General features: G+C 40.7%; 42 protein-coding genes, 7 tRNA genes and 1 other RNA gene. 22 read left to right on the top strand and 28 right to left on the bottom strand.

Features of this window, described 5'->3' with window-relative positions; all coding sequences use genetic code 11:
- Positions 1-245: 245 nt before the first annotated feature.
- From ABJL82_RS11660 to ABJL82_RS11640, 5 genes are read right to left on the bottom strand one after another with little or no spacing between them, the layout of a single operon-like run.
- Positions 246-1247 (bottom strand): peptidylprolyl isomerase, encoded by a 1002-nt coding sequence (locus tag ABJL82_RS11660; RefSeq protein WP_347274860.1) that lies wholly within the window; start codon positions 1245-1247, stop codon positions 246-248.
- A 23-nt stretch (positions 1248-1270) separates the two neighbouring features.
- On the bottom strand, positions 1271-2275 hold the full coding sequence (gene ilvC, locus ABJL82_RS11655) for a ketol-acid reductoisomerase (RefSeq protein ID WP_347274859.1): 1005 nt from the start codon (positions 2273-2275) through the stop codon (positions 1271-1273).
- A 49-nt stretch (positions 2276-2324) separates the two neighbouring features.
- On the bottom strand, positions 2325-2804 hold the full coding sequence (gene ilvN, locus ABJL82_RS11650) for an acetolactate synthase small subunit (protein ID WP_347274858.1): 480 nt from the start codon (positions 2802-2804) through the stop codon (positions 2325-2327).
- Positions 2805-2806: 2 nt separating this feature from the next.
- Positions 2807-3445, bottom strand: a complete 639-nt coding sequence (locus ABJL82_RS11645) for an RnfABCDGE type electron transport complex subunit A (protein WP_164995581.1) — start codon at positions 3443-3445, stop codon at positions 2807-2809.
- Complete coding sequence (locus ABJL82_RS11640; RefSeq protein ID WP_164995784.1) at positions 3438-4073, bottom strand: electron transport complex subunit E; 636 nt, start codon at positions 4071-4073, stop codon at positions 3438-3440. The genes ABJL82_RS11645 and ABJL82_RS11640 overlap by 8 nt, the downstream gene beginning before the upstream one ends.
- A 458-nt stretch (positions 4074-4531) precedes the next feature.
- On the opposite strand from ABJL82_RS11640, the gene ABJL82_RS11635 reads away from it, so the two are divergent.
- Positions 4532-5581 carry a hypothetical protein gene (locus ABJL82_RS11635; RefSeq protein WP_347274857.1) on the top strand — a complete coding sequence of 350 codons (1050 nt, stop codon included), beginning with the start codon at positions 4532-4534 and terminating at the stop codon, positions 5579-5581.
- 62 nt (positions 5582-5643) lie between these two features.
- Here the strand turns inward: ABJL82_RS11635 and ABJL82_RS11630 are convergent, their stop codons facing one another.
- Together ABJL82_RS11630 and ABJL82_RS11625 are read right to left on the bottom strand one after the other, a co-directional pair.
- On the bottom strand, positions 5644-6429 hold the full coding sequence (locus ABJL82_RS11630) for a uracil-DNA glycosylase (protein WP_347274856.1): 786 nt from the start codon (positions 6427-6429) through the stop codon (positions 5644-5646).
- A 7-nt stretch (positions 6430-6436) separates the two neighbouring features.
- Complete coding sequence (locus ABJL82_RS11625; protein WP_347274855.1) at positions 6437-7435, bottom strand: bifunctional oligoribonuclease/PAP phosphatase NrnA; 999 nt, start codon at positions 7433-7435, stop codon at positions 6437-6439.
- A gap of 242 nt (positions 7436-7677) precedes the next feature.
- Between ABJL82_RS11625 and thiS the strand changes: the two genes are divergently transcribed.
- The 3 genes from thiS to hisF all read left to right on the top strand — a co-directional run bounded on the left by thiS (position 7678) and on the right by hisF (position 9527).
- Positions 7678-7878, top strand: a complete 201-nt coding sequence (gene thiS, locus ABJL82_RS11620; protein ID WP_347274854.1) for a sulfur carrier protein ThiS — start codon at positions 7678-7680, stop codon at positions 7876-7878.
- 18 nt (positions 7879-7896) lie between these two features.
- Entirely contained in the window at positions 7897-8658 is a 762-nt protein-coding gene (locus tag ABJL82_RS11615) for a thiazole synthase (RefSeq protein WP_347274853.1), read from the top strand.
- Between the two features lie 104 nt (positions 8659-8762).
- On the top strand, positions 8763-9527 hold the full coding sequence (hisF, locus tag ABJL82_RS11610; RefSeq protein WP_347274852.1) for an imidazole glycerol phosphate synthase subunit HisF: 765 nt from the start codon (positions 8763-8765) through the stop codon (positions 9525-9527).
- A 178-nt stretch (positions 9528-9705) separates the two neighbouring features.
- Here hisF and rnpB read toward each other — a convergent pair.
- The 4 genes from rnpB to dnaG form a co-directional block, all read right to left on the bottom strand.
- Positions 9706-10091: RNase P RNA component class A (gene rnpB / locus ABJL82_RS11605), an RNA gene on the bottom strand.
- 9 nt (positions 10092-10100) lie between these two features.
- Positions 10101-10829, bottom strand: coding sequence for a C4-type zinc ribbon domain-containing protein (locus tag ABJL82_RS11600; RefSeq protein ID WP_347274851.1), 729 nt, complete (start codon positions 10827-10829; stop codon positions 10101-10103).
- 53 nt (positions 10830-10882) lie between these two features.
- Complete coding sequence (rpoD, locus tag ABJL82_RS11595) at positions 10883-12538, bottom strand: RNA polymerase sigma factor RpoD (RefSeq protein ID WP_347274850.1); 1656 nt, start codon at positions 12536-12538, stop codon at positions 10883-10885.
- A 270-nt stretch (positions 12539-12808) separates the two neighbouring features.
- Positions 12809-14608, bottom strand: coding sequence for a DNA primase (gene dnaG / locus ABJL82_RS11590; protein ID WP_347274849.1), 1800 nt, complete (start codon positions 14606-14608; stop codon positions 12809-12811).
- A 211-nt stretch (positions 14609-14819) separates the two neighbouring features.
- On the opposite strand from dnaG, the gene nuoE reads away from it, so the two are divergent.
- The 3 genes from nuoE to ABJL82_RS11575 are packed head-to-tail and all read left to right on the top strand — an operon-like array spanning position 14820 to position 19133.
- Positions 14820-15278, top strand: coding sequence for an NADH-quinone oxidoreductase subunit NuoE (gene nuoE / locus ABJL82_RS11585; RefSeq protein WP_347274848.1), 459 nt, complete (start codon positions 14820-14822; stop codon positions 15276-15278).
- Positions 15265-17049: an NADH-quinone oxidoreductase subunit NuoF gene (gene nuoF, locus ABJL82_RS11580; protein ID WP_347274847.1), complete on the top strand. Its 1785-nt coding sequence runs from the start codon at positions 15265-15267 to the stop codon at positions 17047-17049. The genes nuoE and nuoF overlap by 14 nt, the downstream gene beginning before the upstream one ends.
- 2 nt (positions 17050-17051) lie before the next feature.
- Positions 17052-19133, top strand: a complete 2082-nt coding sequence (locus ABJL82_RS11575) for an FAD-dependent oxidoreductase (RefSeq protein WP_347274846.1) — start codon at positions 17052-17054, stop codon at positions 19131-19133.
- 551 nt (positions 19134-19684) lie between these two features.
- Here the strand turns inward: ABJL82_RS11575 and ABJL82_RS11570 are convergent.
- Both ABJL82_RS11570 and ABJL82_RS11565 read right to left on the bottom strand, forming a co-directional pair.
- The gene (locus ABJL82_RS11570) at positions 19685-20860 is read right to left on the bottom strand and encodes a pyridoxal phosphate-dependent aminotransferase (RefSeq protein WP_347274845.1); all 1176 of its coding nucleotides are present in this window, start codon (positions 20858-20860) and stop codon (positions 19685-19687) included.
- A gap of 257 nt (positions 20861-21117) precedes the next feature.
- On the bottom strand, positions 21118-22533 hold the full coding sequence (locus tag ABJL82_RS11565; RefSeq protein WP_347274844.1) for an FAD-linked oxidase C-terminal domain-containing protein: 1416 nt from the start codon (positions 22531-22533) through the stop codon (positions 21118-21120).
- Positions 22534-22747: 214 nt separating this feature from the next.
- On the opposite strand from ABJL82_RS11565, the gene ABJL82_RS11560 reads away from it, so the two are divergent.
- The 8 genes from ABJL82_RS11560 to ABJL82_RS11525 all read left to right on the top strand — a co-directional run bounded on the left by ABJL82_RS11560 (position 22748) and on the right by ABJL82_RS11525 (position 31035).
- Positions 22748-23221, top strand: coding sequence for a helix-turn-helix domain-containing protein (locus ABJL82_RS11560; protein ID WP_347274843.1), 474 nt, complete (start codon positions 22748-22750; stop codon positions 23219-23221).
- Between the two features lie 193 nt (positions 23222-23414).
- Positions 23415-24197, top strand: a complete 783-nt coding sequence (locus tag ABJL82_RS11555; RefSeq protein WP_347274842.1) for a J domain-containing protein — start codon at positions 23415-23417, stop codon at positions 24195-24197.
- Positions 24198-24275: 78 nt separating this feature from the next.
- Positions 24276-25511 (top strand): ABC transporter substrate-binding protein, encoded by a 1236-nt coding sequence (locus tag ABJL82_RS11550; RefSeq protein ID WP_347274841.1) that lies wholly within the window; start codon positions 24276-24278, stop codon positions 25509-25511.
- Complete coding sequence (locus tag ABJL82_RS11545) at positions 25492-26370, top strand: sugar ABC transporter permease (protein ID WP_347274840.1); 879 nt, start codon at positions 25492-25494, stop codon at positions 26368-26370. Before ABJL82_RS11550 ends, ABJL82_RS11545 begins: the two co-directional genes overlap by 20 nt.
- Positions 26367-27176, top strand: a complete 810-nt coding sequence (locus ABJL82_RS11540; RefSeq protein WP_347274839.1) for an HAD-IIB family hydrolase — start codon at positions 26367-26369, stop codon at positions 27174-27176. Before ABJL82_RS11545 ends, ABJL82_RS11540 begins: the two co-directional genes overlap by 4 nt.
- A gap of 13 nt (positions 27177-27189) precedes the next feature.
- A complete protein-coding gene (locus ABJL82_RS11535) occupies positions 27190-28407 on the top strand; it encodes a glycosyl transferase (protein WP_347274838.1) in 1218 nt (405 codons plus the stop codon).
- A 114-nt stretch (positions 28408-28521) separates the two neighbouring features.
- Positions 28522-29781 (top strand): glycosyltransferase, encoded by a 1260-nt coding sequence (locus ABJL82_RS11530; protein WP_347274837.1) that lies wholly within the window; start codon positions 28522-28524, stop codon positions 29779-29781.
- Between the two features lie 204 nt (positions 29782-29985).
- Positions 29986-31035 carry an adenosine deaminase gene (locus ABJL82_RS11525; RefSeq protein WP_347274836.1) on the top strand — a complete coding sequence of 350 codons (1050 nt, stop codon included), beginning with the start codon at positions 29986-29988 and terminating at the stop codon, positions 31033-31035.
- 14 nt (positions 31036-31049) lie between these two features.
- Here the strand turns inward: ABJL82_RS11525 and ABJL82_RS11520 are convergent, their stop codons facing one another.
- Entirely contained in the window at positions 31050-32261 is a 1212-nt protein-coding gene (locus tag ABJL82_RS11520; protein WP_347274835.1) for a tetratricopeptide repeat protein, read from the bottom strand.
- 177 nt (positions 32262-32438) lie between these two features.
- Positions 32439-34187, bottom strand: a complete 1749-nt coding sequence (locus tag ABJL82_RS11515; RefSeq protein ID WP_347274834.1) for a hydrazine dehydrogenase — start codon at positions 34185-34187, stop codon at positions 32439-32441.
- 1207 nt (positions 34188-35394) lie between these two features.
- Between ABJL82_RS11515 and ABJL82_RS11510 the strand changes: the two genes are divergently transcribed.
- Positions 35395-36165, top strand: coding sequence for a class I SAM-dependent methyltransferase (locus tag ABJL82_RS11510; RefSeq protein ID WP_347274833.1), 771 nt, complete (start codon positions 35395-35397; stop codon positions 36163-36165).
- A gap of 157 nt (positions 36166-36322) precedes the next feature.
- Here ABJL82_RS11510 and ABJL82_RS11505 read toward each other — a convergent pair whose 3' ends face one another.
- Positions 36323-36511 (bottom strand): hypothetical protein, encoded by a 189-nt coding sequence (locus tag ABJL82_RS11505; protein WP_347274832.1) that lies wholly within the window; start codon positions 36509-36511, stop codon positions 36323-36325.
- Between the two features lie 33 nt (positions 36512-36544).
- Positions 36545-36620 (bottom strand) — tRNA-Ala (locus ABJL82_RS11500).
- A 344-nt stretch (positions 36621-36964) separates the two neighbouring features.
- Between ABJL82_RS11500 and ABJL82_RS11495 the strand changes: the two genes are divergently transcribed.
- Positions 36965-37726 (top strand): hypothetical protein, encoded by a 762-nt coding sequence (locus ABJL82_RS11495; RefSeq protein WP_347274831.1) that lies wholly within the window; start codon positions 36965-36967, stop codon positions 37724-37726.
- A complete protein-coding gene (locus ABJL82_RS11490) occupies positions 37701-38264 on the top strand; it encodes a methylated-DNA--[protein]-cysteine S-methyltransferase (RefSeq protein ID WP_347274830.1) in 564 nt (187 codons plus the stop codon). The genes ABJL82_RS11495 and ABJL82_RS11490 overlap by 26 nt, the downstream gene beginning before the upstream one ends.
- Here ABJL82_RS11490 and speE read toward each other — a convergent pair.
- Together speE and speD are read right to left on the bottom strand one after the other, a co-directional pair.
- Positions 38227-39168, bottom strand: coding sequence for a polyamine aminopropyltransferase (gene speE / locus ABJL82_RS11485; RefSeq protein WP_347274829.1), 942 nt, complete (start codon positions 39166-39168; stop codon positions 38227-38229). The two genes, ABJL82_RS11490 and speE, sit on opposite strands and share 38 nt — an antisense overlap.
- A 2-nt stretch (positions 39169-39170) precedes the next feature.
- Complete coding sequence (gene speD, locus ABJL82_RS11480) at positions 39171-39587, bottom strand: adenosylmethionine decarboxylase (protein ID WP_347274828.1); 417 nt, start codon at positions 39585-39587, stop codon at positions 39171-39173.
- A 202-nt stretch (positions 39588-39789) separates the two neighbouring features.
- Here speD and murC point away from each other — a divergent pair, with 202 nt between their 5' ends.
- The 4 genes from murC (at position 39790) to ABJL82_RS11460 (ending at position 44492) form a co-directional block, all read left to right on the top strand.
- A complete protein-coding gene (gene murC / locus ABJL82_RS11475; protein WP_347274827.1) occupies positions 39790-41226 on the top strand; it encodes a UDP-N-acetylmuramate--L-alanine ligase in 1437 nt (478 codons plus the stop codon).
- Positions 41227-41719: 493 nt separating this feature from the next.
- On the top strand, positions 41720-42094 hold the full coding sequence (locus ABJL82_RS11470) for a hypothetical protein (RefSeq protein ID WP_347274826.1): 375 nt from the start codon (positions 41720-41722) through the stop codon (positions 42092-42094).
- A gap of 199 nt (positions 42095-42293) precedes the next feature.
- Positions 42294-42668, top strand: a complete 375-nt coding sequence (gene sdhC, locus ABJL82_RS11465; RefSeq protein ID WP_347274825.1) for a succinate dehydrogenase, cytochrome b556 subunit — start codon at positions 42294-42296, stop codon at positions 42666-42668.
- Positions 42669-42767: 99 nt separating this feature from the next.
- Positions 42768-44492 (top strand): FAD-binding protein, encoded by a 1725-nt coding sequence (locus tag ABJL82_RS11460; protein WP_347274824.1) that lies wholly within the window; start codon positions 42768-42770, stop codon positions 44490-44492.
- Between the two features lie 202 nt (positions 44493-44694).
- Here ABJL82_RS11460 and ABJL82_RS11455 read toward each other — a convergent pair whose 3' ends face one another.
- The 9 genes from ABJL82_RS11455 to ABJL82_RS11415 all read right to left on the bottom strand — a co-directional run bounded on the left by ABJL82_RS11455 (position 44695) and on the right by ABJL82_RS11415 (position 48245).
- Positions 44695-45027 carry a helix-hairpin-helix domain-containing protein gene (locus tag ABJL82_RS11455; protein WP_347274823.1) on the bottom strand — a complete coding sequence of 111 codons (333 nt, stop codon included), beginning with the start codon at positions 45025-45027 and terminating at the stop codon, positions 44695-44697.
- Between the two features lie 87 nt (positions 45028-45114).
- On the bottom strand, positions 45115-45729 hold the full coding sequence (locus ABJL82_RS11450) for an ATP-dependent Clp protease proteolytic subunit (RefSeq protein WP_347274861.1): 615 nt from the start codon (positions 45727-45729) through the stop codon (positions 45115-45117).
- A 102-nt stretch (positions 45730-45831) separates the two neighbouring features.
- Positions 45832-47139 (bottom strand): trigger factor, encoded by a 1308-nt coding sequence (tig, locus tag ABJL82_RS11445; RefSeq protein ID WP_347274822.1) that lies wholly within the window; start codon positions 47137-47139, stop codon positions 45832-45834.
- Between the two features lie 37 nt (positions 47140-47176).
- A tRNA-Gly gene (locus tag ABJL82_RS11440) sits at positions 47177-47251 on the bottom strand.
- Between the two features lie 20 nt (positions 47252-47271).
- Positions 47272-47354: transfer RNA gene (locus ABJL82_RS11435), tRNA-Leu, on the bottom strand.
- 293 nt (positions 47355-47647) lie between these two features.
- Positions 47648-47723: transfer RNA gene (locus ABJL82_RS11430), tRNA-Lys, on the bottom strand.
- 25 nt (positions 47724-47748) lie between these two features.
- A tRNA-Arg gene (locus ABJL82_RS11425) sits at positions 47749-47825 on the bottom strand.
- 232 nt (positions 47826-48057) lie between these two features.
- Positions 48058-48134, bottom strand: a tRNA-His gene (locus ABJL82_RS11420).
- Between the two features lie 34 nt (positions 48135-48168).
- A tRNA-Arg gene (locus tag ABJL82_RS11415) sits at positions 48169-48245 on the bottom strand.
- Positions 48246-49103 lie beyond the last annotated feature (858 nt).

Genomic DNA, 49103 nt, shown 5'->3' with positions numbered 1-49103 from the left:
TATTTTTCTTTTTAGTAAGGTGTTTTCGCGACGAAACAAACAAAAAATACATTTAGAGACGCATAATAGTCCAAAATATTATCCCATTGTGTGTAGATGGTTAAATCACGCTTGTTTTAGGGCTAATTTAAGACCGTTTACAGATAAAAAAAGCTTCCCTTCCTATTCATTTAATTGCCGGAAGGGAAGCTTTTTGTTTAAAAGACCTCCAAAATGCATCGAAAATATTTTACTGTTTACGTATGTTACTTGATTTCAATCTTTGCCTGCTGCTTTAATCTGTCCAGCAGGGAATCGGCATTTTGTTTTAATATGTCCAGTTTAATTTCAGGTTTTAATTCATTAAAATCAATTTCCTCGCCCTTTTTGATATCAGTAACCTTTATGATATGATATCCAAACTGGGTCGTTACAACATCGCTCACCTCTCCCACTTTTAAAGCAAAAGCCGCCTCCGCAAATGGTTCCACCATCTGGCCTTTTCTTGCAAAATAGCCAAGATCTCCGCCTTTTTTCGCGGATGGACAATCAGAATATTCTTCGGCAAGCTTGGCAAAGTCTTTTTTCCCTTCAGCGATCTCCGCTTTTACCTTTTCTATCTTTTGCTTTGCCTTTGCAAGATCTTCTTCACCCTGCAGGTTACGCGTATCTACTAAAATATGGCTGGCCTGCACCTCAGTGCCATCATATATCTGTCTGTTTTTTTCAAAATAGTCTTTTACTTTTGCATCGCTTACGGTATCGGCGAAGTATTTTTCCAAAGACAAAGAAATCGTAATATCCCTCTTTAAGTCTTCGATATTGCTGCCATGTGATTCCAATACTTCTTCCAGTGACTTTCCTTGCAGCCCGGGATTCAGTTTTATATCCTCACGAACTTTATCCAATTCCGTCTTCAGCGCATCATCACCGATTGCAACCTTATTCTCCTTGATAAATTGCAAAAACAACTTCTGTGCCACCAAACCATCAATTATCTGTTTTTCAACAGAAGCAATTCTGTCCGGTGGTAGCTGATTCTTAAATCTCTCTAGCACACGTTCCACCTCTGCCTTCGTAATGCTTTCACCATTAATAATAGCAACCACTTTCTTTGAATCATCTGTCTGTTTTGCTTCCGCTGTTTTTTCTTGTTGCTTTGGAGCGGCCACTTCTTTCTCTTTTGACGCCATGACAGAAGAGCTAAAGCAGATGCTTGCTATTCCACATAAAACAAACCCCAAAACCTTGCTACGGCACTTTAACATTTATTTCTCCTATTAAAAAACCATTATGTAACCTCTTTAACGTTTATCCACTTCATCATTTTTCGCAATTCTCTGCCAACTTTTTCAAGCTGGTGCTCTCTATCCTTCTTTTCCAGGGCGTTAAAACTTGGACGACCAGCCTGATTTTCCAATATCCACTCTTTGGCAAATTGCCCCGACTGTATTTCGCCTAATATACGCTTCATTTCTTTTTTTGTTTCTTCTGTAATGATGCGGGGACCACGGGTCAAATCGCCGTATTCTGCAGTATTGCTTACCGAATAACGCATATAACTAAGGCCGCCCTGATAGAAAAGATCCACTATCAGTTTGAGTTCGTGCATGCATTCAAAATAAGCCAGCTCCGGTTTGTAACCAGCCTCAACGAGGGTCTCAAACCCTGCCTTTACTAATGCAGATACCCCACCACACAGTACCGCCTGTTCGCCGAACAGGTCGGTTTCCGTCTCATCGGCAAAGGTAGTTTCTATCACCCCTCCTCTTGTGCCACCAACCCCGTGCGCATATGCCAATGCCTTTTCCTTTGCTTTTCCTGTAACATCCTGATGAATTGCCATAAGACAGGGAACTCCGCCGCCTTTTTCAAATTCAGAACGAACCAGATGACCTGGGCCTTTCGGCGCTACCATTATTACGTCTACATCGCTGGAAGGTACTACCTGGCCAAAATGAATATTAAACCCGTGGGAAAAACATAATGTCTTTCCCTTCGTGACGTGAGGCTTGATTTGCGTTTCGTAAATAATCCTTTGGGATTCGTCAGGAATAAGTATCTGGATAAAATCGCCCTCTTTTGCCGCTGCCTCAACACTCACCGGCTTAAACCCATGCTTAACGGCCAACTGATAGTTCGCCGTACCTTCTCTGGTAGAAACAATTACATCCATACCAGATTCCCTGAGGTTTTGCGCCTGAGCGTGTCCCTGACTTCCATAACCTATTACTGCAATCTTCTTTCCTTTTAAAACGCTTATATCAGCATCGTTTTCATAATATATTTTTATCATAACCCTTCCTTTTGTCTTTCAGTCAAATAATACCAATCACACTTGCTCTTTACCGTGCTCCTCTTGTGATTGCAATGCTCCCCGTTCTCACCAGTTCTTTTATTCCATATGGACGCAATAACGCCAGCATTGCTTCAATCTTATCCTCTATTCCGGCAATCTCGATGACAAGATCTCTCTGGCCAACATCTACAATCTTTCCTCTGAAAATATCCACAATCTCTATAATCTCGCCGCGCTTCCCGATAGGACAATTTATCTTCAGCAACATCAAATCCCGTTCGACAAACTCTTCATTGGTAAAATCGGTGATCTTGATAACGTCAATAAGTTTATTGATCTGTTTTCTTACCTGCTCCAGAATAGCGTCATCTCCCCTGACAACTATTGTAATCCTGGAAAGATCGGGATTTTCGGTCTCGCCCACGGCAAGACTATCGATGTTAAATCCTCTGCCGCTGATTAAGCCAGTAATCCGGGCAAGAACCCCAACCTTGTTCTCTACTAATACAGAAATAACGTGACGCATATCTATGGTACCATCCCTGAAAATCCGAAAAAAGCCAATGCCATAAGCCCTGTGCATATAAACGCAATGGGAAGCCCCTGTAAAGGTTTTGGTATGCTAAGCAACGCCAGGCGCTCCCTGATACCAGACATTAGTAATATGGCTACCGTAAAACCGATGCCCGCACCAAAGCCCTGAACAATTGCTTCTATAAACCCTAAATGTTGCGGAGAATCCGTAGTGTTTAAAAGCGCCACACCCAACACGGCGCAGTTTGTAGTAATAAGCGGCAAAAAGACGCCCAGACTGTCGTACAATGCAGGAACCATCTTGCGAAGCATCATTTCAACTAACTGTACGAGCGTTGCAATCACAAGGATGTAGCTGATCGTCTTTAACACCTCAATAAGCCCTGTTTCCCCAATGGAAGGGAAAACCATACCCACAATGTTCGCATCGCCAGGCAACAGAATATAATTGTATAAAATCCACGTAATAGCGGAAGCAAGCGTCATCACAAACGTTACGGCGGCGCCCATGCCAAGCGCCGAGGATGTCTTTTGAGAAACACCAAGGAATGGGCATAGCCCCAGGAATTTTGCCAGTACAAAATTATTTACAAAAACAACACTAACAATTATTATCGCTAACTCTTTAATCATTTTTCTGATAAACCTTCATCGATTTTTCACTCTTTAGTTGCTTTCTCCAGTTGAATAAACCCATGAGAAGACCCGTAATAATAAACGCACCAGGCGCCATAATCATTATTGAAGCAGGTTCATAGCGCTCAGACAGTTTTAATCCAAAAAGAGTGCCCGCCCCAAGCATTTCGCGTACACCGGAAACAAGACACAGGGATAAAGTCCATCCCAAACCAATACCCAAACCATCTAGTATGGAAACAAATGGTTTATTTTTATAAGCAAAAGCCTCCGCACGATACAAAATAATGCAATTGACTACGATAAGGGGGATAAATATTCCCAACGAGGCATTTATCTCCGTTGGCAAGTACGCCTTCATCATTAATTCGACAATCGTTACAAATGAAGCAATAACAACAATAAAGCAAGGGATTCTAATCTCGCGGGGAACATAAGGGCGGATGAGAGAGATGATAAAATTGGAAGACACAAGAACAAAGGTCGCAGCGCCTCCCATTGATACACCATTCTTTAACGAAGTTGTTACTGCCAGGCTTGGACAAATACCTAACACCAACACAAACAATGCGTTATACTTAAAAAGACCTTTTGAGAATTCCTGCCAATTACTTTGTGCCAATATTTTTTTCCTATTTAAAATTTTTTTTTAAAAACTAAACGTTTTAGGAATAAATGTCAAGGACAAATTAAGGCCTACGCTGGCATAGCCAGAACCAAACAAGCACGAAGCACGAAATACGAAACAAATTCTAATGACAAAATGATTTGAAATGCTAAACGAGCGCATCTTTCGTATTTCGTGTTTTGCATTGTTGCCTGTCTGTACGTAATCGCACGCAGACAGGGACATTTTGGATTTGTTTTGAATTTTATACTTTGTTATTAGAACCTTTATTAGTAATTTCTTTGCATTTTTTGGCAAAATATTTATAGTCAAACAGATAGTAACACGTTAGTCTTTTGAAAAACGTATTTCCTATAAGCTCCGTAGGAGCAACCTGTTTGTAGCAAGATAGGATACCACCATAGCAGATATTAGTACAAAAGAACCTTATTTTGTAGAAAGAGGGATTAAAAACGATGTCAAATACCTTTAACGCCAACTTTGCGGCAACCGCAATTGGAAGTCTTCCCCATGTTGATATAGAATGCGCCACCGACCTCATGTTTGAGACGCTCCGTGAAATTCCCTGCTGGGTCCAGTTGCCCAAATATGACCGCAGGGAAGATATGTGTATTCAATATACCGAAGGACTCCCGTGTATTAAAATAGATGCAGAAAAAAAGACGGTAAGTATTGATGATACGTACGATACGGCAGCCGGACTGGAAAAATTTTACGAGGCGTATTTAAAAAACGATCCTGATTTGTTTCAAATAAGCAGGGCGTGTTCTGTGGGATTTTATGCTATGCTGAAACGTCTTGACCAATCGCTTCCGGCGTCTCTTCGTGCGGTAAAAGGGCATGTTGTAGGCCCTGTTACCCTGGCAGGTTCTCTGAAACTTGATTCAGGCATTTTGGCGCTTTATAGCGACGAATTCTTTGATGTGATTGTTAAATTGTTGTCAATGAAGGCATACTGGCAATTTACCAAATTAGCCCGGTATAAACTTCCGGTGCTGATGTTTGTTGATGAGCCGTATTTAACCAGCTTCGGGTCTTCATTTATGAATATCAGCAGGGAGAAAGTCATTGGCGCCCTCAATGAGTTGTATGAAGGTATTCAGTCTCACGGCGGTTTAACAGGCTCTCATTGCTGCGGCAATACCGACTGGGCAATGCTTATGGAATCGAAGGTTGATATTGTAAGTTTTGATGCGTATGAGTTTATGGATAAGTACCTGATGTATTGGCGTGAAATAATTGCATTTATGAAAAGAGGCGGTTATCTGGCATGGGGAATCGTTCCTACGTCAGCAAAGATTGCGGACGTATCATTGGAGGACCTGGTAAAAAGACTTGAGGAAGGGATTCAATTTCTCGTAAATAAGGGATTACCGAAAACGTTGATTAAAGAGCGGTCGATGGTGACGCCAAGCTGCGGCGCCGGAACATTAACGATAGAAGAGGCTGAAAAGGTAATGCGATTGACGCGCGAAATTTCTGTAGTTATGAAGGAAAAGATGTAGAAAATGTTTTGCGCGATTTTGTGGGTCAAAAAAACCGTATTTTGTCTTATCCCATTATCAACTTACTTATCATGCAATTCTTTTAAAAGATCCCGAATCTTTTTCATATCTTCCCAAACCTTTGCTTTTTCGCCAGGATTTCTCAGGAGATATGCCGGGTGAAAAGTAGCCATGGTGGGAATGCCTTTATAATCATGGAATTTACCGCGAAGGAAACCTATGGGTTCTTTTGTGTTGAGTAACGTCTGAGCGGCAAAAGTACCCATGGCGCACAATACTTTAGGTTTTATTATATCAATTTGTTTCGTAAGCACGGGGATACACTGGGCAATTTCATCGGTAAGCGGGTTGCGATTCCCCGGAGGCCGGCATTTCAATATATTTGCAATATAAACATCACTGCGTTTCATATCGATTGCTTCTATTATTTTTGTAAGGAGCTGGCCAGCCCTGCCAACAAATGGTTCTCCCTGAAGATCTTCATCACGCCCTGGCGCCTCCCCTACAAACATGAGACTGGCCATGGGGTTTCCAGCGCCAAACACAAGATTTGTCCTCGTTTCGCCGAGAGGACATTTGTGGCAAACCAGCGTTTCGTTTTTGAGTTCTTCCAGCAATTTTGCCTTGCCTTCTTTTGGAAGTATCATTAAGGGTTTTTTATTGTTCGATTCTGTTTGGGGTGCAGAGATTTTTGGCATATCTTTTTTCTGTGTAATTGTTGTGGAGGATTTTACCCGATTGTTTTGTGCGTTAAGGGAAATTACCTCTACCCCGAATGTTTCTTCAAATGCCAGTCTCGCTTTGAGGTCTTTTACGATACCTGCTAATTCGGTTTTTAAATCCGGCATATTGATTCTAATAAGAGCCTTCCTGTAAAGCTTTTTTAATTTCCCCGAGTATTAATCGCTGCGCTTCTTTAATGCTTCCTTCTATTTCACAGCCTGAAGCGTATTTGTGCCCCCCTCCGCCAAATTTCATTGCAATCTTGTTTACATTAAAGCCGTTTCTGCTCCGCATACTTACTTTGACAAAACGAGATGACGTCACATCGCGGAATAATATCCCCACAGAAACCCCATCTATTGAAACAGGGATATCCGCAAATTCGTGTGTATCGATAGGATCAACCTTTGCTTCTTCCAGCATTTCTTTTGTAAGGAATACGGTAGCAACCTTATTATCCAAATGCAATTCTATTGTATTAAGTGCTTGCGCATACAATTGTAATAAGCGAAAGGAATTTGTGTTGTAAACATTTTTAGATATTTCCGCATGCCTTGCCCCATGTTCCAGAAGCAATGCCGCCGCCCGAAAGACAGCCGGGGTAGTATTGCTATGGGTAAATCTTCCGGTATCGGTCACAATGGCAATATATATCGCCGTGGCAATATCAGGGGTAATGGTAATATCCATTTCTTTAATAAGGGATAATATCATTTCTCCCGTGGAACTCATATCTTCAAGCACCCAGTTTATGTCACCAAAAAGCTCATTTGATATGTGGTGGTCGATGTTTATTATGGCGGCATCTTTTGGCAGGGAATCAGCAATCTTTCCCGTTCTGGCAAGCGTAGGACAATCTAGACAGAAAACTACTTCTGGTTTTTCTGGAGGAATATCCGGATAAATATACATTCCGGAGGTAGGGGTGATCCATTTATAAATGTTGGGAACGACAGATTCGTTCACAATGTAAACAGATTTATTCAATTGTTTAAGCACATAAAAAAGGGCTGTTTCTGAACCTAGCGCATCTCCATCTGCACGGACATGCGTGGTAATATAGAAACGTTTATGCTGATTGATTATTTTAACGATTTCGTCTTTACGTAGGGTCGTGTCGGAAGGTTTCATTTTTCATATATGGTATTTTTAAAATAATGAACAAACCAGATTTTAAAACAGTTGCAACTTATTGTCAAACCCTTTGCAAACTTCTTTTCAAGCCGTTCTTTTCACTTGCATTTCATTTTTATATACATTAACATTTTTGCCTGAGAATTTGTTGTTGTGTTGTACACTCACTCCATTTTATAGCGGGGAGAGAGGAGGATTTGTGATGGATAAAAAGGGCATCTGCGGTCAGGAAAAAAAGAATGAGAATTACCTTAAACGGTGAAATAAAAGAATGTCCTGCGGGGACTACTATCGAAAAACTGCTGGAGTTGTATACTATTGATAAGCATCGAACTGCAGTAGAGTTAAATGCACAAATTATCCCGCGTAAGGAGCATTCTTCCCGAATAGTAAAAGATACCGATGTGCTGGAAGTGGTTACTTTTGTAGGCGGCGGTTAATGCAAAAAAAGAGGGTACATGGATAAAAAATTAAAGATCGGCAGTCGTGAATTTACTTCCAGGCTTTTCGTTGGCACAGGGAAATACCCCACTCTTGATATAATGGCGAAGGCTTTAGAGGCCAGCGGCGCTGAAGTGATTACGGTTGCTGTCAGAAGGGCAAAAATCAACGAATCGGAATCCCTGTTCGATTACATTGATACAAATAAATACACCATTTTGCCCAACACGGCAGGATGTTATTCTGCCGATGAAGCAATCAGGGTTGCACACCTTGCCCGCGAAACAGGGCTATCCGACATGATTAAACTGGAAGTTCTAGGCGACGAGAGAACGCTTTTGCCAGACCCGATAGATACGCTGAAAGCAACTAAGGTGTTGGTCAATGAAGGTTTTACCGTACTGGTATACACTTCTGACGATCCTATTGTTGCGAAAAAACTGGAAGACGCCGGAGCTACCTGCGTTATGCCTGCGGGTTCTCCTATTGGGTCGGGACAGGGCATCCTTAACAGAAACAACATAAGAATTATTCTTGAATCCGCCAAAATCCCCATCATTGTTGACGCAGGTGTTGGTACTGCATCAGATGTTGCAATGGCAATGGAACTTGGCTGTGAAGGCGTGTTGTTGAATACCGGCATTGCCCATGCAAAAGATCCTGTGAAGATGGCAATAGCCATGAAATTGGCCTGCGAAGCAGGTCGCTTCGCCTATCTTGCCGGCCGTATCCCGAAAAGACTTTACGCAAAGGCAAGCAGTCCGGAAAAGGATTTTTAAATTTTTCCCCCGTCATATCATTTTCACGTACTCCAACATTGTTAACCTTCAAAAAAACAATTACTACTTCCCTTCCTATTATGAATAGAGACAATTAAATAAATATGCTTGCGAAAAGAATCATACCTTGTCTTGACGTCAAAGACGGGCGTGTCGTGAAAGGTACAAATTTTGTAAACCTGAAGGATGCGGGCGACCCGGTAGAAATCGCCTCTTTATATGATAAAGAAGGCGCTGACGAATTAACATTTCTTGACATTACCGCATCTCATGAGAAAAGGGATATTATTCTGGATGTTGTACGAAAGACGGCAGAACAGGTGTTTATTCCCTTTACTGTGGGGGGAGGGATTAGAAACATTGAGGATATTCGCCGGTTATTAAATGCAGGCGCTGACAAGGTTTCAATTAACACCGCTGCGGTAAAAAATCCTGAATTTGTCACGGAAGCTTCCAGAAGATTTGGAAGGCAGTGCATCGTGGTTGCCATAGACGTTAAGCAGGTACCAAATAATGCAAAATGGGAGGTATATATCAATGGCGGCAGAACGCCAACCGGATTAGACGCCGTTCGCTGGGCACTTGAAATGGAGAACAGGGGGGCGGGAGAGATACTTCTTACCAGCATGGATCATGACGGTACGAAAGACGGATACGGCATTGAGTTGAACAAAACGATCTCGGAATCGGTAAACATACCGATTATTGCATCTGGCGGCGCCGGAAAACGGGAACATTTTTATGATGTATTCACTGTGGGAAAGGCGGATGCCGCCCTGGCAGCATCGATATTTCATTACAGAGAAATTTCTATTCGGGAAGTAAAAGAGTATTTAATCGGAAAGAATATCGCAATAAGGAGAGGATGACAACATAAACGTCGGTGGTATACATGCATCTATAAAAATAAACCCGTGAGCATTTTGAATATATCAACATCCCTTGCCAGAATATGAAAAATGTCGGTAAGGATATGCAAAAAAGAGGTTTTTTACATCACAATAATATAAATCCCCTGCGACAGTTTCACGTCGCAGGGGATTTATTGGTAAAAGTAGACAATAAGCCGAGTCTTGTCGTGGGTGATCATTCATCTAGCCTCGCTGTTGCCAGCGAGATCTAACGGCCTACCCGAAGGTATAGCGAAGCGGGCAGCTTCATCCCTCCCTATTTGGCCTTTCTCCCAGTGGGGTTTGCCATGCCTCCAACGTCGCCGCCGGAGCGGTGGGCTCTTACATTAAGCCTTTCGGCCCCGCCATTTCACCCTTACCCCATCGAAAAAAAGATGAGACGGTATATTTTCTGTTGCACTTTCCTTCCCGTCGCCGGGACTCCGCGTTACGGAGCACTGCGCCCTACGGAGCTCGGACTTTCCTCCCGTCCAATAATAAATCCGAAGATTCATTATAACCGGCGATCACCTCGTCTACTTTTATACTTTTTTATAATTCTTCCCGATCATTGCCGCCGTCATCCAAATATAAAATGCGGCCGCAACTGTGGCAGTACGTGATATCTTTATTCGACATAAGCAGGTTGATTGTTTGAGATGTAACGGACATGAAACAACTCTGGCATACCTTATTTACAACACCCACTACAGCAATGCCGTCCTTGTTGTTTGTCAATCTGTTATATTGTTGCAATGTATTATTATCAAGGAGAGATGCGAATTTATTCCGTTTTTCTTTGAGCGCTGCAATTTCTGCATCCATTGCTTTCATATCGGTTTCTACCTTCTTTTGCAGTTCTATTAAAAGAACTTCTTCATGCGCAATTTCTTTTTCAAACGTGCTTTGCCGTTGCTGCATTTCCTCAAGCTTTGTTATCATTCCAAGTATGGCGTCTTCTATGAGAGATTTATCCGCTTCCTTCCCCCCGATCTCCGTCTTAAACGCACTGAATTCTTTATTCGTTTTTGCCTGATTCATCTGTACGTTTAATTTATCAATTTCTCCCTCTTTCGTTTTCAGTTCGAGTTCTTTCATGCCAATGCTCTTTTGATAATTCTTTATATCCCGCACAATATCTGCCAGTTCGTCCCTCTTTTTTTTAATTTCGCCCTTCTTTTTCTCTATATCATGGGCTCTGTATAGCTTATCGCCTTCCAACCTTTTCAGCTTGCTATCTATTGATTGTAATCTGCGAAGCGTCTCTATTTTTTCACTCATTGATTTCCCATCACTTTTATGAATAGTCCATATTGGATTTACTAAATCACATTTTAAATAGTACTGCCAATGCCATCCAAAAACCCTTCCAGCTTTCTGCTTCTGATCGGATGCTGTAATTTCCGCACCGCTTTTGCCTCTATTTGCCGCACTCTTTCTCTTGTTACCTTAAAAATCTTTCCAACTTCTTCCAGTGTATAGGTATAGCCGTCCCCTATGCCATAACGAAGTTTTATAATCTCCCTCTCACGGTATGTCAGCGTTTCCAGCACCGATTCAATCTTGTCTTTTAGCATTTCCTGTGTTGCCGCGGCAACCGGCGATTCTGCTTTTTCATCTTCAATAAAATCTCCGAAAGAACTGTCTTCGCTCTCGCCAACGGGACGGTCCAGCGAAATCTGATGCCTGGATATTTTCAGTACCCTTCTCGCCTCTGGCACGGAGATCTTTACCTCTCGTGCAATCTCTTCTATTGTAGGCTCCCGTCCTTTATCCTGTAACAGTTTTTTTGAAATATTACGTATCTTGCTCATGGTCTCGATCATATGTACGGGAATGCGGATAGTTCTCGCCTGATCCGCAATGGAGCGGGTAATGGCCTGCCGTATCCACCACGTTGCATAGGTGCTGAATTTATATCCGCGCCGGTATTCATACTTGTCCACTGCACGCATAAGCCCTGTATTTCCCTCCTGAATAAGATCCAGGAAACTCAGGCCGCGATTCCTGTATTTTTTCGCAATGCTAACCACCAATCTCAGATTTGCCCCTGAAAGCTTTCTTTTTGCCGACTCATGCTCCTTGTAAATACTTTCGATAGAAAGCAGGCGCCGTTTCAAACGCTCGCCCGTCTCCAAAACGGTATTCTCCAGAGCCAAATATTGTTCCTCTAATTCCTTGTAATGATTATTGGCTTTTGAGCGGCCATTTTTCTCTCCAATCTGTTGTTCAATCTGCTCCATTTCGAGCGCGATCTCCTGGAGCCGCTTCATCATCGGTTGTATTCTTTTTGTTCGAATATTAATTTCTTCGAGACGGCGGATGCCCTTCCGTCTTCTATTCCGGATCGTCCTTAACAGCTTTATTTTTTCTTTCTCCGGTGTTTGTTTTCGTTTCAGCCGCTGATAGTCTTCCTTGTTTTTTTGAATAATTGACCGTAAATACTTTGCGCTTCTGGGAAACTCCTCCAGAATGTCATCTTTGTAATTTTCGACCATTGCGTCAACTTTTAGCGTACGGTCAAAGGAAAGCTCCCCATTGTTTACATCCTCAACTATCTTCAAACAGGTCTGCAAAGAAAGGTCAGAATGCAAAACCTTTTTCAAAAACCCACGACGTGTAATCTCTATTTTTTTTGCAAGCATGATTTCCTCATCCCGCGTAAGCAGGGGAATCTCTCCCATCTGAGTTAAATACATCCGAACGGGATCATCTATCTTCTCCGTAACGGTGGGAGCCTCGCCAAATCCGAATTCTCCTTCCGAATAAGGTTCTGCTTCTTCAGTATCAACAACTTCACGACCTTCAATATCCGCCTCGTCAATCAGATCGATTCCCAGTTCGTCCAGCATCATCAAGATATCATCTATCTTTTCTGGCGGAATCTCTGCATCATCAGGCAACATATCGTTGAGTTCTTCGTAGGTTAAATACCCCTTTTCTTTACCCTTTTGCGTAAGTAGTTTGATTTTTTGATTCAAGTTTTCCATTCAGAGATTAGACCTCCCTATACTATTCATCTCATCCTATAAAATAAAGCGGGGAAATATTCATTTCGCCTGCCCCCTTAAACTTTATTTCATAATTTTAATGCAATTAAAAATGACGCTCGTATATCGCTTCGGCAAAATGTTTACCCATACCCTCGTTGCAAGCGCCATGAAAGCACTCTTAAGTCTTTTGAGAAACAAGAGATTGCTTCGCCGTACCACTCCTTGCAATGACATTGTTTGACGTATGCATTTTACAGAAATGATATACTAGGGTTTATTTTTTAACGCGTGAATATTTCTGCTCTTTTTATGATATTCTTCCAGCAGCATAACAATATCTTCTTCTTTATGAGAAGACCGTGCAGTTTCCAGCATCTTTTTCTTTGTAGTATGAATATCCCTTCTTCTGTTTCGTCTTTTGAAGAAAAGAATACATGCCTCCAATCTATCGCTGTAATTGGTCATGCCTTGAAATTCCCGGGTAGTCACAATGTCTATCAGCAACTTATTCAGCCGCGCGTCGCCAACTGAATGCAGTACATCTTCCTCTCTGACTGCCTTGTTTTCCTGATATATTTCTACTATTCTTCCCGCTATCTCAAGGAAATCTTTGTTATCAAACTCTTCCAGAATCTTTTCGTTTATTATCCGTGGTATAAGGCTGTTGCAAGATAACATCAAATATAAAATTTCCCGTTCAGCCATAGAAGAAGCATCCAGCCGCTGCTTTGTTTTCTGGTTATTGTTATTGGCAGGAACAGAAAGAGGCCTTTTAACATTTTTTATATGTGACCACAAGGCTGCTTCATCGATAGACATTTCTTCTGAAATTAATTTGATAAGCAGGTTGCGTTTTATAGCATCAGGCATCTTCATGGCTGTTGCAAGCACATTATTAAGAGCATTTGCCTTGCCATGTACGGTGGACATGTCCCATTTAGTTGCGGCAAATTCTATCTTAAAGTGAAAAAAGTCCTTTGCACTATCGATATATGATAAGAACTTTTCGGGACCTTCCGCCAGTAAAAAATCACATGGGTCATATCCCTTCGGCAATTGAGCAATTTTTATATCAAATTCCTCTTCGATAAAGATATCCAGGTTTCTGTCCGAGGATCTTTGACCGGCACTGTCCGCGTCTAAAAGAAGTATTACCCGACTGCAATATTGTCTCAAAATCCTGAGATGTTGTTTTGAGACAGCAGTCCCAAGTACCGCCACAGCCCACTCTATTCCGTGCTGATGCGCCATTATTACATCGGTGTACCCCTCCATGAGAATTACCTTTTGTTGTTTTAATATGGCGCTTTTCGCAATATCAATGCCGTACAATATATTACTCTTATTAAAAAGAACCGTCTCCGGGGAGTTTAAATATTTTGGCAGGGAATCATCCAGCGCCCGCCCTCCAAAACCCACCACCTGCTTTCTTACATCCAGTATTGGAAATATCAGTCTGTCCCGAAAGCGGTCATAGTAAGAATCGCTCTCCCTTTTTTGTATAATTAATCCTGCCTGTTGCAAACGGGGCATCGAAACATTGCCCCCTTTGCCCATTTTTACCAACGAATCCCATTCTGCCGGAGCATAACCAAGGCAAAAGTTTTTGACAGATTGGTCGTTTATCTTCCGTTTCAACAAATAGTCTCTGGCCTTTTTCCCCTTCATTGCATCAAGCAACATCTTCTGATAAAAGGTTGCGGCAAACCGGGTTGTTTCGTACAGATGCGTCTTTTTTGAAGAAGAAAGGGACGCTTCTTTCGCATATATTTGAGCAAGGTCGACACGTGATTTTGATGCAACCAGTTTCACGGCCTCTACAAAATCCATCCCTTCCTGTTTCATGACGAATTGAAAAACGGTACCACCTTCCCCACACCCAAAGCATTTGAAAAGTTTCTTATCAGGGTTAACAAAAAAAGAAGGGGTTTTTTCTGAATGAAAAGGGCACAAACCAATAAACTCCTTACCGCTCTGCTTTAATTGAATGTATTCTGAAATGATCTGAACTATATCTGCGGCAAACTGAATTTCTGCAATCTTTTCTTGTGGAATAAAATGTACCATTGAATTGGCGATAGGTAAGGTGATTTATTTTATTTGCGCTATCTTAAACTTTTTAATTATATCAACATAACAGTCAATGTCAATACATTGGGACATAATTGTCAAGACAATTTAAAACACTTGTAATTCTATAATTTTATGATTTAATAATGGTGTTTATCGATCAAAACCAAATTTCCCTGTCATCCTGTAAAGGTATAATGGTGCAAAAATGTCCCAATCCAATGTTAAAAAATATTTAGAAATCTGCGGCAACACAAAAGAAGCTTCTATTCCCATTTTACAGTCAATTCAGGAAGAATATGGATATCTTCCTCTTGACGTCTTAAATCAGGTTTGTGAGGAGTCGGAGATAACAAAATCCCATCTCTATGGCGTAGCCACGTTTTATGCACAGTTTAAATTAACCCCTAAAGGGAGAAATACCGTTAAAGTGTGCAAAGGCACCGCCTGCCATGTGAAAGGTGCTGATATTACTATTGTAGCGATGAAAGACCAACTGGGCATTGATATTAACCAGACAACGGAAGATGGAGCGTTTTCCATGGAAACTGTGGCTTGTCTCGGATGTTGCTCTCTCGCCCCTGTAATTATGATTAATGAAGATGTATTTGGTGGATTTTCATCAGCAAAAGTGCGGGGGACACTAAAGAAATATGGAAAAGAATAATCAGCACATAAGATTTGTAATTGGTTTAGGAAGTTGTGGCATAGCAGCAGGGGCTAAGGATCTTTATGGAGAATTGGCTTCAAAGATTGAAAACAATCCCGATGTTTCTTTAAGCCACACATCATGCAATGGAATGTGTTTTAAAGAACCAATCCTGGAAGTTTTTTATCCCGATGGCAACCATCTGATGATGGGAAACGTTCATAAAAAAGACTTAGACAAGATATTGGATCCACTCCTTAATCAGGGCGCAATTGATGAAAAATTCATCATCGAAGATTCAAGTAAGCCAGACAGAAGAGAAGATTTTCGGCAAAAACAGCATAAGATTGTTTTAGAAAACTGCGGTATTATCGATCCAGACAATATTGATCCCTATATTGAAAAAGGAGGCTATGAGGCAGTTAAAAAAGTTTTGGGAACTATGTCTCCGCAACAGGTTATCGATGAGATAAAGACTTCCGGATTAAGGGGCAGGGGCGGCGCTGGATTTCCAACAGGTCTTAAATGGCAATTTGCCAGAAATAGCACCGGAGAAAAAAAATACATGATTTGCAATGCAGACGAGGGTGATCCCGGCGCATTTATGGACAGGGCAGTTTTGGAAGGCGACCCACACAAGGTGATTGAAGGATTGATAATTGGTGGATATGCAATTGGTGCAGAATATGGTTATGTATATGTTCGTGCCGAGTACCCTCTAGCGATAAAGCGGTTAAAATTAGCCATTAGTCAGGCAACAGAAAAAAACCTTTTAGGTCACAATATATTAGATAGCGAATTTTCTTTTCACTTAAAGATTAAAGAAGGTGCAGGCGCCTTTGTTTGTGGAGAAGAAACAGCGCTGATTGCCTCTATAGAGGGCGAACGCGGACACCCAAGATTAAAGCCGCCTTTTCCTGCAGTATCAGGATTGTGGGAATATCCTACTAATATAAATAATGTTGAAACACTAGCTTCAGTACCATGGATTATCAATAATGGCGCGAAAACATATGCCTCATACGGAACGGAAAAAAGCAAGGGAACGAAGGTTTTTTCACTGGCGGGGAAAATTGCCAGAGGTGGACTTATTGAGGTTGATATGGGAATTCCTTTACGAGATATCATATACACCATTGGTGGGGGGACATCTTCAGGTAAACCTTTTAAAGCAGTTCAATTAGGCGGGCCTTCAGGTGGTTGTGTTCCGGAAAGGTTGCTTGATACGCCGGTAGACTATGAAAGTATCTCTGCGACAGGTGCAATTATGGGATCCGGCGGCATGGTAGTTATGGATGATGATACCTGTATTGTGGATGTCGCAAAGTTTTTCCTTACATTTACACAAAACGAGTCATGCGGTAAATGTACCTTCTGCCGTATTGGAACTAAAAGGTTGCTTGAGATACTGGAAAAGATAACAGAAGGCAGGGGTGGCATGGCTGACCTGGAGGAACTAGAGGATCTTTCGGAAAAAGTCAAAGATCTTTCATTGTGCGGATTGGGAAAAACAGCGCCTAATCCTATTATGACCACACTCAAATATTTTAAAGATGAATATGTAGAACATATTAAAGAAAATAAATGCAGGGCCGGCGTGTGTAAAGAACTCATCAAATTTTCGGTTATTGATGGGTCATGCACTGGTTGCCACTTATGCTATAAAAACTGTCCGGTAGACGCTATAACCGGAGAGACGAAAAAGGTTCACCATATTGATCAGAAAATCTGTATTAAGTGTGGGATGTGTTATGAAGTCTGCAAATTTGACGCTATTTTAAAAGGATAATTATGTCAAACAAAGTCAACGTTACTATCGATGGAAAGGATTACCAGTTTGATACTGGTATGACCATATATGATGCGGCGAAATCGCTGGGGGTGGAAATCCCGACTCTTTGCCATAATGAAAAAATATCGCATTACGGAAGTTGTTGGGTTTGTACGGTAGAGCAGAAAAGCGGTCGGGGGGGTATGGTTCCATCTTGTTCCACTAAATTGGAAAATGGCATGGTAGTGGAGCTGGAAAACGAAAAAGTCCGGGCATCACGAAAGGCTGCGCTGGATTTACTCCTTTCAGATCATTTTGGCGATTGTTATGCTCCATGCAACCAAAAAGGCTGTCCTGCTAATATCAATATACAAGGTTTCCTTTTTTTAGAAGCAAGGGGGCTGTATAAAGAAGCGGCGACTCTTATTCGGGAAAAGGCGCCTTTCCCAAATGTTTTGGGACGTGTTTGTCCAAGGCCATGCGAGGACGTTTGCCGCCGTCAAAAAGTTGATAAACCGATATTAATTGGCATTCAAAAGCGCTATATTTCAGAAATGGAAGAAAAAGAAGGCGGCCCCTTTTTGCCGAAAACACCTCAAAAATCTTCAGGCAAAAAGGTAACGATTATAGGGGCGGGACCTGCAGGTCTTTCCGCAGCATACTATCTCAGATTACAAGGGCATGAAGTAACTATCTACGAACGCCATCCGAAACATGGTGGAATGTTACGTTACGGAATCCCATACTACAGACTTCCAGAAAAAGTTATGGATTTGGAAGGAGACGCCATAATAAACCAGCTAGACGTCACTATTCATTACAATACAGAGGTAGGAAAGGATGTTGATTTTGAAAAAATCATCCAGGATTCTGACGCAATCCTCCTAGCTGTGGGGGCTTCCAAGGCATCGTATATGAATATAGAAGGAGAGGATTTGCCCGGAGTTTTTTCGGGCATAGATTTGCTGGAAAAACTTGCTAAATATGAACCAGTGAGTATTGGAAGGCGTGTGGTTGTTGCAGGGGGAGGAAGCACAGCAATGGACGCCGCAAGGGCTTCTGTGAGGCTGGGAGCGAAAGCAACTATTGTGTATCGGCGTACAGAAAAAGAAATGCCCGCCCATCATGCCGAAGTCCGGGATGCCTATGACGAGGGGGTGGATATCCAGGTATTAACCAACCCCATAAAAATAGAAAAATCCGGCAACGGCCTTAAAATAATCTGCGTAAAAATGGAACTGAGTGAGCCCGATGAGAGCGGGAGAAGGCGCCCGGTCGCCGTCGAAGGTAGTGAGTTTGCAATTGAGGCGGATTCGATCATTATGGCCATTGGCCAGAAAACGGACTTTTCTTTTGTTAAAAACAAGGCGGTGAATAAATGGGGCTTGTTCGATACAAAAGGAAACAGCTACCAAACGGTTGCAGACCCAAGAATTTTTGTTGCCGGAGATTGTTATAAAGGGCCTGATCTTGCCGTTCGTGCAGTAGCAGATGCAAGAAAGGCCGCACAGTCAATAAATCAATTTCTTAACGGGGAAGAGGTGGTGGGAGAAAAAATCCGCTTCAGTTCCTATCCGGGAGATCTGGATACTTTGCCCGCTGAAATGTTTGAATCTTTTAAACCTGGTACAAGAAAAGAAATCGATTTGCTGCCGGTTGAAAAACGCCTTGGCAATTTTGAAGAAGTCGAATGTAGTTTTACAAGAGATGAGATGACAAATGAGGCAAATAGATGCCTGGAATGTGGATGCAATGTAGTGGACATTTGTTCGTTAAAGAAGCATTCCCAGAAATATCAGGCTGATCAGAACTTATATGTAGGCGCCAGAAGAACTTACAAAACCGATTATTCCCATGAAAAAATAAGGATGGAAACACATAAGTGTATAAATTGCAATGCTTGTGTAAGGGCCTGCGATGAAGTTAAAAAATGCCATATACTGGGCGATGCAGGAAGGGGATTTTCAACACGCATTACCCCCATGATGAATATTCCTTTGGGCGAGACTCACTGCGATGGTTGCGAGGAGTGCGTTAATGTTTGTCCGACTGCCGGAGTACGGATCGATAGGGATATTTATTTGACGAACACCTGTGAATGAGTAGTGGCAGGAGGTCTGTATCACCTCTTGGTTTGTGATTTCAGCATATCAAAAGTCATTTTAAGCTTTAGATTCTTTTCCATACCCGCTCATATGCTGTTTACCCTGCGGCTTACGCTTATTCCCGCATACCTCCAATGCCCATACCGGTGCGAATATCGATCGCGGCACGCTCACTTTTGTTTCTTTGCCCTCGAAAGCCTTCTGCCGTTTTTTTTCGCTAACTGTCCGCTTTGGATTGCTTTGTGAATCGTACTTGAATTGATATTTAATTTCTTGCCTGTTTCAGAAATACCCTGCCCTCTGCCCAGTCACTTTTGCACCTTTTCTCTTACCTCAGGTGTAAGCAGGAGGGCGGACATTGTTCGCACTGCCTGACGAAAAAATCCCTTCGGACCATGTTCTCTTAGCCGCTTTACACTCAACTTCACACTTATTGCTAAAACACCAAAGCCCTTTACTATTTGTTGTTGGCATTCCTACAAGTTGGCAGATTGCCGATTGAGGACTGAGGACTGTTTTCGTGCTTGTTTGGTTCTGTCTATCCCAGCTTAGGTATTTAGGAATTTCTCAAACCGGTCCATCCCTTTTTCAATATTCTCCATAGACGTTGCGTATGAAATCCTTATATGCGCATCAGCACCGAAAGGGGCGCCGGGAACAAACGCAATGTGTGCCTTTTCTAGCAGGAGAGAGACGAGATCAAAAGAACCTTTTAAGGAGAGGTTTTCACAAAGACGGGATACATTTGGGAAGGCATAAAAAGCCCCTTGCGGCAATAAGCAGGAAATGCCTTTTATGGTATTAAGCCTTTCTACGATGTATTTCCTGCGCCGGTCAAATTCTTTAACCATGACGGTTACCGGCTCCTGACTACCCCGAAGGGCTTCAAGTCCTGCAAGCTGGGTAATAGAATTTGCACCGGAAGTGGTGTGATCCTGAATATTGGTTGCCGCTTTAATTATTTTTTCAGGTCCCGCGGCATAGCCCAGACGCCACCCGGTCATTGAATAGACTTTTGAAAACCCATTTACCGTTATAACTTTATTATAGCAGTCATCATTAATCGCCGCCGGGCTGAAATGCGTAGCGCCGTCATAGAGAATTTTTTCATAGATTTCATCGGAAATTACATATAATCCCTTTTGAACGGCAAACGTCACTATTTCCCGCAATTCCTCTTCTGTATAGACCATACCGGTAGGGTTGGAAGGGCTGTTCAAAAAAAGCAGTTTTGATTTGGGCGTAATAACATTAGCCAGCGATTCCTTCGTAATCTTAAAACTATCTTTGTCGGTCGTTTCCAGGAAAATAGGCTTTGCCCCTGCCAACGTCACCATTTCCGGATAACTGACCCAATAAGGGGAGGGTATGATTGCTTCGTCTCCGATATCGCACAGAACGAGCGCTATATTGCAAATAGATTGTTTTGCCCCTGCTGAAACAAGGATTTGTGAAGGGGTGTATTTCAGATGGTTGTCGTTAAAAAGTTTTTCACAGATTGCCTCTTTTAATTTTGGCATGCCGGAAGTGGGGGTATATTTGGTAAAGCCATTTTTAATCGCTTTTATGGCGGCATTTTTAATATTTTCCGGTGTGTCAAAATCCGGTTCACCGGCGCCAAAACCAATGACGTCTTTGCCTTCAGCGGCTAATTGTTTTGCCTTGGCGGTAATGGCAAGGGTGGCTGATGCTTGTATCTCTCTCGCAACTCTCGATAATACCATAAAAAAAAAGACTCCTTTTTCTGAACAAAAAATAAAAACCTATATAAAAATGTAAGACACTGCTAAACCAGAAAGTGGCATAGCCGGAACTCTAAACAAGCATGAAAACAGTCCTCAGTCCTCAGTCCTCAATCTGCCGACTGTAGACTGTAGACTACCAGGGTGACCACTTAAAATGCAAAATCAATCTAAATATGTATTGAATAACGAATACCATAACACTTTGGTTTTTTGAAAAATTCCAAAAATAGCGCTGTTTACCGCATAGTGTAATTATTAAAAAATTTGCCTGGATTTAATATGCCTTTGGGGTCAAACAAACGTTTGATATCTTTCATGATCTGCAATTCCTGCGGCGCTATTTCAAGCGGCAGGAATTTTGATTTTACATTTCCAATGCCGTGTTCTCCGGAAATGGTTCCACCTAGCCTGATAGTGCTGCGGATAATTTCATCGATCATTTTTTCCGCAAACGGACGGTCCCCTTCTACCTCATACATTACATTTACATGGATATTGCCATCCCCGATATGTCCGAAATTTGCAGCCTTCAGACGAGGATAACGGGAATTCATATCGTTAATAGCGTGAAGTATTTCTAATATCCGGCTTCGGGGAACACAAATATCCTCATTGATTTTATACGGTGCGATTTTATAAAGAGCGGGCGAAAGAATGCGCCGAACCTCCCAGAGGTCATTGCGCTCTTTCGCATCACTTGCGGCGATAACCTTAATTGCGCCGTGTTCTGAAACAAACGTTTTTACCCGTGCAATTCCTTTTTGAACGCTTGTTTCTTCCCCGTCAATATCTATGATAAGGATTGCGTTTGCATCTTCCGGCAATTCGATTTCCTGCCGGTATCCTTTGATGCAATCGATGCTTGATTTGTCAATAAATTCAAGTGCGCGGGGCAGAATATTGTGAGAGATGATGGTATTCGCTGATTCTACGGCATCTTTTGGCGTCGGGAAAAAAACGAGAAGCGTTTCAATTTTTTCCGGCAATGGAATCAGTTTTACCGTGATTCTGGTAAAAATACCAAGCGTACCTTCAGAACCAACAAGGAGCCGGGTGAGATCATATCCGGTAACGCTCTTAAGCGTTTTTCGTCCGGTATTAATAACACTTCCGTCGGCAAGAACCACTTCCAGCGCAAGGATGTAATCCCTTGTTACGCCGTATTTTAAACCGGTGATCCCGCCAGCGCATTCCGCCACATTGCCCCCGATCGTAGAGAATGCGGCGCTTGCTGGGTCTGGGGGATAAAAAAGATTATATTTGGCGGCTTCTGTTTGTAATGTTTGTGTAACAACGCCGGGTTCTACGGTGGCAACAAGGTCTTCCGAAACGATTTCCAGGATACGATTCATTTGGGCAAAGTCTAATACCATGCCGCCAAAGACAGGAACCGCGCCGCCGGTAAGTCCTGAACCGGCTCCGCGTGGATAGACCGGAATCTCATGTTCATTTGCGAGCCGCACCGCTTCCACAACGTGTTGCGTAGTCTGTGGCCGCACAACAATATCGGGAAGGTATTTTTGTTTTGAACCGTCGTATGCATAGCATATCCGGTCTTCGGGGGCAATAAGGACGTTTTTTTCCCCTAAACATTTTCTTAATGGGGCAAGCAGGTTCGTTATTTCGGATTTACTGGCAGTACAGGATTTCATAGACAATGCCGGCAAAATGCTATTCGGTATTAATGGTACATGAAGTAAATAAGTATTTATTTGACAGGAAATTAGGGGATTAATCTAGTATATTTGAAGAAATAAGTCAAATTATTTTCTCTTTGTGTGCATTAAGCCAATACATTATAAACTCCGGTATGGTCAAATGCTTTGTCAGGCCGGGGATAACAGTGGTTATAGAAAAAATATAGCGATGTCAGAAGAAGCCCAAAAAAGATATGCATGGTTTGAGTATTACGAAAAATGCGGGAGAAATGCGAGAAAAACGTGCAGGCATTTCGGTATTTCTCCCGATACGTTTTACCGGTGGAAGAAGCGTTACCGTCCGGGCGACCCCTCTTCCCTTGAGGGCGACAAAAAATTCCGCAAGCCAAAACAGAAAAGGTCATTATCGATATCCGGAGAAACAACAGACAGGATAAAAGCATTACTCGAAACACATCCCGTAAACAGTAAAAAAGAGATACAGAGCTTGCTGAAGGCGGAGAATATTATCATCTCGCTCCCTACACTGTATAGAATAATTAACCGGTTAGAAGCCGATGGACAGCCATTTCTGCCGCAAAATAAGAAGGAGAATGGAAAAAATGACCGGAAGATAAAGGGATACGAGGCATATCTTTCCCTTCTGAACCTCAGGAATAATTGTCAGATGCCAAAGGCATAATGCATAGCGAAACAAAGCCTCAACCAAAAAGTAGAGATGCACACGTTCCTACAATTTAACAGTGTCTGGCTATATGAAGTAAAATGTTTTATGGCTTGACAAGGCAAAAAAATTCTTTTATTGTAACGACAAAATCCTGTATGTTTTTTATTTCCTGTATACCAAGCAGTGATAACCTGATAAAGGGGAAATAATGCCAGATATTATATCCGGAACAGAACTTCTCAATGATTGCCGTTTGTTATTTGGCCCTGACATTGTAAATATCACCAATTTCCTGCAAAACATGTTGCCTTCCGAACTCAAGATGGTTTACAGGAAGAAGGTACTGGAAACCCACCCGGACAGGGCTAAAACGCTGGGAAGGTTAGAATGCGATATGATACAGCATTTTAAGGAGGTAGTGCTGGCGTATGAGAGACTAACTCTTTACATTAAAAGCCAAAGTGCAAAAGTGCTTATAGTCGGTGACAAAACAACAAAACGAAGGGCTGACGTACAAAAGACTGCAAGGCATGCGGCGCATTCTAAAAAACAAAACGATGTTAAAGAACTTTTTTACAAAGGCAGCGTTCCAAAGCGGAAACTACTGATTGGTCAATATATGTATTATTCAGGCGCTATTTCGTGGAGGACATTGCTGTCCGCTATTTTCTGGCAGAGGAAGCAAAGACCGCTTATCGGGCAGCTTGCAAGAGATTGGAATATTTTAACGACTGAAGATATACGAAGCATCTTAACAACAAGAAACCATCGTGAAAAATTCGCCGAATACGCATGCCGGAACGGTTTTATAACACATTTTCAGTATTTGGCCCTTCTGGGAAGACAGCGGATGCTTCAGCGTCCTTTCGGTGAATATTTTCTGCAACAAAATATTTTAAACGTAAAAGAATTGGAAGAATTAATTAAAAAACAGAAAGCATGGAATCGGGAGGCAAGAGAGGTTTTTAATCCTGCCGGGCATGGCAGGTAATTCCTTGTCTATAGGTAAACACAGAGATTTCAGTTGAAATTCAATATAAGACTAATTGCCGTATTATCAGTGTATTTTTTGTTAGGGACTTGGATTGTTTATACATTTTTAAAACAGGAAAAAACAGATGAAATTGTTTTTAGTGTTGGCGCAGGCACAAAAGAAATTTCCTTTATTAGAGAAATAATTGCTGCGTATGAAAAAGAAAATCATGGAATAAAAGTAAAATTAAATGCCCTTCCCTCCCCCTCAGATCAACAACACCACTATTATCTCTCCACGTTAGGCGCCGGAACCAAGTATGTAGATGTTATGCGAATCGATACCATTTGGATCCCTGAGTTCGCATCAGCACATTGGCTTGAGCCTCTGGATGCCCGTATTAGTAGCAAAGAACGAGGTGCGTTCATTCCTATAACGGAAAAAACGAATGTTTATAATAATACCCTTTATGCGATTCCCTGGAATATTAATATAGGACTTCTCTATTATAGGAAAGATTTACTGGAAAAATATCATCTTACCCTGCCTGTTGACTGGGGTCAGTTTGTGGCGGTATGTGAAAAAATTTCCGGAAAGGAAGATGTTTACGGATATTTATGGCAGGGCAAGCAGTATGAGGGTTTGGTTTGCAATTTTATAGAATTTATTGGCAGTAACAATGGTCAAATAATTGATGATACCGGAAATGCTGTGATAGATTCTGCACAAAACAAAACAGCCCTCCAGCTCATGCATGATTTAATCTGGAAATATAAAATCTCTCCCCAAAATACTTATAGCGAGCTAATGGAGGAATCTTCAAGGCATTTGTTCCAACAAGGCAAGGGACTTTTTTTGAGGAATTGGACATATGTGTGGGATTTATGCCAGGAAGACATTATGATGAAAGACAAAGTAGGTGTTGCCCTGTTGCCAAGGTTTTCTGATGGATCGTTTGCTTCCGTATGTGGTGGATGGCATCTGGCAATAAATGCAAACTCCGGGAAAAAAGCACAGGCATGGAAATTAATTGAATTTTTAACCTCTGCCAAAGTTCAGAAAAGACTGGCAGAAAATGTATCGTGGGCCCCTACGAGAAGTTCCTTGTATAAAGATACGGAATTAACTGAAAAATTGCCCTTCCTCCCAATAGTAGAACAGTCGCTTGAAAATATACAAATGCGGCCAAATGTTCCGTATTATCAATGGATTAGCGACGTCTTGCAGAAATATCTCAGCAAGGTATTATCCCGCCAAATGGAAATTCAGGAGGCATTGCAGATCATGCAGGATAAAATAGAAAGGATTAAGGATGATTTTGCAAAGGAATAGATTCCCATATTTCTGCTTAATCCCCGGATTAGTATTAGTGGCGCTGTTTAGTCTTTTCCCGTTCATTGATACGCTTGTGCTTTCTTTCAAAAACTCAAAAACAATACTGCCTGACGAAACATTTAATGGTTTTCATAATTACAAAGTTTTAGTATCGTATTCACGCTTTTGGCATGCTCTTTTTTTTACCCTTCTTTTCACCTTTGTTTCGATATCTCTTGAGGCAATAGTAGGTTTATGCTTTGGGCTTATCCTCAATCTTATTTCTGAAAAAAAAGGGTTTTTGGGGATTTTTATATTAATACCCTGGATAATACCGACTGTAGTAACGGCCAGAATGTGGCAATGGATGCTGGATTACAACCTTGGCATTTTGAATTATCTTTTAAGAATTATTGAAATTGGCAGAATTAATTGGCTCGGAAATTCATTTGTCGCTTTTTTATCCCTGGTGATGGCAGACGTCTGGAAGACGTCTCCGTTTGTGGCTATAATTGTATGGGCGGGCCTTTCTGCCATACCGCGTGAAATATACAAGGCTTCCATAATAGATGGGGCAAACAGTTGGCAGTCTTTCAGATACATAACGCTTCCATTAATATTACCCATATTGGGGGTGGCCGTTTTGTTCCGTGCAATTGATGCCTTAAGGATATTTGATCTTGTTTATGTTTTGACAGGCGGCGGACCAGGGGGAGCAACTGAAACGTTATCGGTATATTCTTACAGACTTTTCTTTTATAAAGGCGATTTCGGACAGGGAGCTGCAGCTTCTGTGTTTATTTTGCTTCTGGTCGCAGGGTTCAGCTATTTTTACATGAAAAAGTCTTTTGGGAAAACGGAGACAAATCAACTATGAAGTATATCATAATAACTGATCTGGACGGAACGTTGTTAGACCATACCACCTATTCCTTCGAAAAGGCAAAAGAGGCGCTGGCGTTGGTTCGTGAGCGTAACATTCCTGTAGTAATCTGTACGAGTAAAACACAGGCAGAGATTGAGGTATATCGCGAAAAACTGGACAATAAAGACCCTTTTATTCCTGAAAATGGCGGTGCTATTATTATACCGGAGGGATATTTCAATTCTGTCATGGATAAAAAAAACGGGAACTATAGCATAGTCAGGCTTGGAACCCCCTATAAGGAAATCGTAGCTGCATTACACAAGATAAGGGAATCTTGCGGTATTGCCATAACAGGTTTTTCCGATTTAACGCCCGAGAAAATTTCGGCCATTACGGAAATCGATATTTCTGCCGCGATACGCGCGAAACAGCGTCTTTATTCTGAACCAATTTTTATAGAAAGTGGTCATGAAAATATTAACAAAATCAAAAAGATGTTTAATGCTTTGGGTTTTAATTTTATGGAAGGAGGACGTTTTCATCACATTTTTAGCTTAAACACCGACAAGGGGAAAGCAGTAAAAATGCTAATCAATATGTATTGCGATCATTATCATGATCAAATACGCACAGTTGGCATTGGCGACAGCCATATAGATCTGCCTATGTTAGCCGCGGTAGATGTTCCCGTTATTGTCCGGAAGAAGACGGGAGATTATGATAAAAGGATTCAGCTTCCAAATCTTGTTTATGCCGATGGAATTGGCCCGGCAGGTTGGAACAGGGAGATATTAAGGATATTCAAAGACCTATAAAAAGAGGAAAAACATGGGAGATTTTTTTCAAAATGGCGAGATTACCACAATTCACAGGTTTGACACCACCACAATAGAAAAGATAGAGCATGGCATTGAACAATATGCCTATTCACGGCCTGTTGCGCTTGTTTTGCCGACGACGCCCGTTGAACTGAAAGGAACTGCTTTACGGGGAATCGTTGAACAGCTTAAAGAGGTAAAGTATATAAGCCAGGTTGTTGTGACGCTTGGACGGTTTAATGAAAGCGAGTTTATCGAAGCAAAACGGTTTTTTTCGGTTCTTCCTCAGGAAACAAAATTAATCTGGAATGACGGAGAAAATATTCAAAATTTGTATAAGCTTTTAACGGACGAGAAGATATCTGCGGGCATTGACGGAAAGGGACGGTCAGCATGGCTCGCTTATGGATATGTGCTGGCGACAGAAAAATCAAAAGTAATTGCTTTGCATGATTGTGACATTACAAACTATAGCCGTGAACTTTTGGCGCGATTATGCTATCCTGTGGTAAATCCCAATTTGGATTTTGAATTCTGCAAAGGATACTATCACCGTATTACCGATCGTATGCACGGCCGTGTCACAAGGTTATTTGTGACTCCTTTCATCAGGTCGTTGAAAAAAATAATAGGCAATAACGATTTCCTCGAATACCTCGACAGCTTTCGTTATCCGCTTGCAGGAGAATTTTCAATGGCAACCGACCTTGCACGTATTAACAGAATACCGGGAGATTGGGGGCTAGAGGTGGGTGTTTTGGCTGAAGTTTACAGAAATTGTTCGATGAGAAGGATTTGCCAGGTTGATTTGTGTGAAACGTATGAACACAAACATCAACCGTTATCTGACGAAGACCCAACCACAGGGCTTACCAAAATGAGCATTGATATTGCCAAATCTATTTACAAAAATCTGGCAAGTATGGGGGTCGTTTTCTCAGGTGAATGCTTTAGAACACTGAGGGCTACATACCAAAGGGCTGGTCATGAATTCATTGAAAAGTACAACCACGACTCTGCAATTAACGGGCTTGTTTTTGACCGTCATCAGGAAATGAATGCAGTTGACGCATTCGCCAAAAGTATTGGCATAGCAGGAGAACAATTTCTAAATGACCCTTCGGGGATACCTTTTATTCCTAATTGGAACAGGATTATTTCCGCAATTCCCGATTTCTTTAATAAATTAATTGTTGCAGTAGAAGCTGATAATACAAAAATGCGATAATCTGAAAAATATACCTTACATTTTTTGACTTATGAAGTAGGGGTAAAGATTGTGCATCGATACAGAGTAATTTTATAATTAACCGGGGATAAACAAAAGGAAGGGGGGGATTTTATGATAAATTTAACAAAGAAGTACTCATCAGCCGTTCGTCAAAATGTACACATGTGGATAAGCAAAATGCAGGAGGTGGACATAATGGTCGGCATTCCTTGCTATAATTGCGAAGACACCATTTCACATGTTGTAGCCGTATCCGCTGAAGGGCTAAAAAAATATTACCCGGACAAAAAATGCGCTATATTTGTTTCCGATGGAGGTTCCCTTGACGACACACGTGAAAAAGCTTACTCCGAAACCATTCCTGACGGCATTGAACGCCGCGTAACGATTTATCGCGGTACTCCGGGAAAGGGAACGGCATTTCGGGCAATTTTTGAAGTTGCCCAATTATTGAAGGCAGACGCCATCGTTGTTGTTGATGCTGATTTGAGGAGCATTACACCGGAATGGATTAAAATGCTTGCTGACCCCATTATAAACAAACAGGCAGGTTTTGTTGCCCCTTTATATCTTCGCCATAAATATGATGGCACCATTACAAACAACATTGTTTATCCGCTTACCCGTGCTTTATATGGTGCAAAAATCCGGCAGCCCATTGGCGGAGATTTTGGGTTTTGCGGCGACCTGGCGGCATATTATGTAAACGAGGATGTGTGGGAGTCAGACGTTGCCCGTTTTGGAATAGACGTCTGGATGACGACTACTGCCCTTAATGAAGGGTTTAAAATTGTACAAGCACATTTAGGAACAAAGGTTCATAATGCAAAAGACCCGGCGGCGGATCTTGGTCCCATGTTTCAGCAGGTTATCAGCACTTTATATTATCTGATGAATAAATATGAATCAAAGTGGAAACAAGCGGAAAAGACTGCAGATATAGAAACTGTTGGAATTACCAGCGAGGCGGCAAAGGTTGAGCCGGTATCGGTTAATTTTACAAAATTACTGGCAGAATTCAGCGATGGGTTTGAACAATTTGAACCCTTTTATGAACAGATTCTTGATACTGAGAATTTTAACCGTTTATATGAGATTTCAATAGATTTCAACAAAACAGGAGAGATACATTTCCCTCCAGATCTTTGGGCGAGGATATTGTGTGACTTTGCCTTTACTTATAACCACTGGCAAAGGAACAGAAGGCGGCTTGTTGACATGTTAACACCCCTTTATTTCGGACGGACAGCATCATATTGCAGTGAAGTGAAGGAAAAGGATTCCACAGAAGCAGAAGACGTCATAGAATTACAGGCAAGGGAGTTTGAAAAACAAAAACCTTATTTAATAGAAAAATATAAAAAGGAATAGCTCCGGCTTTGTTGACTACACACGACACCAAACAGTAGTAAAATTTTGTCAATGTATTGTAATACGCTGTTTCTTTCAATAATTACGCCTGTATTTAAATCGTAGCCTTTTTCGGCAAGGACCCGAAAAAGGCATACATTTTTATTTATAAAATATTGTGAAAAGGATTTTTTCCCTCATAGTGGAGAGTTAATTCGAAAACGTATGAATGAATTTATTTGCGGTATTCCAAAGGCGGAGCTTCATGTTCATATAGAAGGCACATTAGAACCCCAACTTATGGTTGCCATTGCAGAGAGGAACAAAATAAAACTCCCGTATAAATCGGTAGAAGATGTGCGAAGGGCATATACATTTAAAGACCTCCCGTCTTTTTTGGAGATATATTACAGCGGCATCCAGGTACTATTAACTGAACAGGATTTCTATGAAACAACATGGAACTATCTGAAAAAAGCATCCTCACAACATATACTGCATACAGAAATGTTTTTTGACCCGCAAGCTCACATAACAAGAGGTATATCGTTTGAGTCCGTTTTTATGGGTATTTTAGGAGCCATGATGGATGGAGAAAAGAAACTAGGCATTTCCGCCAGGTTGATAATGTGTTTTCAACGCTGTATGAGTGTAGAGTCGGCAATGGAAGCACTGTTGCTGTCTTTACCTTACAGAGAATGGATTATTGGCGTTGGCCTGGATTCATACGAGGTTGGGTATCCTCCCAAAAAATTTGCTTCTGTTTTTGCAAGAGCTAGGCAGGAAGGATTTCTCACGGTTGCGCATGCAGGAGAAGAAGGCCCTTCAGAATACATCTGGCAGGCCTTACATGATCTGAAAGCATTGCGTATTGACCATGGAATTGCCTGTGTACAAGATATGCAATTAGTGGATATGTTAAAGGCGGAGAGCATCCCCTTGACGGTGTGTCCCTTATCTAATATAAAATTACATCTATTTGATTCTCTGAAGGAGCATCCTTTAAAAAAGATGCTTGATATGGGGCTGCACGTCACCATCAATTCTGATGACCCCGCTTATTTTGGCGGATACATAAATGAAAACTTCCTTGCTGTTCAGGAAGCTTTGTGTTTAGATCATAACGATATTTACCGGCTCGCCAAGAATTCCTTTCAGGCGACATTCCTGACAGCAAAAGAGAAGATGTCATTATTAAAAGAACTCGACAGTTTTATGCTGAAACACCAACCACACTTAACTGAAGAATCGTTCAATTATGCATTTGAACGATAACAGACAGTGTCTATTTAATTCGTTTTCAATTCTAATTTTTGATCACGCACTTCTTCTTGCAAAGCAGGTACGGCAGTCGTGAATAATTCTTTTATTTCATCCTGATTGTAAACTACAGCAGGGTCTTTCCCTGTTCTCCATTTTGTAATCATAGAATAAGACATATAGTCACTATATGCCTTACTGTGATCCCCTTGCATACTATAAATTTGAGCCCTGTTATAATATGCATCTTCATAAAGAGGGTCAATTTTCTTTGTGATCTTATCATACCATTCCATTGCCTTGTCCATCCGGTCCATTCTATGATAAATCGTACCGATATTGTATGCGGCATTAGCATGTTTCGGATTTCTTCTCAATACTTCCCTGTTTTCTTCCAAGGCCTCGTCGTACCGCTGTTGTAATGCATAGACAATTGCCCTTTGATACCGGGCTTCTATGTTTTCCGGGTTTATTTCCATTGCTTTATTATAATGGACGAGGGCTTCTTCAAATTTTCTCTCTCTTAAACTCATTAAACCAAATACAACATAAACATTGGAATATTTTGGATTGATTTCAAGAGTGGTATTTAGCTCTTTTATCGCCTCATCAATTTTACCCTGCCTATGCAATGCAATCGCAAGATTATAATGGGCATTATCATAATTCTCATCGATTTTAGTGGCATCGCTAAATATTTTTTCTGCATCATCATATAAGCCCATATCCAAATAACCAACGCCGAGGTTAAACATTATATACGGGTTATTTGGATCAAGTGACAACGCATGTTTATAATTTTCTATGGCATCGATATCTTGTTCTAATTTATGTAAAAAAAGGCCCAGTTCCACATGCGTTAACGGATTATCAGGTTCATTTTCAATTGCAATAATTCTTTTTTGGAATTCATCTGGCGGTGCGCCTATTTTATCAAAAGTTTCTGCTAGTTTTTTATGCGCCTCAATAAAGCCCGGTTTTATATCAATAGCACTTCGAAAATCCTTAGCAGCATCTTCTAATTTCCCCAGCTTAAAGTAAACATCACCTCTGCCATAGTATGCTATTTCGGAAGCCTTATCCGACTCAATAGCTTTCGTATATTCACTAAGTGCTTCTTCTAATTTATTTTCTTTTGCCAAAGTGTTTGCTAGCTCAATATGCTTCTCCCGTTTGCCGCATGCCAATGATATACAAACCATAGAGAGTAATAGTAACAGGTAAAAAAACTTTAACTTCATTGCCGGAATCTCCAACGAAAATAAAAAGTAGAATATTTATCGTTTATAATTAAGTATACGAAAGTATAGGTAAAATTTCTTGTATTTCAACTCATTTATAATAAAAAAGGAAGCTGTGCAGTAATGCACAGCTTCCTTTAATAAACATCTTTTATACTAATGAAAAAAATTACGTTATTAATGCTCTTTCATGGATCTTGCAGCTGGATCATGGCCAGACTCATGATGATGCGCATTGTGCGAACCAGAGGTAATGCCGAGTTCCTTGAGTTTTCTCTCGATGTACTCAACCTCTTCAGCAGGTGCATGGTGTGTGTCTAACCAGCCTGGATCAGGACAAAGATCGAATATCGTCTTTCCAGGGTGATTCTTTACGATATATGGCCCGGTCAACTGATCTAACCATTCGCCTGTTTTCCAGAACTGCTCAGGCTGCCATGAAATACCGACCTTCTTTTCCAAAGCCGCAAGTCTTCTTGCACGTGAAGCATTCTGCTTTACGTTGACCAACCAACGATCCATACCAAATGAACCGTCTGAGTAGGTAGCATCATTCCAGGAGCCGTGCGCCATGCCCTTGTAAATGTATGTCTGGAAGTAACCAACACTTTCAAAACAAAGCCTCTCTACATCAGTACAGTTTGACATTCTAAACTCTCCGGATTCGCCAGTCTTACCACCATAAGCTTCTCCATCATGATAAGCGCCAATCTTCAAACTCCAGATGTGCTGACCCGACCAATCAGGACAAAGATCCTTTGGCATTGGGTCTAGTACTCCGTCAATGAGAAGATCTTCTGCTACCTTGAATGTTTCACGATACTTCAAACTAGCATCTTTAACAGACTCGTCCATCGCCTGCAAATTCTCGCGGGCGAATCTTGGTGAGTGACAGTCGTCACAGATAGATACCCAACGGTCTCTCTTTTCCTTCCAGAGTGGCGCTCCACGATCAGCCATCGACATACCCATACTGGTGTATACGATACTTGCTCTTTGAACGTTATGATGTCCGCCCCTCATGTGACAGTACTGACAGGTTGGTCCAACGTAATCAGCATCAGAAAGCTTCTTTGAGAAGTCAAACTGTTCCGTATCCCATTTGTTAACCTGATACACCGTACCATGAAGACCTATATCATAAGCTTCCCAGTCCCTGTGATCTTTACCCCAGTGACAGGTCTTGCATTGCTCTGAGCGTCTTGCAACCGCCGGATCAAACTGATGCCTCTGGTGGCAAGTGCTGCACCTTTCTTCAGGGCTGGTATGGCAGAAAGTACAACCCGCAGTATCTCCAGGTGGCCTTTCAATTGACCATGCACACTCAATCTGAGCGAAACTGGAACAAGATGCGTGAGAACCAATACCTCCCTGCCCTTGCTCATTATACTGCGTTTCGTGACATTCTGCTGTCCCGCAAGCCTTTGATGAAGGCATAGTTAACTTCTGATGATTGTTACCGTGGCAGGTATCACAACCAGTTGGTGCTGGCTCTGCCTTTGAATGAGCACTCTTATTATAATCCCTTACAATACCGGGAGTCATAACTGAGTGACAAGCAATACACTGCTCCAACTTAAATGTACCCTTAATCGGGTTTGAAGGCCTTACCTCATCCCTGTTGTACATATAATCCGGGATGTAATAACGGTATGCAGGCAATGTCTTCCAAAACTTGCTGTATTTTCCTGGGTATGGCGACCTCTGTGCATCTTTTGGATAGCCCATATATTTTGCTTTCAAACCAGAGAAAAACACCTTACCACTATTATCAGGCTCCCCAGGCATACCATAAACTTCGTGTGGTACCCAGTGAGTGATAATTTCTACAGCCTTGGCTTCCTTCACCATAAGGCTTGAAACAGTACCTATAACGCCACAACCAATCAACGCTGATGCTAATGTAACTTTCAAAAATTTACGCATGATACTTTTTATCTTCCTCCTTTCTCGCTTTTCTCTCATACCACAATCACGTTTGATTGCGGAACAATAAACATACTTCACCACCTTGAACCCCTCAAACCACCCCCTTTCCAAAAACCCTAAATACAAACGGTTAAACGCTATCTCTAAAGTTAACTGTATACTGAAGTTCCTTACCACCGCTTTTTTTCGGCAAATTATTATACTTAATCTGCTTTTCAAGTCAATACAAAAAGCGAATAATTTTTATTCTTTGAATTTTGCTGACGAATGTTTAATTGCAAAAATAATTGATAGTGTCTGCACATCAGAATATAGCCTAAACACCCTGCTTTACCTTGTGAAAATTATGATTGTAAATTTGCACAATTACGCGCAGACAACAACTATTTCTGCGGCAAGGCATCAAAAATTTTCCTTTTTTGAATTGAATGATGGCTGAATTCCAGGGCCATTTGAAAATTGCCCATAACTTTTGCAACAACCTATTGCAAAAGATTGAACAAAAGGCAAGCAACATCTATGCCGTCTTTATTTTTATGTTTATTAGTTTATAACCTATTGGTAAACAACGGTATACGGGTTTTCTTTAATTAATATCGCTTACGGAGATAGACGCGAAACGGTCACAGGGTAGTTATCTTATAGCAATGCACGTATAATAACCAATGCGACGGCAACATGTTAAACCATGTCTATATATGGTCATTATACGGCGGAAGTTGGTCATATTTATATATTTTCCATTCGTTAAAAAATTAAAAACCATGTACCATTTTAATTTTTTGAAAAATCCTTCCATGCGCAAGCTCCATGCTTCAGCATGGGGGAATAATAAAATCTGCTTTATCAGGAAATGAAGCCGATGCACTTCGCCACATGGAGGGTAAAATCACAGTGACACGTTTCCAAGAGTTGGAGAAATGCGCTAAAGAGCCTGATGATAAGTGGTGCGAAAGCAGCTAGTAGTAGTAGTAGTAGTAGTAGTAGTAGTAGTAGTAGTAGTAGTAGTAGTAGTAGTAGTAGTGATAACAGAAATAGATTTTTGCTTTATCGTTATCCTGATTTATGGTAAGAAAACAGCTTGTTGTCTTTCGTTTCTCAACTTAATTTTTTGTCACTTTTTATAAAAATCAGGGATTCTTTATCTATCTTAATACGATGAAATTTTGAGAGGATACGAAAAGGACTCTTTGAAAGGGGAAAAATGCCTTACGAAGCTATAAACAAGAGATGTTATGAAAAGAAACGCACGGTGTTAGAGTATGCCCTTACAGCATTGCAAATAGCCGAAGTAATGATTTTTATAAAATACAGGGAATATATTGCAGACAAACAGGTACTTGATATCGGATGTGGCGCAGGAAGGACAACTTTGCCGCTGGCGAGATTAAGCAAGCATTACATGGGCATGGATTTTTCTCTCGATATGATAGCACTCTGTAAGGAAAAATTCGCCAATACAACTTTTCTCCATCATGACGTCAGAAATATGGAAATTTTTGAGGACGACACGTTTGATTTTGTATTATTTTCATATAATGGATTAGATTCTATGGGCAATAATAACCGGCTAAAAACCTTAAAGGAAATTCATAGAATACTAAAAAAAGATGGGGTATTTGTGTTTTCTTCCCATAATAGAAATTACCGCCTTGAAAATTCCTTTCCCAGGATGTCCTTTGCACCCTGCCCATACGTTCAGGCAAAACTCTTTGCAAAATATTTTAGCTCAGTGATTAATTTCTTAAAAAATAAGAAGCGGGAACAGTTTAACGAAACATACGCAATTATTAACGATAAGGCACATAGTTATGCTTTATTAACTTACTATATAGATAAAAATAATCAACTATTACAAAATAAAGGTATTGGACTCGAAACGGTGGAAATGTACGATATCTTTGGCAATACATTACATCCTGCCGATAGCGATAACCATAGCGCGTGGATTTATTATGTTACAAAAAAAACCTGAAACCACGGGGAATACGGTATTAATCACAATCAGGACTACTTTCATGCCTCGTTGTGACCTCTTCCCATGAGGGTTAAAATGGAAACGAGAGATGAAACAATTTAAACCGGCCATAAAACAAGCGATGTTTTAAAAACCTCACTTGATTGATGACCAATTAGTGTTCCTGTATGACAAAATTGGCGCCATCATTCTTTGAGGGGATGTATTCACCAATAGGGCAAAGAGTCTTGCTCTCTTTTTCACATCGTATAAGAATCTTCCACAGCGCCTCAAGGCTCTCTTTTTCATGTTCCGTTTCCGGAATCATCTTTATTCTTGATTGGCTTTCAATAGAAATTTTCATGCAATTGCTCCTTGTAGTAATGATTATATAAAATGGTGGAGACAAGGGGATTCGAACCCCTGACCTTCTCATTGCGAACGAGACGCTCTCCCAACTGAGCTATGTCCCCTTCCCTATTTCAATACAGGCTTAAAAGTAAGGTATATTTTTTCTCAATATAACAATCTCTTGATTCAATTTCACTATTTTTTTGATAATTTTAAACCTTATACATCTTTCACCTCAGTTGCTTATATTGATTTCTTTTTTGAATTGACATAAAGCAAAAGCTCTGATACCCTATGCCGCAAATAATATCGAAATTCACCTTGTGCCCACTATCGACGGCGGTAAGTTTGTGAAAAGCCGTGAGATAACAATGTAGAGCAAGGTGTGAAGAATGCTGTTGAAGATCATGATTTTTGACGGGCATTGTTATCCTTATCGTGTAAAACGGTTTCTTAAAAGTGTACTATGATATATTTCTCACTTGCAATAGGCATTATTTTGATAATGTTTCTCAGTTTTGCCACGAATGGGCTGTGGGTGAAATATATCAATAACAAGTTTCTTAAAGGATTTCTCCTGCCTGGAGCTATTGTTCACGAACTTAGCCATGCTCTTTTATGCCTTATTACGGGAACCACCATCAGCGAACTTAATTTGTTTCGAACGGATAACACGGGGATAAAGTATGACAAACCAAAGGTTCCCTTTGTTTTTGACTTTATTATCACTTCTGCGCCTCTTTTTGGCTGTGCGTTTTTCATCTTATTCATATCAGGTATTCTGTCCAATCCCATTCGCGTAAACAATGCATTTCCTGAAGAAATCCTTTTTTCATTTAACGGACTTTTCAATTTAATCCGGTATTTGCTTGATTCGGTATGGATTACGTTTAATTCTTTTCGCAGCCAGTTTCGCATAGAAGAAGTGCGGCATGTTCTGTTCCTTTTTGCTATCATTGTATTTACCGTATCAATGTCCCCGCATAAACAGGATTTTAAATATCTGATACCCGGATTTGCCATCCTTTTTGCCATTCTCTTCTTTCTTGAAAAATTTGGTGTGTCTTTGCTAAAGAATTCATGGTGGAGTTATTTTATAAAAGAGCTGTGGAAAATAACCACGCTTTCCATTTCCGTCCTTGCGACACTCCTTTTTTTTACTTTAATCATTATGGGATTCATAAAAGGATACCGGCTGACGTTTGGACAAAAAGGGTCGAACAAATAATTATAAAGAGATTCATTTTAGCACATTTCCCACCCCCCTTGGATATGTGTACATAGCAAAAACAAAAGAAGGTATCTGCAGAATAGCATTTCCACTCACCTCAGGGCATGATTTGCCCCTCCAGGATCAATGTGCAATCTATACAAGACTTCACGAAAATGATGCTTTCCTGAAACATGAAATCGCTGTTTTAAAAAAATATTTTGAAGGGAAAAAGGTTGTATTTGATTTTTCGCTTGATTTAAGCGTCGGAACTCTTTTCCAGAGGAAGGTATGGAACAAACTGAGGGAAATTCCCTACGGTGAATGCCGTTCCTATAAATGGGTGGCAGAACAGATTGGTAATCCTAAAGCGGCGCGGGCAGTAGGGATGGCAAACAATAAAAACCCTTTGCCGCCCATCATTCCCTGCCACAGGGTTATAGGGGCAAATGGCAAATTAACAGGATATGCAACGGGGATTCACGTCAAGCAATGGTTGCTGGAAATGGAACACGGCGCTAAATCTTTTCCGATAAAACGCCGGGGTATTGTTTAATGAGAGGTGCATTGTCACGTATGATGTGTTTGCTTTTCTTTAACTCTTCACGCAAATATTTTGGCAAGTTGAAAAGCGAATGATGGGTAATGCTGTCATAATAGCGTAATGCTGAATTAACCCGAATCCCGATTCTGAAATCGATTTCTTCTCCGGTGATGTCTAAGTTCCCCAGATTGTGCGTTGCTATGGTGAAACTCCACAGACATGCATACGACGGTATGTAGGTGGTGTAGGGAAATACGTGCTGGAATACTTCGTTTAGCGTATGGAATATACCGGAAAACAGGTCATTATCCGTAATAGAAACCGCGCCGGACTGAACGACAACAATGCCGTCCTTCTTTAGCCTGCCTGCGGCGAGCTGATAAAATTCCCTCGTAAAAAGCATGGCAGAAGGGCTGCCGCCAACAGGATCATTTACATCAATAATAATAACATCAAATTGTTGATCTGTATTCTCCAGATATTTCCTCCCGTCTTCAATAACAAGCGAGGTTCGTTCATCATCAAAAGCCCCTTCATGAAATGAGGGGAGGCTCTTTTTCGCACACGAGATTACCTCGTCATTGATGTCAACCATTACCGCCTTTTTTACCGATTTATGACGAAGCGTTTCTCTCAGGGTTGCGCCCTCACCTCCTCCAATAATAAGGACGCTTTGCACCTCCGGATGCATTATAAGGGATGGTTGCACCAGGGATTCATGATACACATACTCATCTGACTCAGCCGACTGGAATTCATTGTCAAGTATAAGGCATTTGCCAAAACTATAGGTATCAACAACGATTATTTTTTGATGTTTTGATTCTGCCTGGTACACAATGCTTTTGAATGCCAGTTTATGAAGTTCATAGTCGCTGAAATAATCATCTATCCAGTTTAAGGATAATTTTTCCATAGTTATTTTTGTAATAAAGATTGATATTGATCCAGGGTATATTGACGGCAAACGGTTTCGGCCTCATGAAGAAGAAAATCGCCTCTTTTTAATTCCATAGTAAAGGTTTCTTTTGCGTGAAATGCCTGCGAAATGTACAAGGCCGCGTTATGAGGATTCATAGCGCTCCCGCACAAAAAAATATCCACCGCAGCATATTCGTGCTCCGGCCATGTGTGAATTGATATGTGTGATTCAGCCAGGATAGCGACTCCGGTAATACCATAAGGGCTAAAATGATGGCATATAACGTCGACCAATGTTGCATTCGAAATTTCGGTTGCTTTTTTAAGAATGTTTTTCACCGAGGAGACATTGTTAATAATATCTCTGCAGCAACCCTTCATTTCCAAAATAACATGTTTCCCCAGTAAAGCCAAAGGTCACCCCTCCTTTCGCTGTATGATTTTTGCAAGCATTGCGGTTCATTACTTGCTTGAACGGCTTTTAAAAATCAGTAAAGTTTCCCATTTTAAATGGATACATTTCCGTTGTCAAGAAACGAATATAACGCAAAAAGACCTCTTTGCAAAAGAAATATTTTGACTATCAAAACATTGCAAGATATATTCTAATGCGCCCATGAAACATTCATTAAAGAAAAATCCTATCGAAAACCCTTGCTACTACCACTTAGTTGGTATTGGAGGCATTGGAATGAGTGCCATAGCACAGGTATTGAAAGAAATGGGACACCATGTCAGCGGCTCTGACAGAAATTTTGATAATCAAATTGCAGGTAATATATTTTCAAAACTCTCTTCCATTGGCATCAACCTGACCTCCCAGGATGGTTCAGGCATTAAAGTGACAACGGATGTCGTAATTGTTTCTTCCGCAATAGAGGAGCAAAATCCGGATATTAAGAAGGCGCTTTCCCTCAATAAAAAAATTACAACACGCGCTAACATTCTTGCCGAAATGTTTAATACTAAATTTGGAATTGCCGTTGGAGGAACAAACGGTAAAACCACCGTCAGCAGTATGGTTGGCTATGTGCTCGACCATGCGGGAATGTCTCCCACAATAATCGTGGGCGGGTGTATTAAAAATTATCTTACTCCAGACTTTCCTGGCAATGCAAAAGTAGGCGATTCTGATATTGTTGCTATTGAGGCGGATGAAAGCGACGGGAGTATCGTGAATTACACACCGAAAATCTCCATCATTACAAATATGTCAAAAGACCATAAACCGATTAAAAGCATCTCAAAATTGTTTGAAATATTTTCTCAAAATACCCGGGATTTGCTTATTATTAATGATGATTGTCCGGAATTAAAAAAAATACCTTTCAGACACAAGAATACCATAACGTTTGGCTTAAGAAAATCCGCAGACATTTATGCTTCCAACATAATAAACAGACCATGCCTCTCGACATTTGACGTTAATGGACAATCATTTGAATTAAAACTACCTGGAATTCATAACGTATCAAATGCATTGGCTGCAATTTCAGTAGCAAGGCATATGAACATAAAGGATAATGAAATTGCTGCCGCATTGTATGAGTACAAAGGCGTACAGCGGCGGATGGATAGTATCGGGGAATACAATGGCATAAAGGTGATAGACGATTTTGCCCATAATCCTGAAAAAATCGCAGCGGCAATAAGCGCAGTAAAAATTGGGGGAAATAGGGTAATTGCCGTTTTTCAGCCCCATGGATTCTTTCCCGCTCGTTTTATGAGAGAAGAACTGATAAATGCATTTATACAATCACTTTCAACCGACGATGTACTTTTTATGCCTGAAATCTATTATATTGGCGGCTCAGTCAGCAAAGAGATTTCCTCTGCAGACCTTATCCGTGAAATAGGGAAAAGCGGCAGAAATGCATTCTTTGTAGAAAAAAGAGGGGATATTATACCGGAGATAGTAAGAACAGTAGAAAAGGGGGACTGCATATTGGTAATGGGCGCAAGGGATAACACCCTGACCGACTTCTGTCACGAGATCTTGCATACACTTCAGAAAAGTATCTTTTTGAAGGGAAATATTTTAGTGCAAAGCTAACGTGTATCTGCCCAATATCTACTATACAAAATTAATTTGCACCTCAAAGATTGAGTGTGTTTCGATTATGATGAGTGGGCGTTTTTTTGAGCAAGGCAATAATATGTAAAGAATTCACTACATATTGCAAATCTTTTTGAATTGACGGATTTAACTTAACTGAAACTTCTCTAAAACTCCCCTCACTTGCAAAACGTAATATTCTGTTTTTCATATTGGATGACTCCGGTATATTCTATAAAATTAAAGTATGTTTTTTGTATTATTGTTTAATTTGTTAAATGAGCAATGTACATGCCAAATAAGGCACACATACGATTCTTTGATAAGAAGATGTAGTTAACCATCCAATAATACAATGGTTATGCCATAAACTCATCTCATTTATCCGTGTTTATAAAACGTTAATTTTTAAACTGTGTATATAAACACGACTTATTCTTCGTTTAAGAAAAATTACATACCTTTTGTTTTATCGGGAATATTAGTTTAAATGAATACGGAAAATAAAGGCTTTATATCATGGTTTTTACAAAGGGTCACAGCCTTGTTGCTGGTAGCGGGCATATCGGTGCATTTCTTTTTATTTCATTTTAGCCCGAGTCGTTATGCTTCCCGCTACCATGATGAGATTGTCAATCAATTTTGCTCACCGGGGTGGATTACCTTTAACATTTGCTTACTTGCATTGGTAATCTTCCATGGTTTGAATGGTCTCTGGGGTATTTTTGCCGATTACAATTTTAAAAAGAAATCAGGTGATTTGTTCAAACAAGTTTTATGGTTTATAGGATTGGTTTTATTTGGCACAGGGGTGTACATACTTATTTGGTTTGCTAAAATAAAAGCTGAGGGATTAGTACCTTAACAGTAATTTCTTTGCATTTTTTGACAAAATATTAAGGGTCACTTCTGCAGTCGGCAGGTTGCAGATTGAGGACTGTTTTCGTACTTGTCTTGTTTGTCTCTGGCTATGCCAGCTCAGGGTAATTAACAAATAATACAAGTACATGGAACATGGAATTACCGTGACATGTAGCATTTGCACTGTTTTTTGAGTTTTGTTGATGATTACACAAAAATTAAAAGAAACCTTTTATGATATTTGCAGAAATAAAAACGTAGGTATGGCGGCCTTCTGGGTGCATCGTATTTCAGGCATATTGCTGACACTGTTTTTGTTTCTCCACATATGGACGCTAAGCGCAGTCTTTCGCGGCAAAGATGCGTATGATTACACAATTAGTAAGTTTGATACAGATTTTGGCTATATTTTTCAATATATTTTACTTTTAACAATAGCATTTCACCTGCTTAATGGAATAAGGATTACCATTATGGATTTCTGCGGGTTTACCCGCAGCCAGAAACAAATGCTGGGACTTGCTATCTTCATTCTCTTTATAATCGCAGTTATTGGTTTCTATTCGGTAGTCCTGTAAACACATAATGAATACATCAGATGTCTTTTTTCAAAAAGCTACATTGTTAATGGAAATTAAATACCGTATTGCAGTACATTTTCGAGGTATATAATTATCGTGAAACACCATGAAGTTATTGTTGTCGGCGGGGGGTTAGCAGGTTTAAGGGCGGCTATTGAAGTAAATCGCCACAACATTAAAGTCGCAATAATTTCCAAGGTACATCCCCTGCGATCTCATTCTATCGCAGCACAGGGGGGAATAAATGCTCCATTAGGAAACCATTTCCGCGGGATATATGACAACTGGGAAAAGCATGCTTTTGACACCGTAAAGGGGAGTGATTATCTGGCGGACCAGGATGCAGTGATACGGATGACAAAAGATGCGGCAGATCGCATTTATGAGTTGGAGCATTGGGGATGTCCTTTCAGCAGGACAGCGGAGGGACGGATCGCACAAAGGCCTTTTGGCGGAGCAGGATTCCCGAGGGCTTGCTATGCCTCAGACAAGACAGGACATGCATTGTTACATACCCTGTATCAACAAATCATTCAATTGAAACATGCATCAGAACGGGAAGAAATGGTGATGTATGATGAATGGCTGGTTACAGACCTGGTAATCGAAGAAGGCGTTTGTGTCGGTGTGATTGTGATGGATATCATTAGCGGGGAAATTGAGGCGTTACAGGCCGAAGCAGTAATTTTTGCAACGGGAGGGTCCGGAAGGATATATGGCAATACAACAAATGCTTTGATTAATACAGGGCTGGGCATGGCAATCCCGTATTGGGCTGGCGTGCCATTGAAAGACATGGAGTTCATTCAATTTCATCCCACAACTACTTTGGGAAAAAATATTTTAATCACCGAAGGGTGTCGCGGAGAAGGTGGATTTTTGCTGAATAATAAAGGCGAGCGATTTCTTGAAAAATATGATGATTCCCGAAAGGATATGGAAATCGCGCCCAGGGACATTATTGCAAGAAATATCGCAAGAGAAATTATGGCGGGGTATGGCTATGATGATAGTTATGTGTTTTTGGATTTAAGGCATTTGGGAAGAGAGAAAATTTTACAGAGGTTACCCGGCATAAGAGATATATGCATGGAATTTATCGGTATAGACCCTGTTGATTCCCTTATACCAATTAAACCGGGTCAGCATTATACTATGGGAGGAATTGACTGCAATACCGAATGTGAAACGAAAATAAAGGGATTGTACGCCGCGGGAGAAAGCGCCTGCATCAGTGTCCATGGAGCTAACAGGTTGGGCGGAAATTCATTATTGGATACTATTGTGTTTGGCGCAATCGCAGGAGGGAATGCCGCTAAATACGTGCAAAATTCAGAGAGGCAAAAAAGTGAAAATCGCCTCAATGATGTCTTAAAGCTCACAAAACAAAACATCGACAAAATGTGTGAATCAACAGGCGCCGAAAAACCGGTAACAATTAAAAATGAACTAAATAAAATAATGGATGCTAAGGTGGGGATTTTTCGCAATGCCCCTGACTTGCGGACGGCAGTGTGTGAAATAAAAGCATTACAGGAAAGGTATCGACAAATTAAATTAGATTATACGGGATCTCGGGTAAATTTAGGGTTGGTTTGGGCATTGGAGCTGAAGGGGAATTTAGATGTGGCAGAAGCGTGCATAAGGGGCGCATTGGCACGGGAAGAAAGCCGAGGAGCTCATTTTCGGACGGATTTTCCCGGAAGAGACGATACAAACTGGCTAAAACATACGTTGTCTTATTTTACAGAAGAAGGGGTCAGGCTTGAATATGCTCCGGTAAATATAGGACCATTTGTACCAAAAAAGAGGCAGTATTAAGACACGCTTGCGATCCTTAAACACACGCAAAGTCAAACGAAGCGATACTACAGTTTGATATAATCAATATAGAAAGCGCTTCTGTAAACTATTTGTTAACAACAACAAACTTACATTGGAAAAAAAGAAGGGACGCCTGTTTTGGACGCCCCTTCTTTTTTTACTTCAAAGATGAGTACTGTATTTATTCTTTAACAGACAATCACTTCTTCTCTTTTATCTCTTCTATCGTTGTTTCGCCTTCCAAAATTATGAAATCTTTAAATTTTTCAAACTTTTTATCTTTTAGTCCTTTTACTGTTATAATATCCCCGGTTGTTTTGAAAGGTCCGATTTTTGTTCTATGCGCAACTATTTCTTTTGCCAGTTTTTCACCAATGCCCGGCAACATTGCCAATTGTGCCTCAGTTGCCGTATTAATATTTACATGCCCTTGCAGCTTCGTCTTTGCAAAACTAATTTTACTCTGACCTACGATAAAGGCTACTGCAAACATTAACAAAACGACCATTACGCGTTTTTGCACTCTATGCATCAACATTCCTCCTTTAAAAAAACTTAAAAAATAAAAGTCACGATTTATACTTGTATTTTGCCAAAATATTTCCGCGTTGCAAAATACTTATTCCTTCTCCTTCTTATCTCGTAGTGATTCAATTACTTCGTCAACCAAACCATATTCTTTTGCATCATGTGATGACATGTAAAAGTCGCGGTCAACGTCTGCCTCTATACGTTCCAAAGGCTGCCCTGTGTGTTTTACAAGGATTTCGTTTAAACATTTTTTCATTTTCAGAATTTCTTCCGCCTGGATGCTAATATCCGTCGCAGTACCCCGCATTCCTCCCCAAGGTTGATGCAACATAATACGCGTATGGGGGAGTCCAAATCTTTTGTTTTTTGTGCCACCTGCAAGGAGAATAGCAGCCATGCTGTACGCCTGCCCAATACAGAAAGTAGCAACATCGCATTGTACAAATTGCATCGTGTCATAAATAGCTAAACCTGCAGTTATGGATCCTCCAGGCGAGTTAATGTAAATGTTAATGTCCTGATTTTTGTTTTCATTCTGAAGAAAGAGTATCTGTGCTATAACTAAATTTGTTAACGTATCTTCAATGGCTGACCCGATAAAAATTATACGATCTTTAAGTAGCCGCGAAAAAATATCATAATGTCTTTCTCCATGCCCCGTTTTTTCCACAACATACGGAACAAAAAGCGCCCCTTGTTTCATTTGTGGCGAAACATCCGGAAACTCACCATTTTCTAAACGCGACAAATAATCTTTATACACAAAAACTCCTTTAGGTTAATAAATCAATAAGCATATCAGAAATTATTTCGCTGTTTCCTGTTCGATTTTTGCTTCCTTTAGCAAAAAAGCCAACGTCTTATCTTCCCGCATTTCGTTCCGCAAATAAGATAAGTTCCCCTGCGTTTCCAGTTGTTTTCGAACAACTTTTTTATCTGTATTATAAGAATATGCAAGTTCCACTATTCGTTGTTCAACTTCGTTTTCAGTTACAAATATTTTTTCTTTTTTCGCAATATACTCAAGTATGAGCGATGCCTTTAATTCTTTCATTACGGATTCTTCTGAAGCGCTTTTTATTGATTCAGTTTGTTTTTGAACCTCTTCAAACGGAACACCTCTTTTTACCAAGTCAAGCTGATGCTTATATACCCTTTCTTCTGCATGTTTGTTAATAAAGTCCTTCGGCAGGTCAAATTGTGTTTGAGCTAAAAGTGTATCAAGAATCTGCGCCCTCAAATTGTTTTCTGCCCAGATATTCTTATTTATTTCCAGGCGCTTTAGGGCATTTAATTTTAAGTCTTCCAGCGATTTAAAATTTAAGGTTTTGGCAAAATTCTCATCTATTTCCGGAGGGCTTAAACGTTTTATCTCATTAACTACAAGTTTTATACTTGCTTCTTTTCCGCGATATTCTTTTATGTTGAACGTATCAGATAATACAACATTAATCGTACATGTGGCGCCAGTTGTATTTCCTTTTAAATATTTTACTAACTCAGGTATTTCCGTATGAGCAATTTTGCTTCCGTCCACAACACCGACTTCTATGTCATTATCTTCAAAAACAGTTGTGCCATTTACTTCAACTTTGCAGTCACAAATAATAAGGTCCTTTTCTTCTATACCTCCACCACCCACAACAGTAAATTGCGCTTTTTGCAACGCCAATTCTTTTAGGAGCTTATCGATTTCTTCATCAGACACATCGATCGCCTTCTTCTTTAACGGTAAACCCTTATATTGACTTACTTCAAATACGGGCAAAACTTCAAGCGTAACGTCAAAGGTGAGCGGTTTCCCGATTTCAAGATTCAAATTTCCGAACTCAGGGTCAAATTTAGGTTCGCCGACAGGTTCGATTTTGTTTTCTTCTAATGCCTTTTCATACGATTCGCTTATGAGGGATTGCTTCACATCTTCTTTGATTTGGGTTTCGAATCGTTTCTCAACCAGTTTTCTGGGCACGTGCCCTTTTCGAAAACCGGGAAGCTGGACAGTGCTACAGGCTTCCAGCGTCTTTTTCTCGAATTCGCTTTCTATTGCTTCTTTGGGAATTTCAAACTTTAAAAGTTTCTTACAAGGCCCTGCATTTTCGATTGTTATATTCATGATTCATTATTCCGTATTCTAACACTTGCTAAAAAATTGGAGCGGGTGATGGGGCTCGAACCCACGACATTCACGTTGGCAACGTGATGCTCTACCACTGAGCTACACCCGCTTTTTATATTCACACATTTATGCGAGGGGGGGGAATCGAACCCCCACACCGTTAAGGTACAAGATCCTAAGTCTTGCGCGTCTGCCAGTTCCGCCACCCTCGCAGACCTCTGTTTAAAATCAAGAAATAAAATTTCTCAATTAAAATTACAACTCCGGCATAAAAATGTGTTAACCGAATGAACAGCAATTACGTTTAAATACTTCTTGCAATTTTGCAAAACCAGTATCGCGTTTCACTAAAACAGAGACCTATTGATTTCCATTATAAGCAACGACTGAGCAGTCTTAAATCTTACATTTGCAAGGTATTGAGTTTTCAATGCCCTCATCGTAATGGTGCTGTTTTAATTTCTATTAAACGATATACCCGACGTACTAAAAACGGCAATCTTATTGGTGCGCCCTGGAGGGATCGAACCTCCGACCCACTGATTAAGAGTCAGTTGCTCTACCATCTGAGCTAAGGGCGCAAAAGGGTATTGAAAAAATTAAGAATGGCGCGCCCGGCAGGACTTGAACCTGCAACCTTTGGATTCGAAGTCCACCACTCTATCCAATTGAGCTACGAGCGCAAAAAAAACGCAATGCCGGCGCAATCGTTCATACATCAAAATTGGACAATAAAACAAAGTCGCGATTATATAGAAGATAGGACAAAAGTCAACCTGATTTCACCCCGCAAAAATTCTATCACGAAATAAATATGGCGTCCAAAACCGCTAATAGACACTTAATGTTTTTAAACGCTGGTTCGTTTATCATTAAAGAATAACGAAAGAATGTATCAATCGGGAATTGAAAAAATGGGGTGAGCGACGGGATTCGAACCCGCGACCCTTAGAGCCACAGTCTAATGCTCTAACCAACTGAGCTACGCTCACCACAAATGTATGTAAGGCTTAGCTGAAATGAATATGGCGCGCCAGGAAGGATTCGAACCCTCGGCCGCCGGATTAGAAATCCGATGCTCTATCCATCTGAGCTACTGGCGCAAAAACCGCAAACACAACAAAGTCAAAAATTTGCGACATACCCAAAAAATTTACTACCGCTGCAAACTACAGAAAAAAAGAATAAAAACGCTGTATTTTTTATCGAAATGCAGTAAAACAAGCCTGTTGGTATTTCGTTAAAATAGGTACATTTGCTTTTTTTGCATAATTTGAAGATTTTATATAATTAATTGCCTTGAAGCAAGAAAAAAACAAAAGAGAGGGAATGGGGACTACCTCTTACACCTGTCATTTTTATTTTTGGGACAGCCTGCATGGCGGTGGCGTAACGGCGGTCTGTCTGCAATCTTCTTTAAGCCTCGAATAAATTTCTCCGACCCAGAAGGCAGACCTTTTCAATGTTTCCCTGTAACGGAACTTCACCCCAAATGATTAAACCCTGCAACTGGAATTAAACTGCAACCTTCACGAAACGCGAAATCCGAAACAAATTCTAATGACCACCGGAAATCGTCATTTGTAGTGCGACGAACCTAGTCGCACTACATTGTTGGAATTTTTCAAAATACAAAATTGTTACCGCATCCCTCGTCTCTCGTCTTTCGCCAGTAAATATTTTGCCAAAAAGTGCCCGTATTTTACAGTAGGCACTAATCCCATTCTCACGAGTAAAAATATCTTGTGAGTGAGAATAAAATAGTTAAAAAGTTTGTATCTATTCAGCGAAAATAATTTAGAATTTACTTGACAGATAATATGAGAAAAGCAGCCAGCAAGTATGGTTAGCGACATATAGGGTTGCAGATGCGGTCACCGCAGTCCATAGGAAGTCTTTGCAAAGAGAGGCGTGAGGTCTGTTCAGTGATAGAATTTCGAGCCTTTGTGGTGTGTTATAGA

Source organism: Candidatus Kuenenia sp., assembly GCF_039794105.1.
In the GTDB taxonomy this organism is placed as follows: domain Bacteria; phylum Planctomycetota; class Brocadiia; order Brocadiales; family Brocadiaceae; genus Kuenenia.
The sequence above is the reverse complement of the archived record's forward strand: the minus strand, read 5'-3'. Positions and strand labels throughout refer to the sequence as shown.

Coding starts and splice junctions, on each gene's coding strand:
- ABJL82_RS11660 (WP_347274860.1), bottom strand. CDS start 1,247: ATGTTAAAGTGCCGTAGCAAGGTTTTGGGGTTTGTTTTATGTGGAATA.
- ilvC (WP_347274859.1), bottom strand. CDS start 2,275: ATGATAAAAATATATTATGAAAACGATGCTGATATAAGCGTTTTAAAA.
- ilvN (WP_347274858.1), bottom strand. CDS start 2,804: ATGCGTCACGTTATTTCTGTATTAGTAGAGAACAAGGTTGGGGTTCTT.
- ABJL82_RS11645 (WP_164995581.1), bottom strand. CDS start 3,445: ATGATTAAAGAGTTAGCGATAATAATTGTTAGTGTTGTTTTTGTAAAT.
- ABJL82_RS11635 (WP_347274857.1), top strand. CDS start 4,532: ATGTCAAATACCTTTAACGCCAACTTTGCGGCAACCGCAATTGGAAGT.
- ABJL82_RS11630 (WP_347274856.1), bottom strand. CDS start 6,429: ATGCCGGATTTAAAAACCGAATTAGCAGGTATCGTAAAAGACCTCAAA.
- ABJL82_RS11625 (WP_347274855.1), bottom strand. CDS start 7,435: ATGAAACCTTCCGACACGACCCTACGTAAAGACGAAATCGTTAAAATA.
- thiS (WP_347274854.1), top strand. CDS start 7,678: ATGAGAATTACCTTAAACGGTGAAATAAAAGAATGTCCTGCGGGGACT.
- ABJL82_RS11615 (WP_347274853.1), top strand. CDS start 7,897: ATGGATAAAAAATTAAAGATCGGCAGTCGTGAATTTACTTCCAGGCTT.
- hisF (WP_347274852.1), top strand. CDS start 8,763: ATGCTTGCGAAAAGAATCATACCTTGTCTTGACGTCAAAGACGGGCGT.
- ABJL82_RS11600 (WP_347274851.1), bottom strand. CDS start 10,829: ATGAGTGAAAAAATAGAGACGCTTCGCAGATTACAATCAATAGATAGC.
- rpoD (WP_347274850.1), bottom strand. CDS start 12,538: ATGGAAAACTTGAATCAAAAAATCAAACTACTTACGCAAAAGGGTAAA.
- dnaG (WP_347274849.1), bottom strand. CDS start 14,608: ATGGTACATTTTATTCCACAAGAAAAGATTGCAGAAATTCAGTTTGCC.
- nuoE (WP_347274848.1), top strand. CDS start 14,820: ATGTCCCAATCCAATGTTAAAAAATATTTAGAAATCTGCGGCAACACA.
- nuoF (WP_347274847.1), top strand. CDS start 15,265: ATGGAAAAGAATAATCAGCACATAAGATTTGTAATTGGTTTAGGAAGT.
- ABJL82_RS11575 (WP_347274846.1), top strand. CDS start 17,052: ATGTCAAACAAAGTCAACGTTACTATCGATGGAAAGGATTACCAGTTT.
- ABJL82_RS11570 (WP_347274845.1), bottom strand. CDS start 20,860: ATGGTATTATCGAGAGTTGCGAGAGAGATACAAGCATCAGCCACCCTT.
- ABJL82_RS11565 (WP_347274844.1), bottom strand. CDS start 22,533: ATGAAATCCTGTACTGCCAGTAAATCCGAAATAACGAACCTGCTTGCC.
- ABJL82_RS11560 (WP_347274843.1), top strand. CDS start 22,748: ATGTCAGAAGAAGCCCAAAAAAGATATGCATGGTTTGAGTATTACGAA.
- ABJL82_RS11555 (WP_347274842.1), top strand. CDS start 23,415: ATGCCAGATATTATATCCGGAACAGAACTTCTCAATGATTGCCGTTTG.
- ABJL82_RS11545 (WP_347274840.1), top strand. CDS start 25,492: ATGATTTTGCAAAGGAATAGATTCCCATATTTCTGCTTAATCCCCGGA.
- ABJL82_RS11540 (WP_347274839.1), top strand. CDS start 26,367: ATGAAGTATATCATAATAACTGATCTGGACGGAACGTTGTTAGACCAT.
- ABJL82_RS11535 (WP_347274838.1), top strand. CDS start 27,190: ATGGGAGATTTTTTTCAAAATGGCGAGATTACCACAATTCACAGGTTT.
- ABJL82_RS11530 (WP_347274837.1), top strand. CDS start 28,522: ATGATAAATTTAACAAAGAAGTACTCATCAGCCGTTCGTCAAAATGTA.
- ABJL82_RS11525 (WP_347274836.1), top strand. CDS start 29,986: ATGAATGAATTTATTTGCGGTATTCCAAAGGCGGAGCTTCATGTTCAT.
- ABJL82_RS11520 (WP_347274835.1), bottom strand. CDS start 32,261: ATGAAGTTAAAGTTTTTTTACCTGTTACTATTACTCTCTATGGTTTGT.
- ABJL82_RS11515 (WP_347274834.1), bottom strand. CDS start 34,187: ATGCGTAAATTTTTGAAAGTTACATTAGCATCAGCGTTGATTGGTTGT.
- ABJL82_RS11510 (WP_347274833.1), top strand. CDS start 35,395: ATGCCTTACGAAGCTATAAACAAGAGATGTTATGAAAAGAAACGCACG.
- ABJL82_RS11505 (WP_347274832.1), bottom strand. CDS start 36,511: ATGAAAATTTCTATTGAAAGCCAATCAAGAATAAAGATGATTCCGGAA.
- ABJL82_RS11495 (WP_347274831.1), top strand. CDS start 36,965: ATGATATATTTCTCACTTGCAATAGGCATTATTTTGATAATGTTTCTC.
- speE (WP_347274829.1), bottom strand. CDS start 39,168: ATGGAAAAATTATCCTTAAACTGGATAGATGATTATTTCAGCGACTAT.
- murC (WP_347274827.1), top strand. CDS start 39,790: ATGAAACATTCATTAAAGAAAAATCCTATCGAAAACCCTTGCTACTAC.
- ABJL82_RS11470 (WP_347274826.1), top strand. CDS start 41,720: ATGAATACGGAAAATAAAGGCTTTATATCATGGTTTTTACAAAGGGTC.
- sdhC (WP_347274825.1), top strand. CDS start 42,294: ATGATTACACAAAAATTAAAAGAAACCTTTTATGATATTTGCAGAAAT.
- ABJL82_RS11455 (WP_347274823.1), bottom strand. CDS start 45,027: ATGCATAGAGTGCAAAAACGCGTAATGGTCGTTTTGTTAATGTTTGCA.
- ABJL82_RS11450 (WP_347274861.1), bottom strand. CDS start 45,729: ATGAAACAAGGGGCGCTTTTTGTTCCGTATGTTGTGGAAAAAACGGGG.
- tig (WP_347274822.1), bottom strand. CDS start 47,139: ATGAATATAACAATCGAAAATGCAGGGCCTTGTAAGAAACTTTTAAAG.